At 69.6% G+C, this 46,252-nt stretch carries 48 protein-coding genes and 3 tRNA genes (1 of these 51 only partly in view); 15 read left to right on the top strand and 36 right to left on the bottom strand.

Annotation, left to right across the window (positions count from 1 at the left end; translation table 11 throughout):
• Both V8J39_RS04330 and V8J39_RS04335 read left to right on the top strand, forming a co-directional pair.
• A protein-coding gene (locus V8J39_RS04330; protein ID WP_336459623.1) for a M20/M25/M40 family metallo-hydrolase crosses the window boundary here: on the top strand, window positions 1–886 show its 3' portion. It extends 509 nt beyond the left edge of the window; only the last 886 of its 1,395 coding nucleotides appear in the window; the start codon falls outside the window, past its left edge; it ends in the stop codon at window positions 884–886.
• A gap of 1 nt (window position 887) precedes the next feature.
• Window positions 888–1,328 (top strand): GNAT family N-acetyltransferase, encoded by a 441-nt coding sequence (locus V8J39_RS04335; RefSeq protein WP_336459624.1) that lies wholly within the window; start codon window positions 888–890, stop codon window positions 1,326–1,328.
• A gap of 159 nt (window positions 1,329–1,487) precedes the next feature.
• Here the strand turns inward: V8J39_RS04335 and V8J39_RS04340 are convergent.
• Both V8J39_RS04340 and V8J39_RS04345 read right to left on the bottom strand, forming a co-directional pair.
• Window positions 1,488–1,564 (bottom strand) — tRNA-Asp (locus V8J39_RS04340).
• A 30-nt stretch (window positions 1,565–1,594) separates the two neighbouring features.
• A tRNA-Asp gene (locus V8J39_RS04345) sits at window positions 1,595–1,671 on the bottom strand.
• 212 nt (window positions 1,672–1,883) lie between these two features.
• Here V8J39_RS04345 and V8J39_RS04350 point away from each other — a divergent pair.
• On the top strand, window positions 1,884–3,152 hold the full coding sequence (locus V8J39_RS04350; protein WP_336459625.1) for an Hsp70 family protein: 1,269 nt from the start codon (window positions 1,884–1,886) through the stop codon (window positions 3,150–3,152).
• A 54-nt stretch (window positions 3,153–3,206) separates the two neighbouring features.
• Here V8J39_RS04350 and V8J39_RS04355 read toward each other — a convergent pair.
• Window positions 3,207–3,282 (bottom strand) — tRNA-Val (locus V8J39_RS04355).
• 150 nt (window positions 3,283–3,432) lie between these two features.
• Between V8J39_RS04355 and V8J39_RS04360 the strand changes: the two genes are divergently transcribed.
• Complete coding sequence (locus tag V8J39_RS04360; RefSeq protein ID WP_336459626.1) at window positions 3,433–3,975, top strand: hypothetical protein; 543 nt, start codon at window positions 3,433–3,435, stop codon at window positions 3,973–3,975.
• A gap of 59 nt (window positions 3,976–4,034) precedes the next feature.
• On the opposite strand, the gene V8J39_RS04365 is transcribed toward V8J39_RS04360, so the two are convergent.
• The 4 genes from V8J39_RS04365 to V8J39_RS04380 form a co-directional block, all read right to left on the bottom strand.
• Window positions 4,035–4,883 carry an ATP-binding protein gene (locus V8J39_RS04365; protein WP_336459627.1) on the bottom strand — a complete coding sequence of 283 codons (849 nt, stop codon included), beginning with the start codon at window positions 4,881–4,883 and terminating at the stop codon, window positions 4,035–4,037.
• On the bottom strand, window positions 4,880–5,770 hold the full coding sequence (gene tatC, locus V8J39_RS04370; RefSeq protein WP_336459628.1) for a twin-arginine translocase subunit TatC: 891 nt from the start codon (window positions 5,768–5,770) through the stop codon (window positions 4,880–4,882). Before tatC ends, V8J39_RS04365 begins: the two co-directional genes overlap by 4 nt.
• 41 nt (window positions 5,771–5,811) lie before the next feature.
• On the bottom strand, window positions 5,812–6,411 hold the full coding sequence (gene tatB, locus V8J39_RS04375) for a Sec-independent protein translocase protein TatB (protein ID WP_336459629.1): 600 nt from the start codon (window positions 6,409–6,411) through the stop codon (window positions 5,812–5,814).
• A 143-nt stretch (window positions 6,412–6,554) separates the two neighbouring features.
• A complete protein-coding gene (locus V8J39_RS04380) occupies window positions 6,555–6,764 on the bottom strand; it encodes a twin-arginine translocase TatA/TatE family subunit (RefSeq protein WP_336459630.1) in 210 nt (69 codons plus the stop codon).
• A 246-nt stretch (window positions 6,765–7,010) separates the two neighbouring features.
• On the opposite strand from V8J39_RS04380, the gene V8J39_RS04385 reads away from it, so the two are divergent.
• The gene (locus tag V8J39_RS04385) at window positions 7,011–7,370 is read left to right on the top strand and encodes a helix-turn-helix transcriptional regulator (RefSeq protein WP_336459631.1); all 360 of its coding nucleotides are present in this window, start codon (window positions 7,011–7,013) and stop codon (window positions 7,368–7,370) included.
• A gap of 197 nt (window positions 7,371–7,567) precedes the next feature.
• On the opposite strand, the gene V8J39_RS04390 is transcribed toward V8J39_RS04385, so the two are convergent.
• Window positions 7,568–8,689 carry an ABC transporter ATP-binding protein gene (locus V8J39_RS04390; RefSeq protein WP_336459632.1) on the bottom strand — a complete coding sequence of 374 codons (1,122 nt, stop codon included), beginning with the start codon at window positions 8,687–8,689 and terminating at the stop codon, window positions 7,568–7,570.
• Between the two features lie 109 nt (window positions 8,690–8,798).
• Complete coding sequence (locus tag V8J39_RS04395; RefSeq protein WP_336459633.1) at window positions 8,799–9,590, bottom strand: SDR family oxidoreductase; 792 nt, start codon at window positions 9,588–9,590, stop codon at window positions 8,799–8,801.
• Window positions 9,591–9,849: 259 nt separating this feature from the next.
• On the opposite strand from V8J39_RS04395, the gene V8J39_RS04400 reads away from it, so the two are divergent.
• The 3 genes from V8J39_RS04400 to V8J39_RS04410 all read left to right on the top strand — a co-directional run bounded on the left by V8J39_RS04400 (window position 9,850) and on the right by V8J39_RS04410 (window position 13,373).
• The gene (locus tag V8J39_RS04400) at window positions 9,850–10,866 is read left to right on the top strand and encodes a Hint domain-containing protein (RefSeq protein ID WP_336459634.1); all 1,017 of its coding nucleotides are present in this window, start codon (window positions 9,850–9,852) and stop codon (window positions 10,864–10,866) included.
• Between the two features lie 231 nt (window positions 10,867–11,097).
• Window positions 11,098–12,696, top strand: coding sequence for a peptide chain release factor 3 (locus V8J39_RS04405; RefSeq protein WP_336459635.1), 1,599 nt, complete (start codon window positions 11,098–11,100; stop codon window positions 12,694–12,696).
• Between the two features lie 71 nt (window positions 12,697–12,767).
• A complete protein-coding gene (locus V8J39_RS04410; RefSeq protein WP_336459636.1) occupies window positions 12,768–13,373 on the top strand; it encodes a hypothetical protein in 606 nt (201 codons plus the stop codon).
• Here V8J39_RS04410 and V8J39_RS04415 read toward each other — a convergent pair whose 3' ends face one another.
• Window positions 13,374–14,192: a transglutaminase-like domain-containing protein gene (locus V8J39_RS04415; protein ID WP_336459637.1), complete on the bottom strand. Its 819-nt coding sequence runs from the start codon at window positions 14,190–14,192 to the stop codon at window positions 13,374–13,376.
• Window positions 14,193–14,214: 22 nt separating this feature from the next.
• Complete coding sequence (locus V8J39_RS04420) at window positions 14,215–14,634, bottom strand: OsmC family protein (protein ID WP_336459638.1); 420 nt, start codon at window positions 14,632–14,634, stop codon at window positions 14,215–14,217.
• A 542-nt stretch (window positions 14,635–15,176) separates the two neighbouring features.
• Between V8J39_RS04420 and V8J39_RS04425 the strand changes: the two genes are divergently transcribed.
• Window positions 15,177–16,763, top strand: coding sequence for a DEAD/DEAH box helicase (locus V8J39_RS04425; RefSeq protein ID WP_336459639.1), 1,587 nt, complete (start codon window positions 15,177–15,179; stop codon window positions 16,761–16,763).
• Between the two features lie 201 nt (window positions 16,764–16,964).
• Here the strand turns inward: V8J39_RS04425 and V8J39_RS04430 are convergent, their stop codons facing one another.
• The 24 genes from V8J39_RS04430 to V8J39_RS04545 all read right to left on the bottom strand — a co-directional run bounded on the left by V8J39_RS04430 (window position 16,965) and on the right by V8J39_RS04545 (window position 38,828).
• The gene (locus V8J39_RS04430; protein WP_336459640.1) at window positions 16,965–18,644 is read right to left on the bottom strand and encodes a ribonuclease J; all 1,680 of its coding nucleotides are present in this window, start codon (window positions 18,642–18,644) and stop codon (window positions 16,965–16,967) included.
• Window positions 18,641–19,420, bottom strand: coding sequence for a type III pantothenate kinase (locus V8J39_RS04435; RefSeq protein ID WP_336459641.1), 780 nt, complete (start codon window positions 19,418–19,420; stop codon window positions 18,641–18,643). The genes V8J39_RS04430 and V8J39_RS04435 overlap by 4 nt, the downstream gene beginning before the upstream one ends.
• A 33-nt stretch (window positions 19,421–19,453) precedes the next feature.
• Window positions 19,454–20,212 (bottom strand): biotin--[acetyl-CoA-carboxylase] ligase, encoded by a 759-nt coding sequence (locus V8J39_RS04440; protein WP_336459642.1) that lies wholly within the window; start codon window positions 20,210–20,212, stop codon window positions 19,454–19,456.
• Window positions 20,202–21,644 carry an NADH-quinone oxidoreductase subunit NuoN gene (gene nuoN, locus V8J39_RS04445; protein WP_336459643.1) on the bottom strand — a complete coding sequence of 481 codons (1,443 nt, stop codon included), beginning with the start codon at window positions 21,642–21,644 and terminating at the stop codon, window positions 20,202–20,204. Before nuoN ends, V8J39_RS04440 begins: the two co-directional genes overlap by 11 nt.
• 11 nt (window positions 21,645–21,655) lie before the next feature.
• On the bottom strand, window positions 21,656–23,197 hold the full coding sequence (locus tag V8J39_RS04450; RefSeq protein WP_336459644.1) for an NADH-quinone oxidoreductase subunit M: 1,542 nt from the start codon (window positions 23,195–23,197) through the stop codon (window positions 21,656–21,658).
• 20 nt (window positions 23,198–23,217) lie between these two features.
• Entirely contained in the window at window positions 23,218–25,362 is a 2,145-nt protein-coding gene (gene nuoL, locus V8J39_RS04455; protein WP_336459645.1) for an NADH-quinone oxidoreductase subunit L, read from the bottom strand.
• A gap of 7 nt (window positions 25,363–25,369) precedes the next feature.
• The gene (gene nuoK / locus V8J39_RS04460; protein WP_336459646.1) at window positions 25,370–25,675 is read right to left on the bottom strand and encodes an NADH-quinone oxidoreductase subunit NuoK; all 306 of its coding nucleotides are present in this window, start codon (window positions 25,673–25,675) and stop codon (window positions 25,370–25,372) included.
• A 94-nt stretch (window positions 25,676–25,769) separates the two neighbouring features.
• Window positions 25,770–26,381: an NADH-quinone oxidoreductase subunit J gene (locus tag V8J39_RS04465; protein WP_336459647.1), complete on the bottom strand. Its 612-nt coding sequence runs from the start codon at window positions 26,379–26,381 to the stop codon at window positions 25,770–25,772.
• A 25-nt stretch (window positions 26,382–26,406) separates the two neighbouring features.
• A complete protein-coding gene (locus V8J39_RS04470) occupies window positions 26,407–26,814 on the bottom strand; it encodes a carboxymuconolactone decarboxylase family protein (protein WP_336459648.1) in 408 nt (135 codons plus the stop codon).
• Window positions 26,815–26,839: 25 nt separating this feature from the next.
• Window positions 26,840–27,331 (bottom strand): NADH-quinone oxidoreductase subunit NuoI, encoded by a 492-nt coding sequence (nuoI, locus tag V8J39_RS04475; RefSeq protein ID WP_336459649.1) that lies wholly within the window; start codon window positions 27,329–27,331, stop codon window positions 26,840–26,842.
• A 1-nt stretch (window position 27,332) separates the two neighbouring features.
• A complete protein-coding gene (gene nuoH, locus V8J39_RS04480; RefSeq protein ID WP_336459650.1) occupies window positions 27,333–28,370 on the bottom strand; it encodes an NADH-quinone oxidoreductase subunit NuoH in 1,038 nt (345 codons plus the stop codon).
• A gap of 15 nt (window positions 28,371–28,385) precedes the next feature.
• Window positions 28,386–28,799 carry a hypothetical protein gene (locus V8J39_RS04485; RefSeq protein ID WP_336459651.1) on the bottom strand — a complete coding sequence of 138 codons (414 nt, stop codon included), beginning with the start codon at window positions 28,797–28,799 and terminating at the stop codon, window positions 28,386–28,388.
• Window positions 28,800–28,805: 6 nt separating this feature from the next.
• On the bottom strand, window positions 28,806–30,824 hold the full coding sequence (gene nuoG / locus V8J39_RS04490) for an NADH-quinone oxidoreductase subunit NuoG (RefSeq protein WP_336459652.1): 2,019 nt from the start codon (window positions 30,822–30,824) through the stop codon (window positions 28,806–28,808).
• 12 nt (window positions 30,825–30,836) lie between these two features.
• Complete coding sequence (locus V8J39_RS04495) at window positions 30,837–31,046, bottom strand: DUF805 domain-containing protein (protein ID WP_336459653.1); 210 nt, start codon at window positions 31,044–31,046, stop codon at window positions 30,837–30,839.
• Between the two features lie 24 nt (window positions 31,047–31,070).
• Window positions 31,071–31,457 (bottom strand): hypothetical protein, encoded by a 387-nt coding sequence (locus V8J39_RS04500; RefSeq protein ID WP_336459654.1) that lies wholly within the window; start codon window positions 31,455–31,457, stop codon window positions 31,071–31,073.
• Between the two features lie 24 nt (window positions 31,458–31,481).
• Window positions 31,482–32,777: an NADH-quinone oxidoreductase subunit NuoF gene (nuoF, locus tag V8J39_RS04505; RefSeq protein ID WP_336459655.1), complete on the bottom strand. Its 1,296-nt coding sequence runs from the start codon at window positions 32,775–32,777 to the stop codon at window positions 31,482–31,484.
• 33 nt (window positions 32,778–32,810) lie between these two features.
• The gene (locus tag V8J39_RS04510) at window positions 32,811–33,029 is read right to left on the bottom strand and encodes a DUF5337 family protein (RefSeq protein WP_336459656.1); all 219 of its coding nucleotides are present in this window, start codon (window positions 33,027–33,029) and stop codon (window positions 32,811–32,813) included.
• 6 nt (window positions 33,030–33,035) lie between these two features.
• Window positions 33,036–34,241: an NADH-quinone oxidoreductase subunit E gene (locus V8J39_RS04515; protein ID WP_336459657.1), complete on the bottom strand. Its 1,206-nt coding sequence runs from the start codon at window positions 34,239–34,241 to the stop codon at window positions 33,036–33,038.
• The gene (locus V8J39_RS04520) at window positions 34,241–35,449 is read right to left on the bottom strand and encodes an NADH-quinone oxidoreductase subunit D (RefSeq protein ID WP_336459658.1); all 1,209 of its coding nucleotides are present in this window, start codon (window positions 35,447–35,449) and stop codon (window positions 34,241–34,243) included. Before V8J39_RS04520 ends, V8J39_RS04515 begins: the two co-directional genes overlap by 1 nt.
• A 2-nt stretch (window positions 35,450–35,451) precedes the next feature.
• Window positions 35,452–36,357 carry a sulfotransferase gene (locus V8J39_RS04525; protein ID WP_336459659.1) on the bottom strand — a complete coding sequence of 302 codons (906 nt, stop codon included), beginning with the start codon at window positions 36,355–36,357 and terminating at the stop codon, window positions 35,452–35,454.
• Window positions 36,358–36,361: 4 nt separating this feature from the next.
• Complete coding sequence (locus tag V8J39_RS04530; RefSeq protein ID WP_336459660.1) at window positions 36,362–36,979, bottom strand: NADH-quinone oxidoreductase subunit C; 618 nt, start codon at window positions 36,977–36,979, stop codon at window positions 36,362–36,364.
• 10 nt (window positions 36,980–36,989) lie between these two features.
• Window positions 36,990–37,514, bottom strand: coding sequence for a NuoB/complex I 20 kDa subunit family protein (locus V8J39_RS04535; protein WP_336459661.1), 525 nt, complete (start codon window positions 37,512–37,514; stop codon window positions 36,990–36,992).
• Window positions 37,514–37,879: an NADH-quinone oxidoreductase subunit A gene (locus V8J39_RS04540; RefSeq protein ID WP_336459662.1), complete on the bottom strand. Its 366-nt coding sequence runs from the start codon at window positions 37,877–37,879 to the stop codon at window positions 37,514–37,516. Before V8J39_RS04540 ends, V8J39_RS04535 begins: the two co-directional genes overlap by 1 nt.
• 217 nt (window positions 37,880–38,096) lie before the next feature.
• Window positions 38,097–38,828, bottom strand: a complete 732-nt coding sequence (locus V8J39_RS04545; protein WP_336459663.1) for a glutathione S-transferase family protein — start codon at window positions 38,826–38,828, stop codon at window positions 38,097–38,099.
• A 190-nt stretch (window positions 38,829–39,018) separates the two neighbouring features.
• Between V8J39_RS04545 and V8J39_RS04550 the strand changes: the two genes are divergently transcribed.
• Complete coding sequence (locus V8J39_RS04550; protein WP_336459664.1) at window positions 39,019–39,636, top strand: OmpW/AlkL family protein; 618 nt, start codon at window positions 39,019–39,021, stop codon at window positions 39,634–39,636.
• Between the two features lie 118 nt (window positions 39,637–39,754).
• Here the strand turns inward: V8J39_RS04550 and V8J39_RS04555 are convergent, their stop codons facing one another.
• Window positions 39,755–40,483, bottom strand: coding sequence for an HAD hydrolase-like protein (locus V8J39_RS04555; protein WP_336459665.1), 729 nt, complete (start codon window positions 40,481–40,483; stop codon window positions 39,755–39,757).
• A 122-nt stretch (window positions 40,484–40,605) separates the two neighbouring features.
• On the opposite strand from V8J39_RS04555, the gene glmU reads away from it, so the two are divergent.
• The 5 genes from glmU to V8J39_RS04580 all read left to right on the top strand — a co-directional run bounded on the left by glmU (window position 40,606) and on the right by V8J39_RS04580 (window position 46,180).
• A complete protein-coding gene (gene glmU, locus V8J39_RS04560; RefSeq protein ID WP_336459666.1) occupies window positions 40,606–41,952 on the top strand; it encodes a bifunctional UDP-N-acetylglucosamine diphosphorylase/glucosamine-1-phosphate N-acetyltransferase GlmU in 1,347 nt (448 codons plus the stop codon).
• 1 nt (window position 41,953) lies between these two features.
• Window positions 41,954–43,768: a glutamine--fructose-6-phosphate transaminase (isomerizing) gene (glmS, locus tag V8J39_RS04565; RefSeq protein WP_336459667.1), complete on the top strand. Its 1,815-nt coding sequence runs from the start codon at window positions 41,954–41,956 to the stop codon at window positions 43,766–43,768.
• Complete coding sequence (locus V8J39_RS04570; protein ID WP_336459668.1) at window positions 43,765–44,388, top strand: DNA alkylation repair protein; 624 nt, start codon at window positions 43,765–43,767, stop codon at window positions 44,386–44,388. Before glmS ends, V8J39_RS04570 begins: the two co-directional genes overlap by 4 nt.
• A 321-nt stretch (window positions 44,389–44,709) precedes the next feature.
• A complete protein-coding gene (moaA, locus tag V8J39_RS04575; RefSeq protein ID WP_442902546.1) occupies window positions 44,710–45,741 on the top strand; it encodes a GTP 3',8-cyclase MoaA in 1,032 nt (343 codons plus the stop codon).
• Window positions 45,734–46,180: a DUF1810 domain-containing protein gene (locus tag V8J39_RS04580; protein ID WP_336459670.1), complete on the top strand. Its 447-nt coding sequence runs from the start codon at window positions 45,734–45,736 to the stop codon at window positions 46,178–46,180. Before moaA ends, V8J39_RS04580 begins: the two co-directional genes overlap by 8 nt.
• Window positions 46,181–46,252: the final 72 nt, after the last annotated feature.

The following is a 46,252-nucleotide window of genomic DNA, read 5'->3' on the forward strand; positions in this document are numbered from 1 at the left end:
GCTGGTGCCGTTCATGCGCGAGAACGCGGACGAGCTGCGCTCGGACCTCGCGCTGATCTGCGACACCGGGCTGTTCGCCGACAAGCCCGCGATCGTGACCATGCTGCGCGGCATCACCGGGGACGAGATCACGATCACCGCGGCCTCGAAGGACCTGCATTCGGGCATGTACGGCGGGCTGGCGATGAACCCGGCGCGGGTGCTGACGAAGATCCTCGGCGCGATGTTCGACGACCAGGGCCGGATCACCATCCCCGGCTTCTACGACGACGTGGCCGAGCTGCCGGACGCGATGCGCGCGCAGTGGCAGGGCCTGGGCTTCGATCACGCGGGCTTCCTGGACGAGGTCGGCCTGTCGGTCCCGGCCGGCGAGCAGGACCGCACCCCGCTCGAGATGCTGTGGTCGCGGCCGACGGCCGAGATCAACGGCATCTGGGGCGGCTATCAGGGCGCGGGATCGAAGACGGTGATCCCGTCGCAGGCCCATGCCAAGCTGACCTTCCGCCTCGTGCCGGGGATGGATCCCGACCGGGTCCAGCGGGCGTTCCGCGACTGGGTCCGCGCCCAGATCCCCGCCGATTGCGAGGTGACGTTCAAGGGCAAGGACGGGGCGCCGGCCTCGGAGATGTCGATCGAGGACCCCGCCTTCGAGGCCGCGCGCCTCGCGCTGAGCGAGGAATGGGGCGTTCCGGCCGCCTTCGTCGGCTGCGGCGGCTCGATCCCGATCGCGGGGCATTTCAAGACCGTGCTCGGCACCGACGCGATGCTGGTGGGCTTCGGGCGCGACGACGACCAGATCCACTCGCCGAACGAGAAGTACGACCTGAAAAGCTTCCACAAGGGCATCCGCTCCTGGGCGCGGATCCTCGACCGGATCGCGGGCTGACATGGTCCTGCGCGACGCCGCGCCCGAGGACCGGGCGGAATGGGAGCGGCTGTGGCAGGCCTATCTCGCCTTCTACGGCAAGACCCTCGTGCCGGGGGTCACCGACGCGACCTGGGGCCGGGCGCTCGATCCGGGCTCGGCGCTGGGGCTGATCCTCGCCGAGACCGCCGAGGGGCGGCTCGCGGGATTCGCGACCTATGTCGTGCATCCCTCGACCTGGGTGCCGGGCGACGACATCTACCTCGAGGACCTGTTCGTCGACGCGCCGGCGCGCGGACAGGGCTTGGGCCGGGCGCTGATCAACACCGTGGCCCGGCGCGGCCGCGGGCTCGACTGCGCGCGGCTCTACTGGATGGCGGACGAGGCCAACGCGGCGGCACGGCGGCTTTACGACACCTATGCCGCGGCGGACGGCCACGTGCGCTATCGCTTCGACCTTTAGCGGACGGGATCGGACAACAGGGTCGGGGGGCCGGCGCGGCCCCCCGCGCCCCCCCGGCCCGGGTGCCCCTGCCGAAGACCGCCGCAGGCCGGTCACGGAGCGGCGCGCCAAACGACAACGGCCGGCCCCGCGAGGGACCGGCCGTTTGCACAGGTGAAATGGCGCGGTTGACGGGGCTCGAACCCGCGACCCCCGGCGTGACAGGCCGGTACTCTAACCAACTGAGCTACAACCGCATTTCACGGTTCGATGACGATCCTGGCGGCTGGCGCGGTTGACGGGGCTCGAACCCGCGACCCCCGGCGTGACAGGCCGGTACTCTAACCAACTGAGCTACAACCGCTTGCAGCCGCCCGGATCGTCGTCCGAACGTGGGGGGTGTTTAGGGTGTGGCGCAGGTGGCGTCAAGCACCTGCGAGCGCAATTCGTCATCGCTTTTTCATCCGCCGTTTCCGGCCCGTCCGCGCCCCCCCGGCGGCGCCGCGCGAAACCCTTTACAGCAAGGGCACAAGCGGTTAGCACCCCGCCTCCCCCTCCCCGACCCGGAGCCCGGCCATGCCCGCCCCCCCGCGCCCGCACGCCTGCGGAATCGATTTCGGCACCTCGAATTCCACCGTCGGGCTGACCCGCGACGGCGTCCCGGCACTGATCCCGCTCGAGGGACCCAGCGTCACCCTGCCCTCGGCCCTGTTCTGGGAGGAGGAGGGCGGCCCGCCGCTCTACGGCCGCGCCGCCATCGCCGCCTATGTCTCGGGCGAGGAAGGCCGGCTGATGCGGTCGCTGAAATCGACGCTGGGCACCGGGCTGATCCGCGAATCCACCCGCATCGGCCGCCGCGCCGTGCCCTTCGCCGAGGTGATATCGCGATTCTTCGGCCACCTGCGGGCGCGGCTGGATGCCGAGGCGGGGCCGGGAATCACCCGCGCCGTGCTGGGCCGGCCGGTGCACTTCGTCGACGACGACCCCGAGGGCGATGCCGAGGCCGAGGCGGCGCTGGCGCGAATCGCGCGCGACCAGGGCTTCACCGAGGTGTCGTTCCAGTTCGAACCGCTGGCGGCGGCGCTCGCCTACGAATCGACACTCTCGCGCGAAGAGCTGGTGCTGATCGTCGACATCGGCGGCGGCACCTCGGACTTCTCGCTGATCCGCCTCTCGCCCGAGCGCGCCCGCGCCGCCGACCGCGCCGCCGACATCTTGGGCAATGACGGGATCCGCGTCGGCGGCACCGATTTCGACCGCCAGTTCTCGCTGGCCGAGGTGATGCCCGAGCTGGGGCTGGACACCACCACCGGCGGCGGGCGCGGCCGGATGCCGCGGCACTATTACGTCGATCTCGCGACCTGGGTGCGGATCAACATGGCCTACAGCCAGCGCAACATCACCGACATCCGCGCCCTGCTGAAAGAGGCCGACGCCCCCGACCGCGTCGCGCGCCTCTTGCGCGTGGTCGAGGACCGGCAGGGCCACGCGCTGGCGATGGCGACGGAAGCAGCCAAGATCGCGCTGACCGGGGCCGAGGCCGCCCGGCTCGAGCTGCACGCGCTGACCGGGGGGCCGAACCCGATGGTCACCCGCGCGCGGCTCGAGGCGGCGCTCGAACAGCCGCTCGAGCGGATCGCGGGGCGCATCGGCACCGTGCTAGCGCAGGCGGGGCTGACGGCGGGCGCGATCGACACGGTGTTCCTGACCGGCGGCGCGGCGCAGCTTCCGGCGCTTGCCCGCGTCGTCGCGGCGGCGCTGCCGGGCACCCGGCTCGCCACCGGCGACATGCTGGGCTCGGTCGGCACCGGCCTCGCGATCGAGGCGGGGCGGCGCTACGGCTGACGGGGACGCGGCACTGCGGGAACGCGGCGGGCGGGGACGTGGCGGGGGGGCCGGTGGTGGGTGATGAGAGGCTCGAACTCCCGACATCCTCGGTGTAAACGAGGCGCTCTACCAACTGAGCTAATCACCCGGCCCCCGCCGTTTAGCCAGTCGCGCGGCGCCGGGCAAGGGCCGCGCGCACGGCAAGACACGCGTCGTTAGCGGATGCTTCACCAGAATCGGCCAAGCCTTCCCGCATCCGCCCGGCCCGCCCCGGCCGGCGGGGTGAAGGAGCGGCGCGATGCAGATTTTCCAAAGCTGGCTCGACCGGGTCGGGCAGACCTTTTTCGACAACGACTTCGACGCCTATGCCGACACAATGGCCCTGCCCTTCATCGTGATGACCACCCGCCGCACCATGATCATCACCGACCGCGAGACGCTGCACGAGGGGTTCGACGCCTTCCGTCACCTGATCCGCAACCAGCGCGCCACCGACCTGTTCCGCGTCGCCACCGATGTCTACCCGATCGGCGGCGCGATCCTGTCGGGCTGCTACGAAACCCACCTGCTGCGCGGCGGCCAGCGCCTGATCGAGGCATACCGCTCCTCGGCGCTCCTGCGGCGCGAGGCTGACGGGATCTGGCGGGCAAGCTGCATCGCCAACGCGATGTCGAACCGCAGCTGGCCGATCCGCGCCCCGCGGATCGAGGCCAACGATGCCCCGCTCGAGGTCGCGCCGGCGGGACCGGACTGGCAGCTGCTCGCGCGCGAAAAGCTGCAGATCGGCCGCGACGGCGACCAGCCCCCCGCGATCGGCCCGACCCTCGCGCCCGACAGCTGACCCCCGCGCCGCAGGCGACGACTGCAAGCGACAGCGCGCCGGGCGGGCCGGCGCCGGGATCACACGCGGATGCCCCGCCGCCCGGCGAGATCGGTGAAATACTGCCACGCCACGCGACCCGACCGGGCGCCGCGCGTGGCCTGCCACTCGATCGCCTCGGCGCGCAGCGTGGCCTCGTCGATCTCGACGCCGTAGCTGTCGCAATACCCGCGGATCATCGCGAGATAGTCGTCCTGATCGCAGGGATGGAACCCCAGCCACAGCCCGAACCGGTCCGAGAGCGAGACCTTCTCCTCGACCGCCTCCGACGGGTTGATCGCCGAGGACCGCTCGTTCTCGATCATGTCGCGCGGCATCAGGTGGCGCCGGTTCGAGGTGGCGTAGAACAGCACGTTCTCGGGCCGCCCCTCGATCCCGCCGTCCAGCACCGATTTCAGCGCCTTGTAATGCTGGTCGTCATGGCTGAACGACAGGTCGTCGCAAAACAGAACGAAGCGCTGGTTGCGGGCCGCGCGCAGATGCGCCAGCAGCCGCCCGACCGAGGCCAGATCCTCGCGCGCCAGCTCGACAAGCTTCAAGGACAGCCCCTCGGACAGAAGCCGCGCGTGGATCGCCTTCACCAGGCTCGACTTGCCCATGCCGCGCGCGCCCCACAGCAGCGCGTTGTTGGCCGCGAAGCCCTGCGCGAAGCGGCGCGTGTTCTCCAGCAGCGTGTCGCGCGCCCGGTTCACCCCGATCAGCAGCGACAGATCGACCCGCGACACCTCGGCCACCGGCGCCAGCCGGTCGGGCCCGACATGCCACAGGAAGGCGTCGGCCGCCGCGAAATCCGGCGCGCCACCGGGCGCCGGGGCGATGCGCTCCAGCGCCTCGGCGATGCGCGCCAGCGTCTCGGCCTCGAAGCTCACCCGCGCTTCTCCGGCAGGTCGGTCTCGTCCGGCACATCCTCGACCCACAGCCCCTGCGCCCGCAGGTCACGCTCGCGCTTGCGCTCGATCCGGCGGATCAGGTGGATCGAGATCTCGTAGAGCGGGTAGATCGCGCAGAACATGATCGTCTGGCTCAGCACGTCGGGCGGCGTCGCCAGCGCCGAGGTGATCAGGATGCCCACCACCGCATACTTGCGCACCGAGGCGAGGCCGTCGGCCGAGATCAGCCCCGCCTTGCCCATCAGCGTCAGCAGCACCGGCAGCTGGAAGCACAGCCCGAAGGCCAGCACGAACTTCATCGTGAGCCCGAGATAGGCCTGGACCGAGCCCTGGAACACGATGCCCGCGGGCGGCGCGTTCGGATCGGCCGGCACGCTTGCCGCGGCATCGGCCGAGGTCGCGGCCAGCGGGCCCTGCTGGAAGCTCAGGAAAAAGTCGAAGGCGATCGGCAGCACGACGTAATAGGCGAAGGCCGCGCCCAGGATGAACATCACCGGCGAGGCGATCAGGAACGGCAGGAAGGCGTTCTTTTCGGACTTGTAAAGCCCCGGCGCCACGAACCGCCACATCTGGTAGGCGATGATCGGGAACGACAGCACCAGCCCGCCGAAGAGCGAGATGTTGACCGCGACGAAGAAGCCCTCCTGCAGCGCGATCAGCACCAGCCCGCAGGCCTGCCCCCGCCCCTCGAGCGCGCCGCAGATCGGCACGGTCAGGAAGTTGAAGATCGGGTTCCACACCATGAAGCAGATGCACATCGCCACCACGAAGGCGGCGAGCGACCACATCACGCGGGTGCGCAGTTCGGCCAGGTGCTCGATCAGCGGGGCGGCGCTGTCGTCGATCTCGTCGGTGGAGGCGGTCATGCCGGTCGGTCCTTGCTTTTGCGCGGGACGTGCGCGACCGGTCAGGCCGCGCCGCCCTCTTTGACGCCGTCCTGCGACAGCGCCGCGTCGTCGGGGCCGCCCTCGCCGCGGACCGCGGCGGCGCCGCTGGTCTCACGCGTGCGGGTGGCGATGATCTTGCGCGCCTCGGCGGGCGGCGCCTCGGATCCCGGAACCGGGGCCGAAGCGGGTTCGGGCGTCTCCGGCAGGGCCGAGGCCGGCGTCTCGCCGATGGTGCCGATGCCGACGCCGTCCTTGGCCGCCGCGGCCTTGGCGGCCTGCTTGTCGGCCAGCGCCTGCGTCGCCGGCCCCATCGGCGCCTTCGGCGGCTCGCTGCGCGGCATCTTCGGATCCCATTTCTCGAAGCGGTCGGCGGCCTTTTCCAGCGCGTCGAGCCCGAGCGACTTCTTCGAGGTGACCTTCCTGAGGTCCTTGGCGACGTCGTCGACGCCGGCCTCCTTGGCCGCATCCTCCATGGCGCGGCTGAAGTCGCGCGCCATTCCGCGCGCCTTGGCCGTGATCCGGCCCAGCTGCCGGAACATCACCGGCAGGTCCTTCGGACCGACCACGATCAAGGCCACGATCCCGATCAGAAGCAGCTCGCTCCAGCCGATGTCCAGCATGTCTCAGCGTCCCAGCGCGTGCCGCGCCCGCGTGGCGCGGCGGTCTCGGTCCCGGCCCCCGGCCGGGGCCCGGCGATCATCCGGCGCCGCGGCATCCGCCCCGGGCCGGCCCGGGCGACAGGCCCGGTTCGGACAGGCCCGGTTCAGGCCTTTTCCTTCTCGCTCTCGGGTGTGACGTCGCGGGTGGCGCGCGCGGTCTCGTGCTCGTTGTCGCCTTCCTTCACGCCGTGCTTGAAGGCGGTGATGCCCTTGCCGACCTCGCCCATCAGCGACGACACCTTGCCGCGGCCGAAAAGCACCAGGACGATGACGGCGATCAGAAGAAGGCCCGGAAGGCCGATGTTGTTCAGCATGGTCTTGCTCCCCGTGAAGCCTCCGCGCCGGACCCGAACGCCCGCGCGGATGTGAAATTCGGTGTCCCGTGATACGCCGAAACCGCCCCGGCCGAAAAGACGCGAGCCCCCTCGCGCCCGCGCTCAACTGACAGTAATTTGTCAGTTGCCCCGGCGGACGGGGCGCGGACGCCCCCCGGGCCAGATGCGGGCCCGATACGGGCCAGCACCGGGCCAGATACGGGCCGCAACCGTGCGGAGACGGGAATGAAGCGCGACGACAGGCTTTACGACATCGTGCAGATCATGCGCGACGGCCGGCTGCACACGGCCGAGGAGCTGGCGCGCGACCTCGGCGTCTCGGTGCGCACGATCTGGCGCGACATGGCGATCCTGTCGCAGACGGGGATGCCGGTCTCGGGCGAGCGCGGTCTGGGCTACATCCTGCGCGCGCCGCTGGTGCTGCCGCCGACGCTGATGACGCCGGACGAGCTGCAGGCGCTGGTGCGCGGCCTGCGCCAGGTCGCGGGCGACGAGGCGGACCCCTTGGCACGCCCCGCGCGCACGCTTCTGGCCAAGGTCGCGACGCTGCTGCCGCAGGCGGGGATCGACGACGACCCGGCCTGACCGCCCATGCCCACGCCGCGCCCCCCGCGACCGCATCCACGGCCCGGATCGCCCGCCGCCGGGCACCGCCCCCCCGCCGTCCCGGCCCGGGCCTCGCGGCGTCCCGCCTCTCGACTTTGCCCAAATATCCCGGGGGTGAGCCCGCAAGGGCGAGGGGGCAGCGCCCCCTCTCCGTCACCCGCCCGCCCGCGCCGTCCTCAGCCCGGGAAGACGAAGCAGCGCTCGCGCCGGATCGTCAGCCACAGCGGCGTGCCGGGCTTGGGCAGGAACACCGCCGGCACCGTCGCGCGCAGGATCGAGCCGTCGAAATCCATCCGGAACTCGACGAGGCTCTCGCGCCCGAGGAAGCGCGCGCGCTCGACCACGCCGCGCGCCGGGGTGCCGTCCTGCACGGTGGGGTTCGGCCCGCGCCCGCCGCGATCGAAATCGATCTTCAGGTGCTGGGGCCGGATCGCGATCTCGATCCGGGCGCCGTCGGGCTGGCCCGGGGTCAGGAACACGCCGAAGGGCGTCTCGCACAGCGCGCCCTTCACCCGGCCCTCGATGACGTTCACGTCCGAGAAGAAGGCCGCCGCCGCCCGGTCCACCGGGGCGTTGTACAGGTTGTAGGGCGCGCCCTGCTGCACCACCCGGCCGCCGCGCATCAGCGCGATCTGGTCGGCCATCCGCATCGCCTCGTGCGGCTCGTGCGTCACCAGCAGCACCGCCGTCCCCTCGGCCTTCAGCACCGAGAGCGTGTCGTCGCGGATCCCGTCGCGCAGCCGCTCGTCAAGGCCCGAGAACGGCTCGTCCATCAGCAGGATCCGCGGCCGCGGCGCCAGCGCGCGCGCCAGCGCGACCCGCTGGCTCTCGCCGCCCGACAGCTCGTGCGGATACATGTCGGTATAGCGCCCCATGTGCACCTGCTCGAGCAGCTCCCCCACCCGGCGCACCCGCGCCGCGCGGTCCAGCCCGCGCAGCCCGAAGGCCACGTTCTCGGCCACCGACAGATGAGGGAACAGCGCGAAGTCCTGGAACATCAGCCCGATCGCGCGCGCCTCGGGCGGGCGGTGCACCCCCGCGCCCGAGACCGTCTCGCCGTCGACCGCGATCCGCCCCTCGTCCTGCCGGTCGACGCCCGCGATCAGGCGCAGCGTCGTCGACTTGCCGCAGCCCGAGGGGCCGAGCAGGCAGGTGACCTCGCCCGGGCCGATCCGCAGCGACACCCCCTCGACCACGGCGCGGCCGCCGAAGCGGCGCACCAGCCCCTCGACCTCGAGACGCGGCGGCGGGACGGCGGCGGGCGGGCTGGGCTGGGGCGCGGATCGGGTCTGGGGCACGGCTCGGGTCTGTGACACGGGGCGGGTCTGGGGCACGGGGCGGAGGGCTCGCGGCTCTTTTCAGGGACGCGCGAGGCTTAGCAGCGCCGGCCCCGCCCCGCAACGCGGCTCAGAGCGTCTGGTTGCCCACGCCCCCGTCCAGCAGCACGTTCTGCCCGACCATGAACGCCGCATGGACCGAGCACAGGAAGGCGCAGGTCGCGCCGAAATCGGCGGCCGTGCCATAGCGCCCGGTGGGCAGCGTCTTCTCGCGCCGCGCCCGCACCTCGGCCGCGGTGATGCCCTCCTTGGCCGCCTGCCCGGCATCGAGAGAGGTGCCGCGGTCGGTGTCGTGGATGCCGGGCAGCAGGTTGTTGATGCACACCCCCGCCCCCGCCACCTGCCGCGCGGTGCCGGCGACGAAGCCGGTCAGGCCGGTGCGCGCCGCGTTCGACAGGCCCAGCTGCGGGATCGGCGCCTTGACCGACTGGCTGGTGATGTTGACGACCCGTCCCCAGCCGCGCGCGATCATCCCCGGCAGGCAGGCCTGCATCAGCGCGATCGGCGTCAGCATGTTGGCATCCAGCGCGCGGATGAAGTCGTCGCGGCTCCAGTCCGACCAGATCCCGGGCGGCGGCCCGCCGGCATTGGTCACCAGGATGTCGATCTTGCGCCCCTGCCCCAGCGCCGCCTCCAGCACCGCGGCCCGGCCCGCCTCGCTCACGATGTCGCCCGCGACCGTCACCACCTCGACGCCATGCGCCGCGCGGATCTCGGCCGCCGTCGCCTCCAGCGCCTCGGCCCCGCGCGCGTTCAGCACGAGATCCACGCCCGCCTCCGCCAGCGCCATCGCCGAGCCGCGGCCCAGCCCCTTCGAGCTTGCCGTCACCAGCGCCCGCTTGCCCCTGATCCCCAGATCCATCGCCTGCTCCTTCCACTGCGCCGCGCCCCCGCGGCGGGGTCCGTCCGGTCCCGCGGCACAACCGCCGCGCGAAGCGCGGGCGCCGCGCTCGGCTGTGGCCGCAAAGCCCCGCCGGCGCGCGAAACCGGCGCCACCCCTAAACCATTTGCCCGCCGGGCGCGTATAGAATGCGACCATGCCCGGCACCGCCGGCGGCCACAACCCCGGCCGGCACGCCGCTTCGCCTCAAGACTTCCCCAAGCCTGGGACCAGGACCCCGATGACGACACCCGAGCCCGCGCACGGTCACGACACCGCCACCGCCCCGCCCTCCTTCGCGCTGCAGCTCTTCGCGGCCGAGGACATCTGGGTGGTGGCCGGCGCCAACCAGGGCGACGGGCTCGACCAGCCCGAGACCTGCGAGGCCGGGGACATCTACCGCCTCGACACCGCCGCCGCCGCCCTCACGCTGCGCCTCGCCGCCTCCTCGTCGCGCCAGAGCGTCGCGCCCGGCTCGCAGATCGGCGCGGCGGGCGACGGCGTGACGCCGGTCGCGCTCCTGCACCTGATGGCCCCCGACGGCGACCGGCTCGAACTGATGGTGATCCGCCACGACCCGACCGGCGCGGCCTACGTGCTGCCGTTCTCGCCGCTCGCGCCGCGCACCGACTACACGCTGATCTCGACCGAGCCGCCACCGCCCGAGGTCCACCTCGCCGATGTCGCCTGCGCCTCGTTCGGGGCCGGGACGATGATCACCATGGCCTCGGGCGCCCAGCGCGCGATCGAGACCCTGGCCCCCGGCGACCGGGTGCTGACCCGCGACAACGGCGCCCAGCCCGTGCGCTGGATCGGCCGCGCGACGCTGCGCGCCCAGGGCGGCTTCGCGCCCGTGGTCCTCGCCCCGGGCGCGCTCGGCAATGCCGACGCGCTGGTGGTCAGCCAGCACCACCGCCTGTTCCTCTACCAGCGCGGCACCGCGCGCATCGCCGGCACCGCGGAACTGCTCGTGCAGGCCAAGCACCTGCTGACCGGCGCCGAGATCCGCCTGCGCGACGGCGGCTGGATCGACTACTACGCCCTCGTCTTCGACCGCCACGAGATCCTCTATGCCGAGGGCATCCCCTGCGAGAGCCTGATGGTCTGCGAGGCGACACTGGGCCTGATGCCGCGCGACATCTCCGACGAGGTCCGCGCCCGCTTCCCCGGCCTCGACCACGCGCAGCACTTCGGCACCGAGACCGCCCTCGACGCCACCGACCGCGCCGCCCTCCTGCGCGCGCGCGGCCGCGGCTGAGCGGTCCAGGACCAGACGACACGGCGCCTCCCTCCGACACCTCCGCGGGGCGGAGACATGCGCCTCCGGCGGGGATATTTCGGCAAAGTCGAAGCGGCTTTCGACTTTGTTCAAATATCCCGGGGGGCGGCCGCAGGCCGCGGGGGCAGCGCCCCCTCCCACGCCCCCTCCCGCGGCCAGCCGCTGCGCATCCCCATTGCCTGACACGCGCCTTGCCGCTATCTGCCGGGCATGCTCGACAATCGCCCCGCCCTTCCGCCCGAAATCGCCCGCCGCCGGACCTTCGCGATCATCTCGCACCCCGACGCCGGCAAGACCACGCTGACCGAGAAGTTCCTGCTGTTCGGTGGCGCGATCCAGATGGCCGGCCAGGTCCGCGCCAAGGGCGAGGCGCGGCGCACGCGCTCGGACTTCATGAAGATGGAGCAGGACCGCGGCATCTCGGTCTCGGCCTCGGCGATGTCGTTCGAGTTCGGGCCCTACCGCTTCAACCTCGTCGACACGCCCGGCCACTCGGATTTCTCGGAAGACACCTACCGCACGCTGACCGCGGTCGATGCCGCGATCATGGTCATCGACGGCGCCAAGGGCGTGGAATCGCAGACCCGCAAGCTGTTCGAGGTCTGCCGCCTGCGCGACCTGCCGATCCTGACCTTCTGCAACAAGATGGACCGCGAAAGCCGCGACACCTTCGAGATCATCGACGAGATCCAGGAGAACCTGGCGATCGACGTGGCCCCCGCCTCCTGGCCGATCGGCATGGGGCGCGAGTTCATCGGCGCCTACGACCTGCTGAACGACCGGCTCGAGATCATGGACCGGGCCGACCGCAACAAGGTGGCCGAGACGGTGAAGATCACCGGGCTCGACGATCCGAAGCTTGCCGACCACGTGCCGGCGGATCTGCTGGCGAAGCTGCGCGAAGAGGTCGAGATGGCGCGCGAGCTGCTGCCGGCCTTCGACCGCAAGTCCTTCCTCGAGGGGCACATGACGCCGATCTGGTTCGGTTCGGCGATCAACTCCTTCGGCGTGCGCGAGCTGATGGAGGGCATGGGCAGCTATGGCCCCGAGCCGCAGCCGCAGACCTCGGACAGCCGCCAGATCGGCGCCGAGGAGCGCCCGGTCACCGGCTTCGTCTTCAAGGTCCAGGCCAACATGGACCCCAAGCACCGCGACCGCGTCGCCTTCGTGCGCCTCGCCTCGGGGCATTTCGAGCGGGGCATGAAGCTTCTGCACGTGCGCTCGAAGAAGCCGATGGCGGTGACGAACCCGGTGCTGTTCCTTGCCGCCGACCGCGAACTGGCCGACGAGGCCTGGGCCGGCGACATCATCGGCATTCCCAACCACGGCCAGCTTCGGATCGGCGACGCGCTGACCGAGGGCGAGGCCCTGCGCTTCACCGGCATCCCGAGCTTCGCGCCCGAACTTCTGCAGGCGGTGCGCGCGACCGATCCGATGAAGGCCAAGCACCTGGAAAAGGCGCTGATGCAATTCGCCGAGGAAGGCGCCGCGAAGGTGTTCAAGCCCTCGATCGGCTCGGGCTTCATCGTCGGCGTCGTGGGCGCGCTGCAGTTCGAGGTGCTCGCGAGCCGGATCGAGATCGAATACGGCATCCCGGTGCGGTTCGAGCCGACGCAGTTCCAGTCGGCGCGCTGGGTGCAGGGCGACCGCGCGGCGATCGACCGGATGGTCAATGCCAACAAGCAGCACATCGCCACCGACAACGACGGCGACCTCGTGTTCCTGACCCGCCTGCAATGGGATATCGACCGGGTGCTGCGCGACTACGAGGGGCTGCGGCTCACCGCGACCAAGGAGATGATGGTCTGAGGGAAATCCCCTTGGATCAACGGCCTGGCCGTCGCGGCTGATCTCGCGTCTCAAGGCGATCGGAGGGGCTGGTGCCGCTGCAGAACCGCGTTCGTCCCGAAGGCGAGATCGTCGCCGATCCCGGGCGGGGCCTGTTCATGGGCAACCGCGGCTGCCTGCATGACGCCGACCGCCGCCTGGGTGCCGCGCGCTGGCGCCACCGCGCCTGGATCTGCTGCCGGCTGGCCTTTCGCGACCGGCGCCGGCCGCTGATGGCACCCGGCCGGTACACCGAGCTGTTCTTCCTCGACGAGGCGGTGGCGCTGGCCGCGGGCCACCGGCCCTGCGCCGAGTGCCGACGCGAGGATTACTCAACCTTCCTCGACTGTTGGCAGCGCGCCTTCAACAATCGCCCGAAGGCCGCCGCGATGGATGCGGCCCTGCATCGCGCCCGTCTCGACGGCCGGACCCAGCGGCGCGAGATCCTGCCCGCCGCGGCGCTGCCCGATGGCTGCTTCCTGCTGTGGAACGGGGCGCCGCACCTCGTGCTTGGGGACCGCATTCATCGCTATGGGACAGCGGGTTACGATGCGGCATTCGCGCGGCCTGCGAGCACCGTCACCTGCCTGACGCCTGCGCCGGTCCGGGCGGTGCTGGCCCAGGGCTACCGGCCGGTGCTTCACCCGACGGCGGGGTGATCAGGCCTCGACGACCTCGTCGGTCCAGACCTCGAACTTCGCCAGCAGATGCGGCCCGAAGGAGTTGATCAGCGGCACATCCGCCGCGTCGCGGCCGCGGGCGACGACGATGCGGCCGATCCGCCGCTCGTGGTGGCGGGGGTCGAGCGTGTACCACTTGCCGGCGACGAAGACCTCCATCCAGGCCGAGAAGTCCATCGGATAGGGCGCGGCCGGCACGCCGATGTCGCCGAGATAGCCGTTCACGTAGCGCGCCGGGATGTTCATCGCCCGGCAGAAGGCGATCCCGAGATGGGTGAAGTCGCGGCAGACGCCCTTGCACTGTTCGAAGGCGCCGAAGGCGGTGCGGGTCGCGTCGGCATCCTGATAGTTGAAGGCGATGCGGCCGTTCACGAATTCCGAGATCGCCTGCACCCGCGGCCAGCCCGGCTCGATCCCGCCAAACAGCTGCCAGGCCACCGGCGACAGCAGGTCGGTCTCGCAGTAGCGCGACCCCATCAGGTACATCAGCGTGTCGTCGGGCAGCGCCGCGATCGGCGTGTCGCCGGCACCGGGGGGCGGCACGTCGTCGATCAGGCCGCTGTCGCGCACGACCCCGCCCGAGCCGAAGGTGTAGTCGCCGACCGGGGCCACGAAGCGGCGCACGACGTTGCCGAAGATGTCGTAATAGCTGTGCACCGGCACGTCGTCGCGGTCGGAATGCAGCGTCTCGGGTTCCATGAGGTCGCCCGACCGCTCGACATGCGCGGCGGTCAGGCAGACCATCGGCGTGGGCTGCGTGCAGCTGACTGTGAACTCGTGACCGAACCTGATGAACATCGCAGCCCCTTTTGCGCTGGGTTCAGAGAACCTTGGCTTCCATGGTGATCTCGGCATCCAGCAGCTGCGACACCGGGCAGCCCGCCTTCGCCTTTTCGGCGCATTCAAGGATCTTCGCCTCGTCCGCCGGCGCCTTGATCTCGGTCACGAGATGGACCTTGGTGATCTTCGGGCCGGCCGAGGGATCGAGCGTCACCTTCGAGGTGGTCGCGATCTTCTCGGGCGTGATGCCCTCCTGCCCCAGGATGTTCGACAGCGCCATCGAGAAGCACGAGGCATGGGCCGCGCCGATCAGTTCCTCGGGGTTGGTGCCGGTCTTGCCCTCGAAGCGGATGGCGAACCCGTAGGCCTGCTTGTCCAGGGCGCCGCTCTCGGTCGACACCGAGCCCTTGCCTTCCTTCAGGCTGCCACTCCATTCGGCGGATCCGCTCTTGACGATCATCGGGTCTCTCCTTTTCCGGGAAGTCTCGGTCTGGATTTCGCGCGGGGCCGGTTTGGATAGGTCAGGCCGAACGCTTCGTGAGAAGTGCCGCACCCCCGGCCCCGCCCCCATTGAACGTGACCGGGGCGATCGGGTTGCATGACAGCACGGTGAAATTCGTTCACCTTGCGGAAACCGCCCCTCGCGCGGCGAAGACCGCCCCGGCCGGCGCCGGGGCGCGGGCGGATGTCGCGGTGTTGGGCAGGATGCGCGCGCGGCAGGCGGAGAGGAAACCCGCACCGCCGCGACCGCCGGCGCCCGGGTCGACCCACTCCGGGGCGGCCCGCCCGCCCCGGAAGGCGCGACATTCCGGCGACAGAGGCACGGGAATCGTCGACTTGGGGGCCAAATCCCGCGGAAAACCTGTGGAACGATTGACGTTTCGGCGGAAATACGCTACCGCCACCCGAACCCGAGGGGCGTCCGGCCCCCGGAGCGACGCCCCGGGCGCGTCATCTCAGCGCCCATCACCTTGCGGCCCGATGCCGCAATCAAGGACGCTGATGACCAAGTTTACCGACCTCGCGCTCGACCCCCGCGTGCTTCAGGCCATTTCCGAAGCCGGCTACGAATCTCCGACCCCGATCCAGGCGCAGGCGATCCCGCATGCGCTGGAGGGCAAGGACGTGCTGGGCATCGCCCAGACCGGCACCGGCAAGACGGCCAGCTTCACGCTGCCGATGATCACGCTGCTGGGCAAGGGCCGCGCCCGCGCCCGGATGCCGCGGTCGCTGGTTCTGGCGCCGACGCGCGAACTGGCCGCCCAGGTGGCCGAGAACTTCGACGTCTATGCCAAGCACACCAAGCTGACCAAGGCGCTCTTGATCGGCGGCGTGTCCTTCGGCGAGCAGGACAAGCTGATCGACCGCGGCGTCGACGTGCTGATCGCGACCCCGGGCCGGCTTCTCGACCATTTCGAGCGCGGCAAGCTTCTGCTGACCGGCGTGCAGATCATGGTCGTGGACGAGGCCGACCGGATGCTCGACATGGGGTTCATCCCGGATATCGAGCGGATCTTCCAGCTGACGCCCTTCACCCGCCAGACGCTGTTCTTCTCGGCCACGATGGCGCCCGAGATCGAGCGCATCACCAACACCTTCCTGCACGCCCCCGCGCGCGTGGAAGTGGCGCGGCAGGCGACGACCAGCGAGAACATCACCCAGAAGCTGATCGAGATCACGCCGACGCGCAAGGACATGGCCGCCAAGCAGAAGCGCGAGCTTCTGCGCGCGATCATCGAGGCCGAGGGCGACGCCTGTTCGAACGCGATCATCTTCTGCAACCGCAAGACCGAGGTCGACATCGTCGCCAAATCGCTGAAGGCGCATGGCTTCAACGCCGCGCCGATCCACGGCGACCTCGACCAGAGCCAGCGGATGCGCACGCTTGACGGCTTCCGCGATGGCAGCCTGCGGTTCCTGATCGCCTCGGACGTGGCCGCGCGCGGCCTTGACGTGCCGGCGGTCAGCCACGTGTTCAACTTCGACGTGCCCAGCCATGCCGAGGATTACGTCCACCGCATCGGCCGCACCGGCCGCGCGGGCCGCAAGGGCACGGCCTACACGATCGCGACGCCGGCGGACGAGAAGTACCTGTCGGCGATCGAGAGCCTGGTGAAGGCGGCGCTGCCGCGGGCCGAGGCCCCCGAGGGCTTCGCGCTGTCGGCCGGCGACCGGCCCGAGCGCGAGCCGCGCCCCGAGCGTGAGGAGCGCGCACCGAAGTCGCGCAGCCGCAGCCGTGGTGGCCGCGGTCGCGCCCGCGACGAGAACCGGGACGAGACCCGCGCCGCGGACGCGCCCGCCGTGACCGAGGTCGCCGTGGCCGAGCCGGCCGCCGCCGCGGTCGAGCCGGTGGCCGCGCCCGCCCCCGTTTCGGCACCCGTGTCGGTACCCGTGTCTGCGCCCGCTCCTGCGCCGGCCGCCCGCGAGCCGCGCCCGGAGCGTCGTGACGAGCGTCGCGATGACCGCCGTGGCGGCCGCCGCGAGCGCGAGGACGACACGCCGGTGATCGGCATGGGTGACCACGTGCCGGACTTCCTGATGCGCGACTTCCGCCTGAAGCCCGCCGCCGAGACCGACAGCGCCAAGTAAGGCGCCACCGACCGTGATCCAAAGGCCCCGGGCGCGGATGCGTGCCCGGGGCCTTTGCATGTCGCGCCATGGGCGGTTCCGCACGCCGCGGGGGGCGGATGCAAAAACGCCGGACCGCGGATCAGCGCGGCCCGGCGGGGCTGTTTCGAAACCGTTTCCGCTGGCGACCGGCGCGCGCCGCGGGGGGCGCGCCGGGCGGCGTCACTCGGCGATCAGGCGCGAGATGACCACCGTGACCTCGGGCTTGCGCCCGATCTCCTCGACCGAGACCTGGCGCACGATGCGGCGCACCTGCTCGTCCATCCGGTCGTCGTTGCGCACGGTCTTGGCATCGACCCGCTCGAGGAACTCGGCCAGGTCGTTCTCCAGCGTGTCGACCAGCGGTGCCCGGGTGCGGCCGACCTCGGGCAGGCCCATGGTCTCGACCCAGGCGTCGCCCAGCGGCTGGTCATCCTCGTCGACGATGATCGTCACCAGCACGTGGCCATTCAGCGCCATCCGGATCCGGTCGCGCACGACGCCGTCCAGCGCGCCGATCAGCACCGAGCCGTCGAGATAGGTGCGCCCGGTCTCGATGTATTCGACCACCTCGGGATAGCCGCCCGACAGCTCGATCATCGTGCCGTTGGTCACGATCTCCGAGGCGATGCCCTTCGACTCCGCCAGCTTCATGTGTTCGCGCAGGTGGCGATGCTCGCCATGCATCGGGATCAGGATCTTCGGCTTGATCATCGCATGGGCGGCATCGAGATCGGGCCGGTTGGCATGGCCCGACACGTGATAGAGCCCGCCGCGATCGTCGATCACGTCCACGCCCATCTCCGAGAAGGCGTTCATGATCCGGATCACGCCCTTCTCGTTGCCCGGGATGACCTTCGAGGAGAAGAGGAAGCTGTCGCCCTCCTTCATCTCGAGGCCCAGATACTTGCCCCGCGACAGCTGCGCCGAGGCCGCCCGGCGTTCGCCCTGCGAGCCGGTGACGATCAGCATCAGGTTCTCGCGCCCGATCTCGCTGGCCTGTTCGGGCTGCACCACCGGCGGGAAATCGGTCAGCACGCCGGTCTCGACCGCGACCGAGACCATGCGCTTCATCGCCCGGCCCAGCAGGCAGACCGAGCGGCCGGCGGCATGGCCGGCCTCGGCCAGGGTCTTCAGCCGCGCGACGTTCGAGGCGAAGGTGGTCGCGACCATCAGGCCCGTCTGCGCCGACACGAGTTCGGTGATCGGGCCGGCGAGCGTGCTTTCCGACCGGCCGGGCTGCGGGCTGAAGATGTTGGTCGAGTCGCACATCATCGCCAGCACCGACTGTTCCCGCGCGATGCCCTTCCAGACCTCGGGATCGGTCTTCTCGCCCACCACCGGGTCGGGGTCGAGCTTGAAGTCGCCGGTATGCACGATCCGGCCCGCCGGCGTGTCGATCACCAGGCCCGAGCTTTCGGGGATCGAATGCGCGATCGGCACGAACTGGACCTTGAACGGCCCGCATTCGACGACCGAGGGGCGCGGTTCGTGCACCTGGATCACGTCCGAGGGCTGGCCCTGGTCCTCCATCTTCAGCTTGGCGATGGCGGCGGTGAACTTGCGGGCATGGATCGGCGCGCGCAGACGCGGCCACAGGTGCCCGATCGCACCGATGTGGTCCTCGTGCGCGTGGGTGATGAAGATCCCCTCGAGCCGGTCGGCCGCAGCCTCGAGCCAGGCGATGTCGGGCATGATCAGGTCGACGCCGGGCGACGTCTCCATGTCGGGGAAGCTCACGCCCAGATCGACGAGGATCAGACGTTCCCTGCCCTCCGGCCCGTAGCCGTAGACATAGGCGTTCATTCCGATCTCGCCCGCGCCGCCGAGCGGCAGATAGATCAGGCGGTCCTTCTTGGTCATCCGGTCTCCAGTGCCGTGTTGTGCCGGTGGATCAGCACCAGCCCGTGCATGGTCAGGTCATCTTCGATCGCGTCGAAGAGATCCGTGCCTTGGGCAAACAGCGGCGCGAGGCCGCCTGTCGCGATCACCTTCATAGGTCTTTCGCGTTCGATCCTTATCTGGCGCACGATCCCTTCCACAAGCCCGATATAGCCCCAGTAGACGCCCGACTGCATGCAGGCCACCGTATTCGTGCCGATTGCCGATTGCGGTTTGGTTACGTCCACGTGAGGCAGCGCCGCCGCGGCCATGTGCAGCGCCTCGAGCGAGAGGTTCACCCCGGGCGCGATCACGCCGCCGATATAGGCGCCGTCGTCATCGACGACATCGAAGGTGGTGGCGGTGCCGAAATCGACGACGACGATGTTGCCGCCGTGGCGGTCGAAGCCGCCCACGGTGTTGACCAGCCGGTCGGGGCCGACGGTGGTGCCCTGGTCGACGCGCGGCGCCACCGGCAGCGCGCATTCCGGCTTGCCCACCTGCAGCGCGCGGCAGTCGAAATAGCGGTTGGCAAGGACGCGCAGGTTGAAGACCACCCGCGGCACGGTCGAGGAGATGATCACCTCGGTGATCGCGACCTCCAGCTTGCGCAGGCTCATCAGCCCCGAGAGCCAGACATAGTATTCGTCGGCGGTGCGCCGGTGATCGGTGCGGATGCGCCAGGTCGACAGGAACTGGGTTCCGTCCCAGATCGAGAAGACGGTGTTGGTGTTGCCGCAGTCGATGCAAAGCAGCATGGGGCGGTCCCTCCCGGGGCAGTCGTCAGGTCGTCAGAAGAAGAGATCGGCCGCAGGCATGCTGACGCGGCCGGCGGGCGTTACCAGCACGATCGCGCCCTCGGCGTCGATCGTCTCGAACGTGCCCTCGATCGTGCGGTCGGTGGCGCGCGCGACCACCGGCTGGCCCAGCCGGGTGACGCGCGCGAGGAAGGCCGCGCGCAGCGGCGCGAAGCCATAGGCCAGCAGCTGCGCCTCCCACCGGGCGAAGGCGGGGGCGAGCCGATCCAGAAGCTCGTCCGGGGACAGGGTGATGCCGGTCTCGCCCGCGACCGAGACCGGGCGCGGCGCCCGCGGGTCGCGGTCGGCGGGATCGGGGGCATGGACCAGGTTCACGCCGATGCCGATCGCGATCTGCTGGCCGCCGGCCAGCCCCTCGATCAGGATGCCCGAGACCTTGCCACCGTTCAGAAGCACGTCATTGGGCCATTTCAGCGCCAGCCGCGCCGCCGGCGGCAACAGCCCCACCAGCGCCTCGTCCAGCGCGAGCGCGGCGGCGAAGCTGCGCAGCGCCGCGCGCGCCGGGCCGCCCGGCACCCGCATCACCAGCGTCGCCGCGAAATTCCCGACCGGGTCGACCCAGGCCCGGCCCCGCCGGCCGCGGCCCGCGGTCTGGCGGTGTGCAAGGATCCAGGCCGGGGCGGTCAGCCCCGGCCCGATCCGGGCAGCCTCGGAATTGGTGCTGTCGACCTCGGCCAGGACATGGCGCGCGACACCGTCGGGCCAGTCCCAGCGGGGCTGGTCAGCGGACAAGGGCTTCCGCCGCCGCCGCCGCGACCGTGTCGATGCCGAAGAGGTTGAACACCCCCAAGAGCATCACCGCGGCCGAACCGACCAGCAGCAGCCACTGCGGCGCCGCCATCTTGCCGTCGAGCGTCTCGCCCTCGGTGCCGAAGTACAGGTAGTAGACGATGCGCAGGTAGTAGTAGGCGCCGATCACCGAGGCGACCACGCCCAGCACCGCCACCGTGCCATAGCCCGCGTCGACCGCGGCGCGCAGCACGCCGTACTTGGCGAAGAAGCCCAGGAACGGCGGCACGCCCGCAAGCGAGAAGAACAGGAAAAGCAGCGCCAGCGCCTGCGTCGGCTCGCGCTTGGCATACTGGTTCAGCGCGCCGATGTCGGTGACGGGCTGGCCGTCGCGGCTCATCGACAGGATGAAGGCGAAGGTGCCGACGTTCATGGTGACGTAGATCGCCATGTAGATCAGCATCGCCTGCACGCCGAGCGCGGTGCCCGCGAGAAGCCCGAGCATCGCGTAGCCCATGTGCGCGATCGAGGAATAGGCCATCAGGCGCTTGATGTTGGTCTGGCCGATCGCGGCGATCGAGCCCAGGAACATCGACAGCACCGCGAGCAGCGCGACGATCTGGCCCCAGTCGGCCGCGGCCATGCCGAAGCCATCGAACATCACCCGGGCGAACAGCGCCATGGCGGCGACCTTGGGCGCGGTGGCGAAGAAGGCGGTGACCGGGGTCGGCGCGCCCTCGTAGACGTCGGGGGTCCACATGTGGAACGGCACCGCCGAGACCTTGAAGGCGAGGCCCACGATCAGGAACACGAGGCCGATCAGCAGGCCCAGCGGCAGGTGCTCGGTCGCGCCGATCGCCTGGGTGATGCCGGCGAAGGTGGTCGTGCCCGAGAAGCCGTAGGTCAGCGAGGCGCCGTAGAGCAGCATCCCCGAGCTGAGCGCGCCCAGCACGAAGTACTTCAGCCCCGCCTCGGTCGACTTGACGCTGTCGCGCCGGATCGCGGCCACGACGTAGAGCGCGAGCGACTGCAGCTCGAGCCCCATGTAGAGGGTCATCAGGTCGCCGGCCGAGACCATAACCATCATGCCCACCACGGCGAGCGTGACGAGGATCGGATATTCGAACCGGCCCATGTCGCGCTTCATCACGTAGTCATGGCTCATCACCAGCACCGCCGCCGCCGACAGCAGCAGCGTGACCTTGGCGAAACGCGCGAAGCCGTCGTCGAGGAACAGCCCCGCGAAGGCCACCCGGCTGCCCGAGCCGCCAAGCCCGATCATCGCCGCCAGCAGAACGAAGACCGCCGCGGTGATCCAGGTGATGGTGCCGGTAAGCTTGTCCTTCCCGGCGCAGACGCCGACGAGCAGCATCACCATCGCGTACAGCGCCAGCAGCGCCTCGGGCAGGACCGTGGAGAAATCGGCAGAGGTCATCGGGGCCACCCTCAGTGGTTGACCGGCGCAGCGTCCGCCGTCTGGGCGGGCTGCGCGGCCTGGTAGTCGGAAACCAGCGCCGCGACCGAGGGGCCGATGACATCGGTCACCGCCTTCGGATAGACGCCGAGGAACAGGGTCATGATCACGAGCGGGGCGAAGATCGCCTTCTCGCGCCGGTCCATGTCGGTGATCAGCTTCAGGCTTTCCTTGATCAGGTCGCCGAAGACCACCCGGCGATACAGCCACAGCGCATAGGCGGCCGAGAAGATCACCCCGGTCGCGGCGACGAAGGTCACCCAGGTGTTGACCTGGAACACGCCCATGATCGTCAGGAATTCACCGATGAAGCCCGAGGTGCCCGGCAGGCCGACGTTGGCCATGGTGAAGAACATGAACAGCAGCGCATAGGCCGGCATCCGGTTCACCAGCCCGCCATAGGCCGAGATCTCGCGCGTGTGCATCCGGTCGTAGATCACGCCCACGCACAGGAACAGCGCGCCCGAGATGAAGCCGTGGCTGATCATCTGGAAGATGGCGCCGTCGATGCCCTGCTGGTTGGCGGTGAAGATGCCCATGGTCACATAGCCCATGTGCGCCACCGACGAATAGGCGATGACCTTCTTCATGTCGCTCTGCGCCAGCGCGACAAGGCTCGTGTACACGATCGCGATCGCCGACAGCCACAGCACCAGCGGCGCCAGCATGTCCGAGGCCACCGGGAACATCGGCAGCGAGAAGCGCAGGAAGCCGTAGCCGCCCATCTTCAGCAGGATCGCGGCCAGCACGACCGAACCCGCGGTCGGAGCCTGAACGTGGGCGTCGGGCAGCCAGGTGTGCACCGGCCACATCGGCATCTTCACCGCGAAGCTGGCGAAGAAGGCGATCCACAGCAGCGTCTGCAGCCCGCCCGCGACATGGAAGCCCAGCACGACCATCGGCGCCGAGCTGAAATCGTGGCGCAGCAGCGCCGCGATGTCGGTGGTGCCCGCGTCGACATACATCGCGATCATCGCGACCAGCATCAGCACCGAGCCGAGGAAGGTGTACAGGAAGAACTTGAAGGACGCGTAGATCCGGTCCTTGCCGCCCCAGATGCCGATGATCAGGAACATAGGGATCAGGCCGGCCTCGAAGTACAGGTAGAACAGCACAAGGTCGAGCGCGACGAAGACGCCGATCATCAGCCCTTCCAGCATCAGGAAGGCGATCATGTATTCCTTCACCCGGGTGTCGACGGTCCAGCACGACCAGATCGTCAGCGGCATGATGAAGGTGGTCAGCATCACGAACAGGACCGAGATCCCGTCGACGCCGACCTTGTACTTCAGCCCCATGATCCAGTCGTGCTCTTCCACGAACTGGAAGCCGGTGTTGCCGGCATCGAAGCCCGCAAGCAGGAACAGCGACACGAGGAAGGTGACCGTGGTGGCGACCAGCGCCACCCATTTCGCGTTGGCCTGCGCCGCCTTGTCGTCGCCGCGCAGGAAGACCGCGAGGATCAGCGCCGCCACGATCGGCGTGAAGGTGATGATGGAGAGGAGGTTTTCCATTGTCTGTCCCCGGGCCCCGTTCAGTTGCCGGCCATCAGGGCCGCCCAGGTGAGCAGGACCGCGATCCCGATCACCATCGCGAAGGCATAGTGGAAGAGGTAGCCCGACTGCGCCCTGGCCGCGAGGCGGGTGAAGAAGGGCACGATGCCAAGCGCCACGCCGTTGATCGTGCCGTCGATGACGTTGCCGTCGCCGCGCTTCCACAGGAAGGCGCCAAGGCTCTTGGCCGGCCGCACGAAGATCACGTCGTAGACCTCGTCGAAATACCACTTGTTGAGCAGGAAGCGGTAGAGCACCGGCTGGTTCTCGGCCAGCTTGCGCGGCAGCGAGGTGTCCTTGATGTAGAACAGCCACGCCACGATCAGCCCCAGCAGCATCGCCACGAAGGGCGAGACCTTGACCCAGGCCGGCGAATGGTGCGCCTCGTCCAGCACGTGGTTGTCGGGCGCCATGTAGATCGCGCCGATCTCGCCCAGGCCCGCGACCGCGGCATGTGCCTCGCCCGCGGTTTCGCCCGCAGCCTCACCCTCGGCGGTCGCCGTTTCGGTGGTGGCATGCCCGGCGGTGGCGGCTTCGGTCGCGGCATGTTCGGTGGCCGCGGGTTCGGCGCCATGGCCGCCCTCGCTCGCCTCGGCGTGATGCGGCATCCCGAAGAAGGCCGACATCTTCTCGTGGTCGCCGAAGAAGCTGTTGTACCACACCATCCCCGAGAACACGGCCCCCAGCGCCAGCACGCCCAGCGGCACCAGCATGACCATCGGGCTTTCATGCGCGTGGTCGTGCGCGTGGTGATCGCCGCGCGGCTTGCCGAAGAAGGTCATGAAGATCAGCCGCCACGAATAGAACGAGGTGAAGGCCGCCGCGATGACCAGCATCCAGAAGGCATAGCCGACGCCCGAGGCATAGGCGCTCTCGATGATGGCGTCCTTCGACAGGAAGCCCGCGAAGCCGATATGCGTGAGCGGGATGCCGACACCGGTGATCGCGAGCGTCCCGATCATCATCGCCCAGTAGGTGTAGGGGATCTTGTGACGCAGGCCGCCGTAGTTGCGCATGTCCTGTTCGTGGTGCATCGCGTGGATGACCGAGCCCGCGCCCAGGAACAGCATCGCCTTGAAGAAGGCGTGGGTCAGCAGGTGGAACATCGCGGCGCCATAGACGCCCGAGCCCGCGGCCACGAACATGTAGCCCAGCTGCGAGCAGGTCGAATAGGCGATCACGCGCTTGATGTCGTTCTGCACCAGGCCGACGGTCGCGGCGAAGAAGGCCGTGGTCGCGCCGAGGTAGATGATGAAGGTCTTGGTCTCGGGCGCGTATTCGTAAAGCGGCGACATCCGGCAGACCAGGAACACCCCGGCGGTGACCATGGTCGCGGCGTGGATCAGCGCCGACACCGGCGTCGGCCCCTCCATCGCGTCGGGCAGCCAGGTGTGCAGGATCAGCTGCGCCGACTTGCCCATCGCGCCGACGAACAGCAGGAAGGCCAGCACGTTGGCGGCGTTCCAGTCGGTCCACAGGAAGGTCACCGTGCTTTGCGCCAGCGTCGGCACCGCCTGGAAGATGTCGTCGAAATGGATCGAGTCGACCATGAAGTAGAGGCCGGCGATCCCCAGCAGGAACCCGAAGTCGCCCACCCGGTTGACGATGAAGGCCTTCATCGCGGCCGCGCAGGCCGAGGGCTTGCGGTAGTAGAACCCGATCAGCAGGTACGAGGCGACGCCCACGCCCTCCCAGCCGAAGAACATCTGCAAGAGGTTGTCGGCCGTCACCAGCATCAGCATCGCGAAGGTGAAGAACGACAGATAGGCGAAGAAGCGCGCCTTGTAGTGCTCGTGATGGCCCCAGTTGTCGTCATGGGCCATGTAGCCCATCGAGTAGAGGTGCACGAGGGTCGAGACCGTGGTCACGACGATCAGCATCGTCGCGGTCAGCCGGTCAAGCCGGATCGACCAGCTGGTGTCCAGCGTCCCAGACTGCACCCAGTCGAGGATCTGGATCTGCCGCATCTCGCCGTCGAAGCCGAGGAAGACGATCCAGCTGAGCAGGCAGGCGAGCGCCAGCAGCCCGGTGGTCAGGTATTGCGCGCCCTGCTCGGAGATCACGCGCCAGCCGAAGCCCGCGATGATCGCGCCGACCAGCGGGGCGAAGAGGATGATCGTTTCCATGGGCCCCTCAGCCTTTCATCACGTTGACGTCTTCGACATCGATCGTGCCGCGGTTGCGGAAGAAGCAGACGAGGATCGCCAGACCGATCGCCGCCTCGGCCGCGGCGACCGTCAGCACGAACATGGTGAAGACCTGCCCCGCGAGATCGCCGAGCGCGGCCGAGAAGGCCACCATGTTGATGTTGACCGCCAGCAGCATCAGTTCGATCGACATCAGGATGACGATCACGTTCTTCCGATTGAGGAAGATCCCGAAGATCCCGATCACGAACAGCGCGGCAGCCACGCCAAGATAATGGGTCAATCCGATCATTCTCGTCCCTCCGGGCGCCTACACCCGCTTCCTTCACCGGCCCCGTCACGAAGGGCCCAATCTCTCGTCCCGCCGCCGCCTCCGGCGGGCGGGCTCAGCCGAGCCCCTGCCCCGACTTGACGTCGCGCAGCTCGACCGCCTCTTCGGGCTTGCGGTACATCTGGCGCAGCACGTCCTGGCGCTTGACGTCCTTGCGGTGGCGCAGCGTCAGCACGATCGCCCCGATCATCGCCACCAGCAGCACCAGCGCCGCCATCTGGAACAGGAAGACGTACTTGTCGTACAGCAGCGCGCCCAGCGCGGCGGTGTTGGTCACCCCTTCGGGCGTCGGCGCGACCCGCAGCCCCATCGCCGCCGAGGACCCCTGCCACGAACCGAAGGCCATCCCCAGCTCGAGCAGGATCACCACCCCCACCAGCAGGCCGAGCGGCATGTAGCGCGCCATCTCGCCCTTCAGCTCGGCGAAGTCGACGTCGAGCATCATCACCACGAACAGGAACAGCACCGCGACGGCGCCGACATAGACGATGATCAGCAGCATCGCGACGAATTCCGCGCCCATCAGCACGAACAGCCCCGCCGCCGCCAGGAAGGCGAGGATCAGCCACAGCACGCCGTGGACGGGGTTCTTGTTCACCACGACCATCAGCCCCGACACCACCGCGATCACCGCGAACAGGTAGAAGGCGAATTCGAAAAAGGTCATCCCCGGGCCCTCACTTGCGCGTCCCTCATTCCGTCTCGTCCAGGTCCTTGAACACGCCCTGGGCGATCTCAAGTGCCTTGGTCATGGCGGGCAGCCCGCCGAACATGCTCATCTGGTAGATCACTTCCGCGATCTCCCGCTGCTTCGCCCCCGCCTCCAGCGCGTGGCGGATCGCCAGCCTCAGCTGCGGCTCCGCATGCGCGCCCAGAACCGTCAGCGCCGCGATCGTCACCAGAAGCCGGGTCTTGGCGTCCAGCCCGTCGCGGTTGAAGGTCTTGCCGAACCACATCTCCATGAAGTCCTTGGACATCGTGGGGATGAGGTTCTCGAACCCCTTGAAAGAGAAGTTCTCCATCGCCGGGTTGAAGGCGCGGGCCATTTCCTGGCCCTGCTCCATCATCGTCCGGAACATCTTGGAGAATTCGTCGCTCATCCGGGGTCCTTACCTGCTGTCCGCCTCAGCGGTACGGGGCATCCATCTCGAGGTTGCGCGCGATCTCGGCTTCCCAGCGCGCGCCGTTGGCCAGAAGCTTGTCCTTGTCATAGAACAGCTCCTCGCGGGTCTCGGTCGCGAATTCGAAATTCGGCCCCTCGACGATCGCGTCCACCGGGCAGGCTTCCTGGCAGAAGCCGCAGTAGATGCATTTCGTCATGTCGATGTCGTAGCGCGTGGTGCGGCGGCTGCCGTCCTCGCGCGGTTCGGCATCGATGGTGATCGCCTGCGCCGGGCAGATCGCCTCGCACAGCTTGCACGCGATGCAGCGCTCTTCCCCGTTCGGGTAGCGGCGCAGCGCATGCTCGCCACGGAAGCGCGGCGACAGCGGCCCCTTCTCGTGCGGGTAGTTCAGCGTCTCTTTCGGCGCGAAGAAGTATTTCATCCCGAGGCCGAAGCCCTTGATGAAATCCATCATGAAGAAGTAGTGCGCGGCGCGCGCGACATCGAACGCCATGTCAGCCTCCCATCGTCCAGCGGGCCCAGAGGCCGCCGAACACTTCGTAGCGGGCAAGGATCGAGACCAGCACGACCCAGATCAGCGAAAGCGGCAGGAACACCTTCCAGCCGATCCGCATCAGCTGGTCGTAGCGGTAGCGGGGCACGATGGCCTTCACCATCGCGAACATGAAGAAGAAGAACCACATCTTCACGAACATCCAGAAGAACCCGTCGGGCAGACCCGGGATCGGGCTCAGCCAGCCGCCGAAGAACAGGATCGACAGCAGCGCGCACATCAGGAAGATCGCGATGTATTCGCCGGCCATGAACAGCAGGAACGGGGTCGAGCTGTATTCGACCTGGTAACCGGCGACGAGTTCGGATTCCGCTTCCGGCAGGTCGAAGGGCGGGCGGTTCGTTTCGGCCAGCGCCGAGACGAAGAACAGCACGACCATCGGCAGGTGCGGCAGCCAGTACCAGTTGAACAGGCCATAGGCGCCGTCCTGGGCGCGGACGATGTCGCCAAAGCTCATCGAGCCGGTCGAGATGATCACCCCGATGATGATCAGGCCCAGCGACACCTCGTACGAGATCATCTGCGCGGCCGACCGGAGCGAGCCCAGGAACGGGTATTTCGAGTTCGAGGCCCAGCCGCCCATGATCACGCCGTAGACTTCCAGCGACGAGACCGCGAAGACGAACAGCACCGCGACGTTGATGTCCGACAGCACCCAGCCGTCGGCCAGCGGGATCACCGCGAAGGCCATCATCGCCAGCACGAAGCTGAGGATCGGCGCCAGGAAGAACACGAACTTGTCCGACCCGGCCGGGACGATGACCTCCTTCAGGATGTACTTCAGCGCATCCGCGAAGGTCTGCATCAGGCCCCAGGGGCCGACCACGTTCGGGCCGCGCCGCAGCTGCACCGCCGCCCAGATCTTCCGGTCGCCGTAGACCATGAAGATCAGCGAGATCATCACGAAGGCCACGACCCCGATCGCCTGCACGAGGATCAGCAGGAAGGTGCCCAGAGAGGTGTTCAGAAACTCAGCCATCTTGCCTTATGTCCCTCAGACCGTCGGTATGCCCTGTGCGGCGCAGTCGGCGACGACCACCTCCGCGTCCAGCGTCGATATGCCGCGGGGCAGCGCCGGCGAGATCGTGTAAACCGCATCCGCCTTCCAAACGCCACCCTGTTCGTCGACATTCGTGCGCACGTGGCGCGCGAAGCCGTAGCCCCGGATCAGGGCGTATTGCGCCGCGGCGCAGGCCGCGTAGGCCTCCACGTCCGGCAGGCCGCGGGCGCCCGACATCGCCACGCGGAAATTCACCAGGTCACCCGACAGAAGCCGGGTCTCGATCCCCCGATACGACGGCTTGAAGGCCGCCTGCCCCGCCGCCGCGTCGCCGCTCGGCGCACAGGCCCCGAGCCCGGCCAGAAGGCCGGTCGCGGTCAGTGCGGCAAGGGGACGGGTGGCGCGCATCGGTTCTCACTCCGCCGCGAGCGGCGTGGCCGCGCGCTCGGCGGCCAGTTTCGACAGTTCCGCCATCAGCGCCGAAGCGCGCGCGATCGGGTTGGTCAGGTAGAAATCCGTCACCGGGGTGCGGAAATCGGCCTTCGGCAGCTCGCGCAGCTCGAGGCTGGGCAGCGTGTTCTCGGCCACCACGTCGATCTTGGCCAGGTGCGGCGCCGCCGCGACCAGCTTCTGGCGCAGTTGCGCCAGACTGTCCCAGGGCAGCGTCGCCCCCAGCTCGGCCGAGACCGCGCGCAGGATCGCCCAGTTCTCCTTGGCCTCGCCCGGCGCGAAACCGGCGCGGAACGCCAGCTGCGGGCGGCCCTCGGTGTTCACGAACAGGCCGTTTTCCTCGGTATAGGCCGCGCCCGGCAGGATCAGGTCGGCGCGGTGCGCGCCCCGATCGCCGTGGCTGCCCTGGTAGATCACGAAGGGACCCGGGGCGATCTCGACCTCGTCGGCGCCCAGCGACCACACGACGTCGGCGCCGTCGATCGCGGCGGTCACGCCGCCCTCGGTCACCGCGCCCACGTCCAGCGCGCCGACCCGGCTTGCGGCCGTGTGCAGCACCAGCACCTTGGCGCCGGTCGCCGCAGCGAGCTTCATCACCTGCGCCATCACGCCCGCGCCGTCGGATTCGGTCAGGCTGCCGGCGCCGACGATGATCAGGCTCTCGACCCGGTCCGCCTCGGCCACGTCGCGCCCGGCCAGATCGACCAGCGCCTCGCGCCCGGTGCCGATGTGGTCATAGGGGAAGGTCAGGTCGACCGCCGGGCCGATCAGCCCGACGCTCGCGCCCGCCGACCAGGCCTTGCGGATCCGCGCGTTCAGCACCGGCGCCTCGTTGCGCGGGTTCGACCCGATGATCAGGATCGACTTCGCGTGGTCGATGTCCTCGATCCGGCCGTTGCCGACATAGGCGCCCCGCTCGCCCGCGACCAGCCGCGCGCCGTCGGTGCGGCACTCGACCGAGCCGCCCATCCCCTCGATCAGGGTCTTGAGCGAGAAGGCGGCCTCGACCGGGGCCAGGTCGCCGATGATGCCGGCGACCTTGCGGCCCTTCATCGCGCGGGCGGCGGCGGCCAGCGCCTCGCCCCAGCCCGCCTTCCGCAGGCGGCCGTTCTCGCGGATGTAGGGCGTGTCCAGCCGCTGGCGGCGCAGGCCGTCCCAGACGAAGCGGGTCTTGTCGCTGATCCACTCCTCGTTCACGCCGTCATGGTTGCGCGGCAGGATCCGCATCACTTCGCGGCCCTTGGTGTCGACGCGGATGTTGCTGCCCAGCGCGTCCATCACGTCGATGGTCTCGGTCTTCGACAGCTCCCACGGACGGGCGGTGAAGGCATAGGGCTTCGAGACCAGCGCGCCCACCGGGCACAGGTCGATGATGTTGCCCTGCAGGTTCGAGTTCAGCGTCTCGTTCAGATAGCTGGTGATCTCGGCGTCTTCACCACGCCCGGTCTGCCCCATCTGGTGGATGCCCGCGACTTCGGTGGTGAAGCGCACGCAGCGGGTGCACGAGATGCAGCGCGTCATGTGCGTCTCGACCAGCGGGCCGAGGTTGAGGTCCGTCGACGCCCGCTTCGGCTCGCGATAGCGAGAGAAGTCGACGCCATAGGCCATCGCCTGGTCCTGCAGGTCGCATTCGCCGCCCTGGTCGCAGATCGGGCAGTCGAGCGGGTGGTTGATGAGCAGGAACTCCATCACCCCCTCGCGCGCCTTCTTCACCATCGGCGAGTTGGTCTTGATCACCGAGGGCGCGCCATCCGGGCCGGGGCGCAGGTCCTTGACCTGCATCGCGCAGCTGGCGGCGGGCTTCGGCGGGCCGCCGACGACCTCGACCAGGCACATCCGGCAGTTGCCGGCGATCGACAGCCGTTCGTGATAGCAGAAGCGCGGCACCTCGATCCCGGCCTGCTCGCAGGCCTGGATGATCGTCAGGTTCGGATCGACCTCGATCTCGCGCTCGTCGATGATGATCTTGCGCAGGTTAGACATGTCTCTCTCCGCTCAGCGGTTGTCGCCCGAGGGCCAGCGTTTCAGCGCCAGCACCCAGAGTGCAATCAGGTTCACGACCGGCAGCAGCGCCAGCAGCACCCACCAGCCCGAATGGCCGGTCCGCTGCAGGATGCGCACCACCGGCCAGAAGACGATCACGAAGACCACCGCGCTCCAGATCAGCGCGGGGATCCCGGTCGCCTCGTAGGCAAATCCGTGCATTCCCATTCCGTCCCCCCACCGCGGTCACGCGCAGGCCCCGGCGAACTGCCACGCGCCCGCGACGAACCGGCCCTGGGCCGTCGCGTCATAGCGCCGCCCGGCACCCTCGCAGGCCAGCCGCGCCACGTCCTTGGCAGGCTTGCCCTCGTCATAGCGCATCGCGCCGCCCGCGCGAGTGACGCTGACCGTGTCGCCCGCGACCGCCTGCGCGCCCGCGCCGGTGAACCGCACGCCCGCCGGGCCCCGGGTCACGCCGGCATGGAAGCTTTCGCCCCTGTACGCGATCGGCGAGCCGGGGCTCATCGCGGTCTGGGTGGCCGAAAACCCCTGCGGCGTCTCGCGCAGGTTCGGCTCGCCGCAGGCCGCAAGTGCCCCGACGCCGAAAATGCCGATGATCCCCATGGGTTTCACGCCGCCCTGCTCCCGCTCTGGCCCTTACTCGGCCGCCATGGCGCCCATGCGCCCGGTCTTCTTCGCCTTGATCCGATCCTCGATCTCTTCGCGGTAGTGACGGATCAGGCCCTGGATCGGCCAGGCCGCCGCGTCGCCCAGCGCGCAGATCGTGTGGCCTTCCACCTGCTTGGTGACCGACAGCAGCATGTCGATCTCCTCGGGCTCGGCATCGCCGGTCACCAGGCGGTCCATCACCCGCATCATCCAGCCGGTGCCTTCCCGGCAGGGCGTGCACTGGCCGCAGCTCTCGTGCTTGAAGAACTTGGCCAGACGCCACACCGCCTTGATGACGTCGGTCTGCTGGTCCATCACGATCATGCAGGCGGTGCCGAAGGACGACTTCAGCTCGCGCATCCCGTCATAGTCCATGATCGCGTCGTCGCACTGGCTGGCGGGGATGATCGGGCAGGACGCGCCGCCCGGGATCACCGCCTTCAGGTTGGCCCAGCCGCCGCGCACGCCGCCGCCATGCTTCTCGATCAGCTCGCGCATCGAGATCGACATCGTCTCTTCGATGACGCAGGGCGTGTTCACGTGGCCCGACATCGCGAAAAGCTTCACGCCCGCGTTGTTCGGCCGCCCGAAGGACGCGAACCACTCGCCGCCGCGGCGCAGGATCGTCGGCACGACCGCGATCGATTCCACGTTGTTCACCGTGGTCGGGCAGCCGTAGAGACCCGCGCCGGCCGGGAACGGCGGCTTCATCCGCGGCATCCCCTTCTTGCCTTCCAGGCTTTCCAGCAGCGCCGTCTCCTCGCCGCAGATGTAGGCGCCGGCGCCGTGGTGCAGGTAGACGTCGTAGTCATAGCCCGACCCGCAGGCATCGCGCCCCACCAGCCCCGCGTCATAGCATTCGTCGATGGCGGCCTGCAGGGCCTCCTTCTCGCGGATGTACTCGCCCCGGATGTAGATGTAGGCCGCGCGCGCCCCCATCGCGAAGCCGGCGATCAGCGCCCCCTCGATCAGCGTGTGCGGATCGTGGCGCATGATCTCGCGGTCCTTGCAGGTCGCGGGCTCGGATTCGTCGGCGTTGATCACCAGATAGGCCGGGCGGCCGTCCGACTGCTTGGGCATGAACGACCACTTCAGACCGGTCGGGAAGCCCGCGCCGCCGCGCCCGCGCAGGCCCGACTTCTTCATCTCCTCGACGATCCAGTCGCGCCCCTTCTCGAGGATGCCGGCGGTGCCGTCCCAGTGGCCGCGCATCCGCGCGCCCTGAAGCGAACGGTCGTGCATGCCGTAGAGGTTGGTAAAGATCCGGTCCTGGTCCTTCAGCATCTCATCTCTCCCCTTCCGGGCCCCTTCCGGGTCTCAACCGCGGGCCATCGCCCGCTTGATCCGCCATGTCACCACCAGCGCCCACAGGAACGCCGCGATCGCCGCGAGGTCGACGAGGAAGGCATAGGACGGGTCCAGCCCCATCCGCCCTCCCAGCCAGCCGAGCCCGAGCCAGAGGATCATCGTCACCGCGATGACCACCGCCACCATCCGCGCCTGGCGCTGGAGGGCCTTCTGGTCGGGGCCGGACATGCCCGCTCAGTAGTCGTTCGTCTTGGCCCGGCGCAGGAATTCCTCGCGCCCGACCTCGAGGATCAGCTTCGCCTGCGCCACCCACTTGTCGCGGGTGACCCGGCCGCGGAACCCCTTCAGGTTGCCGTCGACCCAGGCCACCTCGGCCGGGGTCCAGTTGGCGATCTGCTCGTAATGATAGATGCCAAGGCCGTTCAGCGTCTCTTCCAGCTTGGGGCCCACGCCCTCGATCACCTTCAGGTCGTCGCCGCCACCGTCGCGCGGCGCGGACAGGCCCTGCGGCTGCACGCCCTCTCCACCGGCCTCGACCGGCACCTCGGACGGGCCCTCGGGCGCCGCGTCGGGCTCGACCGCGGCCGCGCTCTCGGCCGGGGCCTCCTGCACGGTCACGCCGGTCTCGTCGGCGGGCAGGCCCGCGCCCGGCGTCGCCTCGGGGCCCGGGGCCGGGGCATTGCGCGGACCCGGCGCGACATAGGCCGGGTTGGCCTCCCAGACCTGCGGCTGCGAGCCGGCGATCCAGGGCGTCGAGATCGGAACCTCGGTGCCGTCGATGCGCTTGACGGTCTCGCCGATGTCGACCGCCCGCTGGACCGAGCCGTTGTAGGGCGCGCCGCCGGTGAACTCGGTCAGGCTGGTCAGCCCGCCCGCGGGTTCCGACGAATAGCGCCCGATCTCCGAACCGGGCCGCGGCACGTTGCCCGCCGCCAGCTCGTCGATCAGCTTTTCCAGCCCGGCCGGGGTCAGGTCCTCGTAATAGTCCTTGCCGATCTGCGCCATCGGCGCGTTCGCGCAGGCGCCGAGGCACTCGACCTCCTCCCACGAGAACTTGCCGTCGGCCGAGACCTCATGCGCATGGGCGGCGATCTTGCGCTTGCAGACCTCCATCAGGTCCTCGGCGCCGACGATCATGCAGGACGTGGTGCCGCAGATCTGGAAATGCGCAATCGAACCCGTGGGTTGCAGCTGGAACATGAAGTAGAACGTCGCGACTTCCAGCGCCCGGATATAGGCCAGGTCCAGCAGACCCGCGACATATTCGATCGCCGGGCGGCTCAGCCAGCCCTCCTGCTCCTGCGCGCGGAACAGCAGCGGGATGATCGCCGAGGCCTGACGGCCCTCGGGGTACTTGGCGATCTGGCCCTTGGCCCAGGCGAGGTTCGCGGGCGTGAATTCGAAGCTTTCCGGCTGGACCGGATGCAGGCGACGCAGCATTAGCGGTCCACCTCCCCAAACACGATATCCATGGTGGCGATCAGCGCCGAGACGTCGGCCAGCTGGTGGCCCTTGCCCATCCAGTCCATCGCCTGCAGGTGCAGGTAGCCCGGGGCGCGGATCTTGGCGCGGTAGGGCTTGTTCGACCCGTCCGCGACCAGGTAGACGCCGAATTCGCCCTTCGGCGCCTCGACGGCGGCATAGACCTCGCCCGCGGGGACGTGGAAGCCCTCGGTATAAAGCTTGAAGTGGTGGATCAGCGCTTCCATCGAGCGCTTCATCTCGCCACGTTTCGGCGGCGTCACCTTGCCGCGGGCCAGCACGTCGCCCGGGGTTTTCTTCAGCATCTCGCAGGCTTGCCGGCAGATCTTCACCGATTCATACATCTCCTTCACCCGGCACAGGTACCGGTCGAAGCAGTCGCCGTTGGTGCCGACGGGGATGTTGAATTCGAAATCGTCGTAGTTCTCGTAGGGCTGCGCGCGGCGCAGGTCCCACGGCAGGCCCGAGCCGCGGGCCATCACGCCCGAGAAGCCCCAGTCGAGCACGTCCTGTTCCTTGACGATGCCGATGTCGACGGTGCGCTGCTTGAAGATGCGGTTGTCCGTCACCAGCCCGTCGATGTCGTCGAGCTTCTTCGGGAATTCCGCCATCCAGTCGTAGATGTCGTCGATCAGCTTCTCGGGCAGGTCCTGGTGCACGCCGCCGGGCCGGAAATAGGCCGAGTGCAGACGGGCGCCGCAGGCGCGTTCGTAAAACACCATCAGCTCTTCGCGCGCGACGAAGCCCCAGAGCGGCGGCGTCAGCGCGCCCACGTCCATCGCGCCAGTGGTGACGTTCAGGAGGTGGTTCAGGATCCGGCCGATTTCCGAATAGAGCACGCGGATGATCTGGGCGCGCCTGGGCACCTCGACCCCCACCAGCCGCTCGATCGCCAGGCACCAGGCATGTTCCTGGTTCATCGGCGCCACATAGTCCAGCCGGTCGAAATACGGCAGGTTCTGCAGGTAGGTGCGGCTTTCCATCAGCTTTTCGGTGCCGCGGTGCAGCAGGCCGATATGCGGGTCGGCGCGCTCGACGATCTCGCCGTCAAGTTCCAGCACCAGCCGCAGAACCCCGTGCGCCGCAGGGTGCTGCGGCCCGAAGTTGATGTTGAAGTTGCGGATCTTCTGTTCGCCCGTCAGCGCGTCGTCGAAAGTGCCGTCCATGCTCACGCCCCCATCCAGTTGGCCTGCCAGCGCTCGGGCAGCGGGCCGAAATTCTGCGCCACATAGGCATATTGCGGCTCAAGAAAGTCTTGCGCCTGCCGTTTGGACCCCGGCGCGATCGAAACCTTCACGCCCTCATGCGCCCGCGCCCCGGTGTCGGCCGGCCGGTAGCCGATGCCGAGAAAGGCGCAAAGCCGCCGCAGACCGGTCTCGGTCAGCAGCCGTTCCGAGAACTCGACCATCAGCTGGCCGGCGGGCACCGCCGCCTGCAGCCGCTCGATCGTGCCGCGGTAGTCGCCGCGGGCCGGGATATGCGTCTCGAGCCCGCGCTTGCAGACCCGGTTCAGGATCCGCTTCGACTTGACCTCGACCTCTTCGCCGGGGCGCTGCTGGCGCGTGGCCTGCATCCGCACATGGCTCCAGAGCCGCTCGACCGGGTCGCGCATCAGGTAGAGCACCCGCACCGCCGGCGACAGCCGCGCCATCATCGACAGCCGCTCGACCGACAGCAGCGCGTAGCCCGGCGTGATGTCCGCCGCCAGCCGCTCGGCGCCCTCGCCCCGCTGTAGATAGGCGAGATAGGCCGCGTCGGCGGCCGCAGCCTCGCCCGACTGCGCCAGCCGCAGCACCCCCTCCAGCTCGTCGAGATCGTCGAGCTGGCGGCGCAGGTTGGCACGGCGCCAGTGCTGCCCCTCGCCCAAGCCTGCGAGGCGGCCGTCGAGATCGCGGCGCAGGCGCGCCCAGGTCTCGAACTGGGTATCGAAGTCGGCGGTGTCCACGGTATCGAAGTAATGCAGTTCCTTGATCGACCGCAGGCGGCAATCCGGGTGGTCGTGCAGGTAGCGGTACAGCCAGGACGTGCCGGCCTTCGTCGCTCCCACGCAGAACAGGATCACCCCCCCGGCCACGAGATCAGGCCTTCGCCTTGTCGTCGCCCGGCAGCACGTATTTCGCGCCCTCCCAGGGCGACATGAAATCGAACTGGCGGTATTCTTGGGTCAGCTTCACGGGTTCGTAGACCACGCGCTTCTCGATCTCGTCATACCGCACCTCGGTATAGCCGGTGGTCGGGAAGTCCTTGCGCAGCGGATGGCCGCGGAAGCCGTAGTCGGTCAGGATCCGGCGCAGGTCCGGGTGGCCCGAGAAGATGATCCCGAACATGTCGAAGACTTCGCGCTCGAACCAGTTGGCCGACTTGTGCACCGTCACGATCGACGGGACCATCTGGTCCTCGCGCACCGGCACCGTCACGCGGATGCGGTGGTTCCGGTACATCGACAGGAAGTGGTAGACGACGTCGAACCGCTCGGGCCGGGTCGGGTAGTCGACCGCGGTGATGTCGACGAGGCTCGAGAACTTGCAGGTGCCGTCGGTGCGCAGGAAGTCGATCAGCCCGACGAGGCCCGCGGTGGTCGCGGTCACGGTCAGCTCGCCGAATTCCACCCGGGTCGAGGAGACGCAGTCGGACCGGCGGCTCTCGATGTGATGGGCCAGCTCGATCAGCGCGTCGGTGTTGGCGTGTTCGGTCATCGTGCCCTCCTCAGCGCACCAGGGTGCCGGTGCGGCGGATCTTGCGCTGCAGCTGCAGCACGCCGTAGAGCAGCGCCTCGGCCGTGGGCGGGCAGCCCGGCACGTAGATGTCGACCGGCACCACGCGGTCGCAGCCGCGCACCACGGAATAGCTGTAGTGATAGTAGCCGCCGCCATTGGCGCAGCTGCCCATCGAGATGACATAGCGCGGCTCGGGCATCTGGTCGTAGACCTTGCGCAGCGCCGGCGCCATCTTGTTGGTCAGCGTGCCCGCGACGATCATCAGGTCGGACTGGCGCGGCGAGGCGCGCGGCGCGGTCCCGAACCGCTCGATGTCATAGCGCGGCATCGACACCTGGATCATCTCGACCGCGCAGCAGGCGAGCCCGAAGGTCATCCAGTGCAGCGAGCCGTTGCGGGCCCAGTTGATGATGTCTTCCGTCGAGGTCAGCAGGAAACCCTTGTCCTGCAGCTCGGCGTTCAGCGCCTGGGTCGCGACCTCGCGGTCGGCGCCGGCGGTGTTGGCTCCGGTCATCACTCCCATTCGAGCGCTCCCTTCTTCCATTCATAGGCGAAGCCGACGGTCAGGACGCCCAGGAAGACCATCATCGACCAGAAGGCCACTTCCGACAGCCCGCCGAAGGCGACCGCCCAGGGGAACAGGAACGCCACTTCGAGGTCGAAGATGATGAACAGGATCGACACCAGGTAGAAGCGCACGTCGAACTTCATCCGCGCATCGTCGAAGGCGTTGAACCCGCATTCGTAGGCCGAGACCTTTTCCGGGTCCGGGTTGCGGACCGCGACGATCACCGCCGCAAGGGTCAGGATCAATCCCAGGGCCACCGCCAATGCGAGAAAAATCAGGATCGGCAGGTATTCGCGCAGCAATCCGTCCACGGCTGGTTCCCCTCCTGTCGCAAGCGGATCACCGCTCGCAAGAACTCCGGCTGAGGCACCGTTTACTCTCCGCAGGGGGCGCGGTCAACTGACGCACCCCGGGTTTTCACCGCAGTGCAGCGAAAAGAATGCAATTGTATGCGAATAGTTTACCCGACGTAATGACTTGCGGCCGCCGCGGCATCGGGTCGCGCGACACCGCGTCCCGCCGGGCGGTCTAGCCCGCGCCCGGCCCGGGCCGCGAAGACCGCGACGGGGCGGTCGCGCCGCCTTCGGTCGGCGCGGCAGACGGAGCGGCAGCCGGCGGGGTGGCGGCGGGCGGCGGGTAGAACGGCTGGCGGTACAGCTCGGCCGGGCCGTCGGCCGCGCGGGCGCGCAGGAAGCCGGGCCGCGCCCGCAGCCGCCCGAGCCAGGCCGCGGTGCGCGGCAGCCCCTCGAGGGGGATGAAGCGGGTGGCGATGTCGGCGCTGTAGCCCATCGCGATGTCGGCCATCGAGAAGCCGCCCAGCAGCCACTCGCCCCGCGCCCGGTCCTCGACCGCCGCCAGCACCCGCGCCAGCCGCCGCGCCTCGAGCGTCATGACGGTGGGCGAGCGCATCCAGTCCTCGCGCAGGACGATGTGCTGCTGGGTGAGGTTGGCCAGATGCGCGCCCGCGGTCTCGGCATAGTGCAGCCACTCCAGCCAGTCCGCCCGCTCGCCCGCGCCGGGGCCAAGACGGCCCTCGCGCTCGGACAGCCACTGCAGGATCGCGCCGGATTCGGCCATGCGCCCACCGTCGATCTCGATCGCGGGCACCCGCCCCGCGGGCGACAGCACCCGGTAGTCCGGCCCGCGCAGGCTGCCGTCGAGCAGGCTCACGCGGACAAGCTCGTAGCCGAGCCCCAGCTCCTCGAGCGCCCAGAGCACGCGGAAGGATCTGGTCTGGGCGGCGTGGTGCAGGCGGATCATCGGTGGCGCGTCCCCGGACATGCGGCGCGCCGAGTGAAGCCGCCGGCGCCCGCAAGGGAAAGCGGAACGCCGCGTCGGGTGCGACAGGTTGTCCACCCGCGCCGCGCGCCGGGCGGTCTTGATCCAGATCAACGCTGCGCCCCGGGACGCGGGCCTAAGCCCGGGCCATCGCTTGAAACGGAGAGACCCGATGCGCCCCCTTGCCCGCGCGGCCGCCTGTGCCGCCCTCGCCCTCCTGCCCGCCAGCGGCGCCCTCGCCCAGTCGGCCGGAGACATCACCCTCGGCTTCGGGCTGCACACGGTGAACCCCAAGGACGACATCGGCACGCTGGCCGGGGCCGAGGCCCATGCCGGCGACAATGCCCAGCCGACGATCACCTTCGAATACTTCCTGCGCGACAACCTCGGGATCGAGCTGCTGGCGGCGACGCCCTTCAGCCACGACGTCTCGCTCGCGGGGCTCGGCACGGTCGCCAAGGTCAAGCAGCTGCCGCCGACGGTCTCGATCCAGTATCACGTCCAGACCGGCACCCGCGCGACGCCCTTCCTCGGCGTCGGCCTGAACTGGACCACCTTCACCGAGGACAAGGGCACCGGCGCGCTGGCGGGGGCGGATGTCGATCTCGACGACAGCTGGGGACTGGCGCTGCACGCGGGCGTCGACTGGCAGATCTCGGAGCGCGGGGCGCTGCGGCTGGATGCGCGCTGGATCGACATCGACAGCGAGGTGAAGGTCAACGGCGCCAAGGTCGGCACCGCCCATGTCGACCCCTGGGTCTTCGGCGTGGCCTACGTGCACCGGTTCTGACCGGCCCGCACGTGGCGCCAGCCACCGGCACGGCCCCCCGGCCCGCGTCACCGGCTCCGCCGGTCGCGCGGGCCGGCGGGTCCGGCGACGCGGGGGCACCGCCGGCCGCCGCGCCGGGTCAGGCCAGAAGCCGCTCGGCCAGCGCCGGCAGGTCCTCGTAGCGATCGAGCAGCGCCTCGGGCGCAAGGCGGGCGATGCCGGGGCCCTCGGGGCCGAAGGTCACCAGCGCCACCGGCACGCCGACCGCGAGCCCGGTCCTGCGGTCGGTCTCGGTATCGCCGATCAGCATCGAGCGCGCGACCGTGCCGCCCGCCCGCTCGACCGCCGCCACGTAGGGCGCGGGATCGGGCTTGCGCACCGGCAGCGTGTCGGCGCCGACCAGCGAGGCGAACAGGTCGCGGATCCCCATCTCGGTCAGCAGCTGATGCGCCAGCGCCTCGGGCTTGTTGGTGCAGATGCCGACCGCGAAGCCGCGGGCGCGCAGCGCCTCGACCGCCGCGACCGCGCCCGGATAGGCGCGGGTATGCACCCGGATCGCCGCGCCATAGGCCGCCAGCAGCCGCGGGTACTGCGCATCCACCGCCGCCTCGTCCGGCGCCTGCCCCAAGGCCTGCCCCAAAGCCTGCCCCTGCGCTCCCTGCCCTTCCGCGCCCTGCTCCTGCGCCGATGCCCGCATGAAGCCCAGCCGCAGCATCGCCCGCCCGCCGTGGAACGCGGTCAGCGCATCGCGGGCCGGGTCCAGCAGATCGCCCAGCCCCAGGTCGCGGAAACAGCTGTTGGCCGCCGCGATCAGGTCGCCCGACGTGTCCGCCAGCGTTCCGTCCAGATCGAAGATCACCGTGCGCATGGCTGCCTCTCCAGGGCGCTGCGGCCCCTGTAACTTGTGGAAACGTCGTTTGATGCCACCGCCCCTTGCGGCACACCGGGGCATGGGTAAATACGGGGGCGAGCAGGAACAAGAGGCGACAGATGGCAACCGCCCTGATCATCCTGGCCGCGGGCCAGGGAACCCGGATGAATTCCGACCGCCCGAAGGTGCTGCACCCGCTGGGCGGCGTGCCGATGCTGTGGCACGCGATGGCCGCCGGCGACACGCTGTTCCCCGAGCTGACCGTCGTGGTCACCGGCCATGGCGGCCCCGAGGTCGAGGCCGCCGCCAAGGCGCACAACCCCGAGGCGGTCTGCGTCACCCAGTCCGAGCGGCTGGGCACCGGCCACGCCGTGCAGCAGGCGGTCCCCGCGCTCGAGGGTTTCTCGGGCCGCGCGATCGTGCTTTACGGCGACACCCCCTTCATCGCCCCCGAGACGCTGGAACGGCTGGCCGAGGCCCGCGCCGACGTGACCGTGCTGGGCTTCACCCCCGCCGACCCGGGCCGCTACGGCCGGCTGGTGACGGCGGGCGACAGCCTGGAACGCATCGTCGAGTGGAAGGATGCCAGCGCCGAGGAACGCGCGATCACCCTGTGCAATTCCGGGGTGATGGCCTGCGACGTTGATCTTCTGCGCGAGCTTCTGGCCGGGCTGACGAACGACAATGCCGCCGGCGAATACTACCTGACCGACATCGTGGGCCTGGCCCGCGCCCGCGGCCTTGCCGCCGGCGTCGTCACCTGCGACGAGTCCGAGACGCTGGGCATCAACTCGCGCCCCGAACTCGCCGCGGCCGAGGTCGCCTTCCAGGCGCGCCGGCGCGCCGAGGCGATGGAGACCGGCGTCACCCTTCATGCGCCCGAGACCACCTTCTTCAGCTTCGACACCGTGATCGGCCGCGACGCCGTCATCGGCCCGAACGTGGTCTTCGGCCCCGGCGTGACCGTGGAATCCGAGGCCGAGATCCGCGCCTTCTGCCATCTCGAGGGCTGCCATGTCAGCCGCGGCGCGACCGTCGGCCCCTTCGCCCGCCTGCGCCCCGGCGCCGAGCTGGCCGAAGAGGTCCATGTCGGCAACTTCGTCGAGATCAAGAACGCGACGCTGGACGAGGGCGTGAAGGTCGGACACCTGACCTACCTTGGCGACGCCCATGTCGGCGAGCACACGAACATCGGCGCGGGCACGGTCACCTGCAACTATGACGGCGTGTCCAAGCACCGCACCGTCATCGGCGCACGCGCCTTCATCGGCTCGGACACGATGCTGGTCGCGCCGGTGACCGTCGGCGCCGACGCGATGACCGGATCGGGGTCGGTGATCACCTCGGACGTGCCCGACGGCGCGCTGGCGATCGGCCGCGCCCGGCAGGAGACGAAGCCGGGCCTGGCGGTGAAGCTGTTCGAGAAACTGAAGGCCGCGAAGGCCCGCAAGCTGGCGAGGCGCTGAGATGTGCGGAATTGTCGGGGTTCTGGGGAACCATGAGGTCGCGCCGATCATCGTCGAGGCGCTGAAGCGGCTGGAATACCGCGGTTACGACTCGGCGGGCATCGCCACGGTGAACCACGGCCGGCTCGACCGGCGCCGGGCGGTGGGCAAGCTGATCAACCTGTCGGACGTGCTGGTGCACGAGCCGCTGGCCGGCAAGTCCGGCATGGGCCACACACGCTGGGCCACCCACGGCGCAGCGACGGTGACGAATGCGCACCCGCACCGCTCGGGCCCGGTGGCGGTGGTGCACAACGGCATCATCGAGAACTTCCGCGAGCTGCGCGAAGAGCTGGCCGCGGCCGGCCTCAAGCCGGAAAGCCAGACCGACACCGAAACGGTGGCGATGCTGGCGCGGCTGCATCTCGACCGCGGCCTGTCGCCGCGCGACGCGGCGGTGGCGACGCTCGCCCGGCTGGAGGGGGCGTTCGCGCTCCTGTTCCTGTTCGACGGCGAGGAGGACCTGCTGGTCGCCGCGCGCAAGGGCTCGCCGCTCGCCATCGGGCATGGCGACGGCGAGATGTTCGTGGGCTCGGACGCGATCGCGCTCTCGCCGATGACCGACCGGATCACCTATCTCGAAGAGGGCGACCATGCCTTCGTCACCCGCGCCGGCGCCGAGATCTTCGACGTCTCGGGGCGGCGCGCGAACCGCGACATGGGCCGGATCGCCGTCGATGCGACGCGGATCGAGAAGGCCGGCTACAAGCACTTCATGATGAAGGAGATCGCCGAGCAGCCGGTGGTGATCGGCGACGCGCTGAACCGCTACCTGCGCGACGGCGGCATCGACCTTCCCGAAGCCCTTGATTTCACGAAGGTCGATCGGCTTCTGCTGGTGGCCTGCGGCACGGCCTCCTATGCCTGCATGACCGCGAAATACTGGTTCGAGACGCTGGCGGGCATCCCCTGCGACACCGACATCGCGTCCGAGTTCCGCTATCGCGAGCCGCCGCTGTCGCCGGCGACGATGGCGGTCTTCGTCAGCCAGTCCGGGGAGACCGCCGACACGCTGGCCGCGCTGCGCTATGTCAGCGAGAAGGTCGCCAGCGTGGTGTCGGTGGTCAACGTGCCGACCTCGTCGATCGCCCGGGAAAGCGACGTGGCGCTGCCGATCCATGCCGGGGTCGAGGTCGGCGTCGCCTCGACCAAGGCCTTCACCTGCCAGCTGACGGTGCTGGCGCTGATGGCGCTGAAGGCGGCGGTGGATCGCGGGCGGCTCGATGCCGATGGCCTCGCCGCGCATCTCGACAGCCTGCGCGCGCTGCCGGGTCTGATGAACCAGGCGCTCGGCCGCTCGGACGAGATCGCGCGGCTGGCCGACCGCCTGGCCGAGGCGCAGGACGTGCTGTTCCTGGGCCGCGGCGCGCTGTATCCTCTGGCGCTGGAAGGCGCGTTGAAGCTGAAGGAAATCAGCTACATCCACGCCGAAGGTTATGCGTCGGGCGAACTGAAGCACGGGCCGATCGCGCTGATCGACCGGATGGTGCCGGTGGTGGTTCTGGCGCCGCATGACAGGCTGTTCGACAAGACCGTGTCGAACATGCAGGAGGTGATGGCGCGCCACGGCATGGTGCTTTTGATGTCGGATGCGCAGGGCGTGCGGACCGCGGGCGAAGGCACCTGGGCCAGCGTGACCCTGCCCGCCTGCCCCGACCTCGTGGCGCCGATCCTCTATGCCGTGCCCGCCCAGCTTCTCGCCTACCACACCGCCGTCGCCAAGGGCACGGATGTGGACCAGCCCCGCAACCTCGCGAAATCGGTGACCGTGGAATGACGCCTGACGAAGCCCTTGCCGCCCTGCGCGGCCTCGACGGCGCGGCACTCGACGCGCTGGTGCGCGACTGGCGCGGCGCGATCGCGATCGAGGAGCGCTGCACGCTCGCGGCCGGGCTCTGGGCCAGCGGCGAGACGCCGGCGCGGATCGCGGCGGCGAAGCTCTTGACCCAGGCCCGGATCGCCGGGGATGCCGAGGTCTGGGACCTGGTGATGGACTGGGCCGCCGAGGCCGAAGGCCCGGTCGCGCAGGCGGTGGCCCGGGCCGGCGAGCGGCGGCTGGCGGCGGACCCGTCGCGGCTGGTCGACCTGGCCGAGCTGATCGACCAGGCCGCCCCCGAGGCGCGGCGCACCGCGCTCGCGATGACGCTTCCCTTCGCGAAGATGGCCTTCCCCAAGGAGGACGATCTCGCCGCGCGCGAGATGATCCTCGACTGGGCGGCGATGCTGTGGGCGACCCGCGCCACCCGCCCTGCGGCCGAGGCCTGGGTCGCGGCGCTGGCCCGCCACGACGCCGAACGCGCCGAGCGCTGGCGCGCCGCGCGCGAAGAGGACCGCGCCGCCGCGCGCGAAGCCTCGCAGCCGAAACCGAAGGACCCGCCGCCCGTCTCCGAGGACTGAGCGCCGGGGCCAGCGCCAAGACGCCCGCCCTGGACCCGACCTCCGGGACCTGACCTCCGGGACCTGGGTCAGCGGCCCGATCGCGGCACCCGCCGACACCGGCCGCCCCGCGCCGCGGGCCGGCGCCGGGCGAGCCGCGACCGCGCCCCCGGCGGGGCATCGCGCGCGGCCGGCCGGGTCGCGCCTTGCCACCCGCGCCGCGCCCGCCATCCGCACCCCCCCGGGACCAATCGGCGACCGATCGGCGGCCAAACGCGGGACCCGTCGCGGGGCATCGGTCCGGGCGATCTGCGCCGCAGGCCCCTGCGGCCCCTTGCAGCGATGCCGGACCGGGCCTACCTTCCCCGGATCATGGCATGTCTCATCGACCCCTTCGCCCGTCCGATCTCCTACCTGCGCGTCTCGGTGACGGATCGCTGCGACTTCCGCTGCACCTACTGCATGGCCGAACAGATGCAGTTCCTGCCGAAAAAGGACCTGCTCTCGCTCGAGGAGCTGGACCGGCTCTGCTCGACCTTCATCCGGCTCGGGGTGTCGAAGCTGCGCATCACCGGCGGCGAGCCGCTGGTGCGGCGCGACATCCTGCATTTCTTCCGCGCGATGAAGCGCCATCTCGACGCGGGCGACCTGCGCGAGCTGACGCTGACCACCAACGGCAGCCAGCTGGCGAAATACGCCGGTGACCTTGCCGCCTGCGGGATCCGCCGGATCAACGTCAGCCTCGACACGCTCGACGACGCCAAGTTCACCGAGATCACCCGCTGGGGCCGGCTGCGGCAGGTGCTCGACGGGCTGACGGCCGCGACCGAGGCCGGGATCCGGGTCAAGATCAACACCGTCGCGCTCAAGGGCTTCAACGAGGACGAGCTCTACACCCTCGTCGAGTGGTGCGGCCGGCAGGGGCACGACCTCACCTTCATCGAGGTGATGCCGATGGGCGAGATGGGCGAGGAGACGCGGCTGGACCAATACTGGCCGATCCTCGACCTGCGCGCGCGACTGGCCGAACGGTTCCGGCTGGTCGACAGCGACGAGCGGTCGGGCGGCCCCGCGCGCTATGTCCGCCTCGAGGAGACCGGGCAGAAGATCGGCTTCATCACGCCGCTCACGCATAATTTCTGCGAAAGCTGCAACCGGGTGCGGGTCACCTGCACGGGCGAGCTGTACATGTGCCTCGGTCAGGAGGACCGTGCCGATCTGCGCGCGCCGCTGCGCGCCAGCGCCGACGATGCGGGGCTGGAAGCCGCGATCCGCGATGCGATCCTGCGCAAGCCCAAGGGTCACGACTTCGACTATTCGCGCGGCCGCGTCGGCGGGCAGATGCCGCGCCACATGAGCCATACCGGTGGCTGAGGCCGCCGGGGCCGCGCGCGATCTGGCGCGGTTCCACGCGGCGCAGGCACGCCAGTATGCCGACGCGCTGGCCGAGCTGCGCGCCGGCCGCAAGACCAGCCACTGGATCTGGTTCGTCTTCCCGCAGCTGCGCGCGCTCGGCCGCTCGGGCACCGCGCGATTCTACGGCATCGAGGATCTGGCCGAGGCGCAGGCCTATCTTGCCGATCCCGTCCTGTCCGCCCGCCTCGCCGAGGCCGCGGGCGCGGTGCTGGACCACGCCGGCACCGCGGTCGAGACGATCATGGGCAGCAGCGTCGATGCGCTGAAGCTGCGCTCGAGCGCGACGCTCTTCGCCCATGCCGGCCCGGCCACGCCCGCCGGGGCGGCGATGCTGTCGCTGCTGCAGCGGTTCTGGGCCGGTGCCGGGGACCCGCTCACCCGCGACCTGCTGGCCTGACCCCGCCCGTCTTCCCGACGCCCCGGCATGGGCGCCCGGGCGCAGGGGGGTGGGGGGGGGGGGGGGGGGGGG

The organism is Frigidibacter sp. MR17.24, assembly GCF_037095655.1.
Taxonomy (GTDB): domain Bacteria; phylum Pseudomonadota; class Alphaproteobacteria; order Rhodobacterales; family Rhodobacteraceae; genus Frigidibacter.

Bases quoted from the DNA above. Each gene is read 5' to 3' on its own strand.
- glmS (WP_336459667.1), top strand. From the start codon at position 41,954: ATGTGCGGAATTGTCGGGGTTCTGGGGAACCATGAGGTCGCGCCGATC.
- V8J39_RS04470 (WP_336459648.1), bottom strand. From the start codon at position 26,814: ATGAGCGACGAATTCTCCAAGATGTTCCGGACGATGATGGAGCAGGGC.
- V8J39_RS04555 (WP_336459665.1), bottom strand. From the start codon at position 40,483: ATGCGCACGGTGATCTTCGATCTGGACGGAACGCTGGCGGACACGTCG.
- V8J39_RS04430 (WP_336459640.1), bottom strand. From the start codon at position 18,644: ATGACCAAGAAGGACCGCCTGATCTATCTGCCGCTCGGCGGCGCGGGC.
- V8J39_RS04425 (WP_336459639.1), top strand. From the start codon at position 15,177: ATGACCAAGTTTACCGACCTCGCGCTCGACCCCCGCGTGCTTCAGGCC.
- V8J39_RS04405 (WP_336459635.1), top strand. From the start codon at position 11,098: ATGCTCGACAATCGCCCCGCCCTTCCGCCCGAAATCGCCCGCCGCCGG.
- V8J39_RS04450 (WP_336459644.1), bottom strand. From the start codon at position 23,197: ATGGAAAACCTCCTCTCCATCATCACCTTCACGCCGATCGTGGCGGCG.
- V8J39_RS04520 (WP_336459658.1), bottom strand. From the start codon at position 35,449: ATGGACGGCACTTTCGACGACGCGCTGACGGGCGAACAGAAGATCCGC.
- V8J39_RS04530 (WP_336459660.1), bottom strand. From the start codon at position 36,979: ATGACCGAACACGCCAACACCGACGCGCTGATCGAGCTGGCCCATCAC.
- V8J39_RS04350 (WP_336459625.1), top strand. From the start codon at position 1,884: ATGCCCGCCCCCCCGCGCCCGCACGCCTGCGGAATCGATTTCGGCACC.
- nuoH (WP_336459650.1), bottom strand. From the start codon at position 28,370: ATGGCTGAGTTTCTGAACACCTCTCTGGGCACCTTCCTGCTGATCCTC.
- V8J39_RS04485 (WP_336459651.1), bottom strand. From the start codon at position 28,799: ATGCGCGCCACCCGTCCCCTTGCCGCACTGACCGCGACCGGCCTTCTG.
- V8J39_RS04335 (WP_336459624.1), top strand. From the start codon at position 888: ATGGTCCTGCGCGACGCCGCGCCCGAGGACCGGGCGGAATGGGAGCGG.
- V8J39_RS04535 (WP_336459661.1), bottom strand. From the start codon at position 37,514: ATGACCGGAGCCAACACCGCCGGCGCCGACCGCGAGGTCGCGACCCAG.
- V8J39_RS04380 (WP_336459630.1), bottom strand. From the start codon at position 6,764: ATGCTGAACAACATCGGCCTTCCGGGCCTTCTTCTGATCGCCGTCATC.
- nuoL (WP_336459645.1), bottom strand. From the start codon at position 25,362: ATGGAAACGATCATCCTCTTCGCCCCGCTGGTCGGCGCGATCATCGCG.
- V8J39_RS04420 (WP_336459638.1), bottom strand. From the start codon at position 14,634: ATGATCGTCAAGAGCGGATCCGCCGAATGGAGTGGCAGCCTGAAGGAA.
- glmU (WP_336459666.1), top strand. From the start codon at position 40,606: ATGGCAACCGCCCTGATCATCCTGGCCGCGGGCCAGGGAACCCGGATG.
- V8J39_RS04385 (WP_336459631.1), top strand. From the start codon at position 7,011: ATGAAGCGCGACGACAGGCTTTACGACATCGTGCAGATCATGCGCGAC.
- V8J39_RS04360 (WP_336459626.1), top strand. From the start codon at position 3,433: ATGCAGATTTTCCAAAGCTGGCTCGACCGGGTCGGGCAGACCTTTTTC.
- nuoN (WP_336459643.1), bottom strand. From the start codon at position 21,644: ATGACCTCTGCCGATTTCTCCACGGTCCTGCCCGAGGCGCTGCTGGCG.
- tatC (WP_336459628.1), bottom strand. From the start codon at position 5,770: ATGACCGCCTCCACCGACGAGATCGACGACAGCGCCGCCCCGCTGATC.
- V8J39_RS04395 (WP_336459633.1), bottom strand. From the start codon at position 9,590: ATGGATCTGGGGATCAGGGGCAAGCGGGCGCTGGTGACGGCAAGCTCG.
- V8J39_RS04400 (WP_336459634.1), top strand. From the start codon at position 9,850: ATGACGACACCCGAGCCCGCGCACGGTCACGACACCGCCACCGCCCCG.
- nuoK (WP_336459646.1), bottom strand. From the start codon at position 25,675: ATGATCGGATTGACCCATTATCTTGGCGTGGCTGCCGCGCTGTTCGTG.
- V8J39_RS04415 (WP_336459637.1), bottom strand. From the start codon at position 14,192: ATGTTCATCAGGTTCGGTCACGAGTTCACAGTCAGCTGCACGCAGCCC.
- V8J39_RS04435 (WP_336459641.1), bottom strand. From the start codon at position 19,420: ATGCTGCTTTGCATCGACTGCGGCAACACCAACACCGTCTTCTCGATC.
- moaA (WP_442902546.1), top strand. From the start codon at position 44,710: ATGCCGGACCGGGCCTACCTTCCCCGGATCATGGCATGTCTCATCGAC.
- V8J39_RS04495 (WP_336459653.1), bottom strand. From the start codon at position 31,046: ATGCACGGATTTGCCTACGAGGCGACCGGGATCCCCGCGCTGATCTGG.
- V8J39_RS04570 (WP_336459668.1), top strand. From the start codon at position 43,765: ATGACGCCTGACGAAGCCCTTGCCGCCCTGCGCGGCCTCGACGGCGCG.
- V8J39_RS04510 (WP_336459656.1), bottom strand. From the start codon at position 33,029: ATGTCCGGCCCCGACCAGAAGGCCCTCCAGCGCCAGGCGCGGATGGTG.
- nuoF (WP_336459655.1), bottom strand. From the start codon at position 32,777: ATGCTGAAGGACCAGGACCGGATCTTTACCAACCTCTACGGCATGCAC.
- V8J39_RS04515 (WP_336459657.1), bottom strand. From the start codon at position 34,241: ATGCTGCGTCGCCTGCATCCGGTCCAGCCGGAAAGCTTCGAATTCACG.
- tatB (WP_336459629.1), bottom strand. From the start codon at position 6,411: ATGCTGGACATCGGCTGGAGCGAGCTGCTTCTGATCGGGATCGTGGCC.
- nuoI (WP_336459649.1), bottom strand. From the start codon at position 27,331: ATGGCGTTCGATGTCGCGCGCGCCGCGCACTACTTCTTCATGATGGAT.
- V8J39_RS04545 (WP_336459663.1), bottom strand. From the start codon at position 38,828: ATGATCCGCCTGCACCACGCCGCCCAGACCAGATCCTTCCGCGTGCTC.
- V8J39_RS04465 (WP_336459647.1), bottom strand. From the start codon at position 26,381: ATGACCTTTTTCGAATTCGCCTTCTACCTGTTCGCGGTGATCGCGGTG.
- V8J39_RS04550 (WP_336459664.1), top strand. From the start codon at position 39,019: ATGCGCCCCCTTGCCCGCGCGGCCGCCTGTGCCGCCCTCGCCCTCCTG.
- nuoG (WP_336459652.1), bottom strand. From the start codon at position 30,824: ATGTCTAACCTGCGCAAGATCATCATCGACGAGCGCGAGATCGAGGTC.